Here is a 57,671-nt window from a genome sequence, read left to right as displayed (position 1 = left end):
CCCCTGCGCACCTCCATCGCCGAGGCGGCGCAGCTGATCAGTTGCCCGGGTGCGCTCAACAGCCTGGTGCAGGCGTTCATGCGCATGACCGTGCCAGGGGTGCCTGATCTGTATCAGGGTAACGAATACTGGGACTTCAGCCTGGTGGACCCAGACAACCGCCGGCCCGTCGACTATCCCGCTCGACGCAGCACCTTGGCAGAGGCCGCGCCGCTCGACGCGTTGTTAAGCCACTGGCATGACGGCCGGGTGAAGCAGGCGCTGGTGGCCCGCGTGCTCGACTGCCGCATGGCCAACCCGGAGCTGTTCCGCCGGGGCAGTTACCTGCCGTTGACCGTCAAGGGGCGCCATGCCGACAAGGTCGTCGCCTTCGCCCGCCTGGGCGACTCACAACGCGCCGTGATCGTCGCGCCGCGCTTGGCCAGCGGTCTGCTGGGCGCGGCACAGAGCCCTCACGTCCCCCCACAGAACTGGGAAGATACCCGGGTCGTATTGCCGTTCGACTTCTCACCTGCCAATTCGACTGGACTTTTCGGTGGGGCCGTTGTCAGCCCTGTAAGAGAGTTGATGGTGTGTGCTGTGCTGTCGGACTTTCCAGTCAATCTGTTGATCGAAGATAACTAGCATTCAGGAGCGTCATATGAGTGTCGATGATAAACGCATACGCGAGTTTGCCTACCAGATCTGGGAGTCGGAAGGTAAGCCACACGGCGAGGAAGAACGTCACTGGGACATGGCCCGCAAATTGGCGGAAGCCGAAGCCAAAGCCCCTGGGGCCAAAGCCAAGGCCCCGGCCAAGCCAAAGGCGCCTGCCAAGCCCAAGGCCGCTGCTGCACCCAAGCCTCCAGCTGACCCTAAAGTCGCTGCATTGCCAGGGGTGAAGCCTGCGGCTTCGAAGAAGCCACGCGCACCGAAAAAGCCGACCGCTAGCTGAACCATCCACGGCCCTGCCGTCTTCAGCACCGCACTGGCACCGAGCACCTCGGTTGCCAGGCCTGATGACGACAAGGCCGTTGCAGTACCCAACCTTATTTTCCAGACAAGGCCATTCGAGGATTGCCATGAGCCCGCGCACCGCAAAGAAAACCCGCTCCGTTGCACCGTCGCGCATTCGCGAAGGCTTACCCTACCCCCTCGGCGCCACCTGGGACGGCCTGGGCGTGAACTTCGCCATCTTCTCGGCGAACGCCACCAAGGTCGAGCTGTGCGTATTCGACGCCACCGGCGAGAAAGAGCTCGAGCGTATCGAGCTGCCTGAATACACCGACGAGATCTATCACGGTTATCTGCCTGACGCGCACCCGGGCCTGATCTACGGCTATCGCGTGCATGGCCCTTACGAGCCTGAAAACGGCCACCGCTTCAACCCCAACAAACTGCTGATCGATCCCTACGCTAAGCAGTTGGTCGGTGAGCTGAAATGGTCGGAGGCGCTGTTTGGCTACACCATTGGCCACCCAGACGGTGACCTGTCGTTCGACGAGCGCGACAGCGCCCCCTTCGTGCCCAAGTGCAAGGTCATCGACCCGGCGTTCACCTGGGGCCGGGACAACCGTGTCCAAACCCCTTGGGATAAGACCGTCGTGTACGAGGCCCACACCAAGGGCATCAGCAAGCGCCACCCGGCCGTGCCTGAGAACCTGCAAGGCACCTTCGCGGGCCTGGCCAACGACGAGCTGCTCAAGCACATCAAGGACCTGGGCGTCTCCAGCATCGAGCTGCTGCCCATCCATGCATTCGTCAATGACCAGCACCTGCTCGACAAGGGCCTGAACAACTATTGGGGCTACAACACCATCGCGTTCTTTGCACCGCACCCAAGCTACCTGGCCAGCGGCAAGATCGCCGAATTCAAGGAGATGGTGGCGCACCTGCACGACGCGGGCCTGGAGCTGATCCTCGATGTGGTCTACAACCACACCGCCGAAGGCAACGAGATGGGCCCCACGCTCTCCATGCGCGGCATCGACAACGCGTCGTACTACCGCCTGATGCCCGACCAGAAGCGTTACTACATCAACGACTCGGGCACCGGCAACACCTTGGACCTGAGCCATCCGTGCGTCCTGCAACTGGTGACCGATTCGCTGCGCTACTGGGCAGGCGAGATGCATGTCGACGGCTTCCGCTTCGACCTGGCGACCATTCTGGGTCGCTACCACGACGGCTACAGTGAGCGTCACAGCTTCCTCGTAGCCTGCCGCCAGGACCCGCTGCTGCGGCAAGTCAAACTGATTGCCGAGCCATGGGACTGTGGCCCAGGTGGCTACCAGGTGGGCAATTTCGCACCGGGCTGGGCTGAGTGGAACGACCGTTTCCGTGACACCGTGCGCGCTTTCTGGAAGGGCGACGAGGGCCAACTGGCCGATTTTGCCGCCCGCATGACCGGCTCTGGCGACATGTTCAACAACCGCGGCCGCAGGCCGTATTCGTCGGTCAACTTCATCACGGCCCACGACGGCTTCACCTTGCGCGACCTGGTGTCGTACAACGAGAAGCACAACGAGGACAACGACGAGAACAACCAGGATGGCACCAGCAATAACCTGTCCTGGAACTGCGGCGCCGAAGGCCCGACCGAAGATGCGGAAATCAACGCCTTGCGCATGCGCCAGATGCGTAACTTCTTCGCGACCCTGCTGTTTGCCCAGGGCACGCCGATGATCGTTGCCGGCGATGAATTCAGCCGCACCCAGCACGGCAACAACAATGCCTATTGCCAGGACAGCGAAATCGGTTGGGTGAACTGGGATCTGGATGAAGAAGGCCAGGCACTGCTGGCGTTCGTCAAGCGCCTGACCCGTCTGCGCCAGAAGTATCCGGTGCTGCGGCGTTCAAGCTTCCTGGTGGGCGATTACAACGAGGCAATCGGCGTCAAGGACGTGACATGGCTGGCGCCCGATGGCAACGAGATGAGCGTTGAACAGTGGGAAGACCCTAACGGTCGCTGCCTGGGCATGCTGATCGATGGTCGTGCGCAGGTCAGTGGCATTGCCCGTCCAGGTTCGGAGTCCACCGTGTTGCTGATCGTCAACGCCCACCACGATACCGTGCCGTTCAAACTGCCCAGCGTTCCAGAGGGCGAACACTGGAGCTGCGTGATGGATACAGACCGGCCACAACTGCGCAAACCCGAAGACCTGCCATTCGACAGCTCATTTGACCTGACAGGGCGCTCGGTGGCGCTGATGGTGCTCCAGCACAGCGAAGAGTGATGGCAAACGCATACGTCACGCGCAATGCGTGACGTAGTCGTTACAGACCCGCCGGGCCATCTCAGACAGGGATTGCCCGGCGGGTTTTTTCTGGTGGTTCGACTGTTACCGCTTGAGCCTGCGGCAGGCACGCTCTACACCTTCAACCGGACTATGACGGCCGGCCAGTGCGGTAAAGCCACCGCGGGCAGAACGCCCGCGGGTAGCTGACGATCAGACCGGCTTGAGCACCAGTATCGCCAGCGGAGGCAGGTTCAGCGCCAGCGACAACGGCTGACCATGGCAGGGGGTCTGCTGCGAGGCGACCGTGCCCATGTTGCCGACATTGGAGCCCGCATAGGCTTCGGCATCGCTGTTGAGCAGCTCCTGCCATTGCGTCCCGAACGGCACACCGATGCGGTAGCCCTCACGCACCACGGGCGTGAAGTTGGCAACCACCAGCACTGGCTCGCCCGCGCTGCTCCAACGCAGCCAGGCGAATACGCTGTTCTGCGCATCATCCCCGATCAACCACTGGAAGCCCTCGGGCTTGCAGTCCTGTTCATGCAGGGCAGGCACATCGCGGTACAGGCGGTTCAGGTCGCCCACCAGGCGCTGTACACCCTGGTGCTCCGGATACTGCAGCAGGTACCAGTCCAGCTGGTGGTCGTGGTTCCATTCGCGCCACTGGCCGAACTCGCAGCCCATGAACAGCAATTTCTTGCCCGGGTGCATCCACATGAAGGCCAGGTAGGCACGCAGGTTGGCGAACTTCTGCCAGCGATCGCCCGGCATCTTGTCGATCAGCGAGCGCTTGCCGTGTACCACCTCGTCGTGGGAGATCGGCAGGATGAAGTGCTCGGAGTAGGCGTATACCAGGCTGAAGCTCATCTCGTTATGGTGATGTGCACGGTGCACAGGGTCGTTCTGGATGTAGCTGAGCGAGTCATGCATCCAGCCCATGTTCCACTTGTAGTGGAAACCCAGGCCACCTTCTTCGGTTGGCTTGCTCACGCCAGGCCAGGCCGTCGATTCCTCGGCAATGATCAAGGCACCCGGCGCTTCATGCGCCGCCACGCCGTTGAGGTGGCGGATGAAGTCGATGGCCTCGAGGTTCTCACGCCCGCCATGGCGGTTGGGTACCCATTCACCGGCCTTGCGCGAGTAGTCGCGGTACAGCATCGACGCCACGGCATCTACCCGCAGCCCGTCAATGTGGAAGTGTTTGAGCCAGTGAAGCGCCGAGGCCATCATGAAGCCCCGCACCTCGTTACGGCCGAGGTTGTAGATCAGCGTGTTCCAGTCCTGGTGATAGCCTTCGAACGGGTTGTCGTATTCGTAGAGGGCCGTGCCGTCGAAGCGCGCCAGACCATGTTCGTCCGTGGGAAAATGCGCCGGCACCCAGTCCAGGATCACGCCGATGCGTGCCTGGTGGCAGGCGTCGATGAAGGCGGCGAAGTCCTCTGCCGTGCCATAGCGCGACGTCGGGGCGAACATCGACAGGGGCTGGTAGCCCCACGAGCCGCCAAAGGGGTGCTCCATGATCGGCAGCAGCTCGATATGGGTGAAACCCAGCTCCTGCACGTAGGGCACCAGGCGCTCGGCCAACTCACGCCAATTGTAGAAACGCCCCACCTCCCCAGCTTCGTCCAGCTCGCAGCGCCAGGACCCGGGGTGCAGTTCGTAGATCGACAAGGGGGCGCCGTAGGCGTGGCGCTGGGCGCGCTCGTCCATCCACTGCTGGTCGCGCCATTCATGGGCTAGCGCACCGGCCACCTTGGAAGCGGTGCTGGGCGGCAATTCGGTGGCACGGGCCAAGGGGTCGGCTTTGAGCGGCAGGATCCCATCCTTGCCCAGCACCTCGAACTTGTAGGTCTCACCCACGCCCAGGCGTGGAATGAACAGCTCCCAGACCCCGGCACCGTGGCGCAGGCGCATCGGGTGCCGACGACCGTCCCAGTTGTTGAACTCGCCCACGACCGATACCCGGCGCGCATTGGGTGCCCATACCGAGAAGCACACCCCGTCCACCCCGTCGACTTGTGCCGGCTGGGCACCAAAACGCCCTGCCAGGTCCCGGTGATTGCCCTCGGCGAACAGGTGCAGGTCGATGTCGCCAAGCTGCGGGCCGAAGCTGTAGGGGTCTTCCGTGACTTGCTCGCCGCCAGCCCAGTTGATGTGCAACTGATAGGGAAGCGCCTCGTTCAGGCGCGCGGTGAACAGGCCAGGTATCGCGCCGGGCTGCATGTCAGCCAGTACGCGCTGGTCGTCGCGCGCCAGCACGCGGGCGCCCAGTGCATTGGGCAAGTAGGCACGGATGGTCACGCCCCCTGCAGGATCGGTGTGAGGCCCCAGCACCGCAAAAGGATCGGCGTGCTCGGCGCGCGCCAGGGCATCCAGGTCCCGTTGGCCAAGACCGCCGTTTTCACGCGTTGAAACGTTCATTCTGACTCTCCCCAGGTACTGATCAGTCCATGCAGGCCATGCAAAGGCACGGCCAGCCAGCTTGGACGGTTTTCGGCTTCATAAGTTATTTCGTATGCCGCTTTTTCCAGGCAGAACAGCTCAAGTGCCGCACGCTCGCCTTCGGCGTGTTCCCAGGCGTGGGGCATGGCCGCGGTGGCCAGGCCATAAGCCTCTATGAATGCATGCCGGGACTGGTGAAGGTACTGTCGGGCCACCCGCTGCCGAGCTTGTCGCGCCGGCTCGGAAAGGTCCACGGTAGAGGCGCTGCGCAGGATCATCGCAGCAGCATAGTCGAAAGAGCGCAACACACCGCTGACATCTTTGTACGGGCTGTGCTTGGCCCGGCGCTCTTCCAGTGGCCTGGACGGTTCCCCCTCGAAGTCGATCAGGTAGGCATCGCCTTGCACCACCAGCACCTGGCCCAGGTGAAGGTCGCCATGCACACGCATCAACAGGCCGCCCTGCGCCTGCTGTGCCAGTTCGGCCACGCGCTGGGCGAGCCCGTCGCGCTGCTGCTGCAAGTCATCGACCAATGCCTGACTTTCCGCGTCGAGCTTGTCACGGTGCTGCGTCAACAGATCCAGCGCATGGGTCAGCTCTGTGCTGATCTGTGCACTCCACCGCTCGCTGTCTTCGGCAGTGCTCGGATAAGGCGCGAAAGCCTCGTCATCGGTAGGTGCCGCGAGCATCAGGTGCATCTCGCCCAGGCGCTGGCCGAGCAGGGAAGCGAAGTCGCGCAGCTCGTTGACCGCGTCGGTGTGCGGTTCACCTTCGCTGCTGGAGGGCTGCATCTGGTCGCGAATGGCGCGCTCCAGGGTGTTCTGGGACCAGGCCCAGGCATCGCCCTGATTACTCAGATAGCCTTGGGCGATCATCAACAGGTGCGGTGCGCCTTGGGCATCCTCGCGACTGACCCAGGCCAGCAACGGCGAGATGTTGGCAAAGCCGGCTGCGGTGAGATAAGCACTCATTTCAAGCTCTGGATGAATGCCTGCGTTGACCCGCCGGATCAACTTGAGCACCACCGAATCGCCCACCACTACCGAACTGTTTGACTGCTCGGCGCTCAAGTAGCGTACCGGGCTGTCATCACCCAGTGCCAGGCCAGCCAACTGTTCGGTGTGGTTGAAATGCAGCTCGCCCTGATCATTCCCACAGGACAAGCGCAGGCCCTCCTGACAGGCCTGGAGCACCGCGCGAATGAACGGCTCGAGCACAAAGGCATCGGTGATCAGGCCCACTTCATTGGCCCGTCGCACGCGCGACAAGGCCAACTGCTGCGGCAATGCCGTACTGATCTGCTCCTCGGGCAGCAGGCCGAACGGCAGCTGGTAGCGGCTTGTCACCCCGTCGCTGATCACCTCGATTTCACTGAGCAGCACGGGCGTGCCGGCCGTGGTCATGCGCACGCCATAGCTCAGGTCGACCTGATCAATAGGCCCTTCCTTGCCCGCGAACCAACGCCGCTTGGGCAGGTACTGGGGCAGGATGGTGGACTGCAGGGCGTCGCGTGAAGGCGACTCGAGCAGCTCTTCCAGACGTTTGCGTAGCACTAATGTAGTCAATTCCGGTAACCCCTCGGTAGGCTGGTTATGCCAGCTGGGCATGCGATCGTGGGCAGCCAGCACGAACCAGTAAAAGCCATAAGGCGGCAAGGTCAGCAGGAACGGCAGCTGCCCGATGGGCGGGAAGGCGCTGCCCCCGATCATTTCCACGGGGACCTTGTCGGCGTATTGGGACAAGTCCAGTTCCGCAGCCTGGGCTGCGCGGGACACGTTGGCGACACAGAGAATGACCTCGGTGTGGCCATCGGCATCGGTGAACTCCCGGATGTAGGCAAGGATGCGTCGGTTGCTGGGTGTCAGGGTGCGCAGCGTGCCGCGGCCGAAGGCTTTCTGCTGCTTGCGCACGGCGAGCAGGCGACGGGTCCAGTTGAGCAGTGAATGGGGATCGTGGCTCTGCGCTTCGACGTTGACCGTCTGATAGCCGTAGAGCGGGTCCATGATCGGTGGCAGCACCAGCCGCTGTGGGTCGGCGCGGGAGAAGCCGCCGTTGCGGTCAGGCGACCACTGCATGGGCGTACGCACACCGTCGCGATCACCCAGGTAGATGTTGTCACCCATGCCCAGCTCATCGCCGTAGTACAGCGTCGGTGTACCTGGCATGGACAGCAGCAGGCTGGTGAGCAGCTCGATCCTGCGCCGGTCGCGCTGCAGCAGCGGCGCCAGGCGGCGGCGGATGCCGAGGTTGATCCGGGCGCGGCGGTCTTCGGCGTAGTAGTTCCAGAGGTAGTCGCGCTCACGGTCGGTGACCATCTCCAGGGTCAGCTCATCGTGGTTACGCAGGAAGATGGCCCACTGGCAGTTGGCCGGAATCTCCGGGGTCTGGCGCAGGATGTCGGTGATGGGGAAGCGATCTTCCATCGCAAGCGCCATGTACATGCGCGGCATCAGAGGAAAATGGAACGCCATGTGGCATTCGTCCCCGTCGCCTTCGCCGAAGTAAGGGCGGGTGTCCTCCGGCCATTGGTTGGCCTCGGCGAGCAGCATGCGGTCAGGGTAATTGGCATCGATCTCGGCCCGGATCGCCTTGAGCACACCATGGGTTTCGGGCAGGTTTTCGTTGTTGGTGCCGTCGCGCTCGATCAAGTACGGGATGGCGTCGAGCCGCAAGCCATCGACGCCCAGGTCCAGCCAGAAACGCATCACGCCGATCACAGCCTTGAGCACCTGCGGATTGTCGAAGTTCAAGTCCGGCTGATGGGAATAGAACCGGTGCCAGAAGTACTGGCCTGCCACCGGGTCCCAGGTCCAGTTGGATTTCTCGGTATCGAGGAAGATGATGCGGGTGCCGTCGTATTTGTGGTCGTCATCGGACCACACATAGAAGTCACGGGCCTTGCTGCCACGTTTGGCATGGCGGGCACGTTGAAACCACGGGTGCTGGTCGCTGGTGTGGTTGATGACCAACTCGGTGATCACCCGCAGCCCGCGCTTGTGCGCCTCGGCAATGAAGCGGCGGGCGTCGGCCAAGGTGCCATAGTCCGGATGCACCGCTTTGTATTCTGCGATGTCGTAGCCGTCGTCGCGCCGGGGCGAGGGGTAGAACGGAAGCAGCCATAACGTGTTTACGCCCAGCTCAGCGATGTAGTCGAGCTTGCTGATCAACCCGGCAAAGTCACCGATACCGTCGTTGTTGGCATCGAAGAAGGACTTGATGTGCAACTGGTAGATCACCGCATCCTTGTACCACAGCGGGTCGTCAATGAAGGCTGCCGGGCGGGTACGCTTGGCCATGTACCATTCCTCTGAATGCTTGATCGGTAAAAACCCGTCAGAGAGCGGGCGCGCCCGCTCCCTGACACGCTCAGCTGACTTTGCTGATTCGCCAGATACCGAATGGCTGATGCCAAGGCTCAATGCGCATGAACTGGGTCTTGCCGTACCACGACCAGCGATGACCATTCATCAGGTCCTCCCCGTGGGTTTCGGCACCGTCATCAAGGCCAAGCTCCCACAACGGCAGTTCGAAATGGGCTTCCTGGGCGTTGTGCGGGTCCAGGCTCACGGCGATGAGAATGTAATTGTCACGGGCGGGGGTGCGCTTTGCGAAATACAGGATGTTGTCATTCCAGCAGTTGAGCAGCGTCAGGCCCAGGTGGCTCTGCAGGGCCGGGTTCTGCCGGCGGATACGGTTGAGCTGGGCGATCTCGGCGATGATGTTGCCCGGCTGGGTGAAGTCACGCGGACGGATCTCATACTTCTCCGAGTCCAGGTATTCTTCCTTGCCCGGCAGCCCTGCCGCTTCGCACAGCTCGAAGCCCGAGTACATGCCCCACAAGCCCGACCCCATGGTCGCCAGTGCGGCCCGGATGAGGAAGCCGGCCCGGCCATTTTGCTGGAGGAAGAACGGGTTGATGTCTGGCGTGTTGACGAAGAAGTTCGGCCGGTAGCATTGGCTCCACGGCGGCTGGTTGAGCGTTTCGAAATACTCGCTCAGCTCCCGCTTGGTGTTGCGCCAAGTGAAATAGGTGTAGCTCTGCGCATAGCCGACCTTGCCCAGGCGGGCCATCATGGCGGGCTTGGTGAACGCCTCGGCCAGGAACAACACGTCCGGGTATTGACTGCGCACATTGGCGATCAGCCACTGCCAGAACGGCAGGGGTTTGGTATGCGGGTTGTCCACCCGGAACGTTTTCACGCCCTCCTCCACCCAACCGATGATCACATCACGCAGGGCGATCCACAGTCCAGGCACGGCATCGGGCGCATAGAAGTCGACGTTGACGATGTCCTGGTACTTCTTCGGCGGGTTCTCGGCATAGCGGATGGTGCCGTCCGGGCGCCAGCTGAACCAGCCTGGATGTTCCTGGAGCCACGGATGGTCCTGGGAGCACTGGATGGCGAAGTCCAGGGCGATTTCCAGACCGTGCTGGGCTGCCGCCGATACCAGGCGACGGAAATCTTCACGCGTGCCGAGTTCGGGGTGGATCGCATCGTGCCCACCGTCGGCACTGCCAATGGCGTAGGGGCTGCCAGGGTCCCCCGGCTGGGCCTGCAACGAATTGTTCCGGCCCTTTCTGTGCTGCATGCCAATGGGGTGAATGGGCGGGAAATACAACACATCGAAGCCCATGTCGCGAATCATCGGCAGGCGCTGGTGCACATCGTTGAAGGTGCCATGACGCTGCGGATCATCGGTGATCGAACGGGGGAACAGCTCATACCAGCTGGCGAATTGCGCGGCCGGGCGGTCCACATCCAGCGGGTAGTTGCAACTGCGGGTCAGGTAGCTGCGGTGTTCGGCGGCGGCCATCATCTGCGATGCCTCGGCACCCAGCAGCAGGGCTACTTGCTCGTCCTCGGGCAGCGTCTGCAACGTGGCTTGCAGCGCCTGTAATTGCTCGCGCAAGGCGCCGCTGCTCAATTCAATGCCCTTGCCCAGCAGCAACCGCCCTTCCTCGAGTTCAAGCTTTACGCCGACGCCGGCATTGAACTTTTTCTCCAGGTCGTAGCAGTAGGTGGCGTAGGGGTCGATCCAGGCTTCGATGCTGAACACATGCGGCCCGATTTCAGTGGGGGTGAATTCTGCCAGCCACAGGTCATTGCCGGGCGAAGTCATGGGCACGCAATGAATGCGACGGCTACCGGCCTGGCACCAGTTCAACACCACAGCCATCCGGTCGTGGCCGTCGGTGAATACCTTGGTGCTGACCGAAACCGGCTGGTTGCTGATGGCCTTGGCGGCAAAGGCGCCGCCGTCGAGCACCGGCTGGGTGTCCTCTATGGCGATACGCGGTGCCATCAAGGCCTGGGACAGGCTGATGACCTGGTCCGGATGATCATTTGCCGTGGGCACGCTTTCGAAGGGCTCGTTCAAAGACATCAGGCCTTGCTCCCTGGGACTGGTGGCGGTAAGGATTGAGAGCGCGGCGACCAAGCCTGGGTTCAAAAATGAATTGATTCGAAGCACCAGCGGTCGAACGCTGCAGGACAGGTTCACTCAACCGCAAGAGGCATGGCCATGACGCTCCCAACGCCCCCGGAAACGCCCGATCCGAACATTGACGATCCCAACCTCCCGCCCCCAGAGCCTGAGCGTGACCCGGATGACCTGCCGATTCAGCCGACCGTGCCGCCAACCGTGGGTGACCCACCCAGTCAAGAACCCCCGATAAAGGCGTAAGACTGTTCATTCAAGATCGCTGGGGCCGCTGAGCGGCTCCAGGTGAACGGCACTACGCTAACGGCGGGCGATTGAAGTCGACGACTGTCAATTTTGCCCGTGGCGCGTCGGCTGCGTTGTTTCGATCAAAAGTCACCCTGTGTCGCTGACCTTTCTACTCGACCCTGCCCAGTTCAGCCACGCTGATCTCCCGCATCCTGAACTTCTGCACCTTGCCCGTCACCGTCATGGGAAATTCATCGACGAAGCGGATATGGCGGGGCACCTTGTAGTGGGCGATACGGGATTTGCACCAGGCCTGCAGCTCCTCGGCAGTGGCCTGGTGACCTGGATGCAGCTTGACCCAGGCGACGATGTCCTCGCCGTAGCGGCTGCACGGGATACCAATGACCTGGGCATCGGCGACCGCCGGGTGGGTATAGAAGAACTCTTCTATTTCACGCGGGTAGATGTTTTCGCCACCGCGGATGATCATGTCCTTGTTGCGCCCGACGATGCGCACATAGCCCGCCTCGTCCATCACCGCCAGGTCACCGCTGTGCATCCATCCGGCCGCGTCGATGGCACTGGCCGTGGCCTCGGGGTTATCCCAGTAACCCAGCATCACGCTGTAGCCGCGCGTGCAAAGCTCCCCGGTTTCACCGCGCGCAACCGTTGCGCCTTGCGGGTCGATGATCTTGCTTTCCAGTTGCGGCTGGGTACGGCCCACAGTGGTGACGCGCAGCTCCAGGTCATCATCCGGGCCGGTTTGCAACGACACCGGGCTCGTTTCAGTCATGCCGTAAGCGATCTGCACCTGGGCCATGTGCATCTGGTCGATGACCCTGCGCATGACCTCGATCGGGCAGGTGGCGCCGGCCATGATGCCGCTGCGCAAGGACGACAGGTCCATACGCTGGCGGGCCGGATGATCGAGCATGGCGATGAACATGGTGGGCACGCCGTACAGGATGGTGCCGCGTTCCTCGGCCACGGCGCGCAAGGCCAACTCGGCGTCGAAGCCGTCGCCTGGGTAGATCATGGTGGTGCCATGGGTGATGCAGCCCAGGTTGCCCATGACCATGCCGAAACAGTGATACAAGGGCACCGGGATCACCATGCGGTCATGCGCAGTCAAGCCCAGGCTTGCGCCAACCATGAAGCCGTTGTTCAGAATGTTGTAGTGGCTGAGGGTAGCGCCCTTGGGCGCGCCGGTGGTGCCAGAGGTGTACTGGATGTTCACCGGCTGGTCGAAATGCAGGCTGTTTTGCCGAGCCGTGCACGCTTCGCGGCTTACGGACATGCCCCAAGTGGCCAGTGCCTCCCACGGCAGGAAGCCAGCAGGCGGGTCGTTGGCCAGGCTTACGACCCCGCGCAAGGCAGGCAGCGCGGCACTGCTGATCTGACCGGGTGTTGCGGTCGCCAACTCCGGCACCAAGGCATGGACCATGGCGTGGTAATCGGAATGCTTGAACGCGTCGGCACAGACCAGCCAGCTGCACCCTGACTGGCGCAGCACGTACTCAAGCTCACCCACCCGGTAAGCCGGATTGACGTTGACCAGGATGGCGCCCACCTTGGCAGTTGCCACCTGCAGGATGCACCACTGCGCGCAGTTGGGTGCCCAGATGCCCACGCGGTCACCGGTTTCGATCCCAAGGGCCATCAGCGCCCGGGCACACGACTCGACCTGCTCCGCCAGTTGCCGCCAGCTGTAGCGCAGGCGCTGGTGCCGAGCCACCAAGGCTTCCTGCTCGCCCAGGCGCGCCACGGTCGCGTCGAAGGCCTGGCCAATGGTTTGAGTAAGCAAGGGGCGGTCCTGGCGACCGCGGGTATAGCTGGGTTGGGTCATGTGCGTCCCTTCTTTTGATTGTTCTGGGTAGGGGGCCAAACGCGCGCCAATCACTTTGGCTCAGATTTACGTTTACGTAAAGGTGACGGATAAATTGACAAAAAAGCAGGTGCAGGTTTACGTTTACGTAAAGGTGATAGGCAGTTGAGCACGCTTTCGGCGTCAGCTGCCTGCCCAGGCAAGCTTGCCGCTCGCAGCGTGATCCCATTTCAAGAACAACAAGGTGCCCTCGCATGCATTACCCCAGCCTGAACTTCGCCCTGGGCGAGACCATCGACATGCTTCGCGACCAGGTGCGCACCTTCGCCGCCGCCGAGCTCGCCCCTCGCGCCGCGCAGATCGACCACGACAACCTGTTCCCTGCCGACATGTGGCGCAAGTTCGGCGACATGGGCCTGCTCGGCATCACCGTGCCGGAAGAATACGGTGGCGCAGGCTTGGGTTATCTGGCGCACGTGGTGGCGATGGAAGAAATCAGCCGCGCCTCGGCCTCGGTCGCGCTGTCCTACGGCGCCCACTCCAATTTGTGCGTCAACCAGATCAACCGTAACGGCACGCCCGCGCAAAAGGCCAAATACCTGCCCAAGCTGGTCAGCGGCGAGCACGTCGGCGCCCTGGCGATGAGCGAACCCAATGCAGGGTCGGACGTGGTGTCGATGAAACTGCGCGCCGACAAACGCGGCGACCACTACGTGCTCAACGGCAGCAAGACGTGGATCACCAACGGGCCCGACGCCAACACCTACGTCATCTACGCCAAGACCGATCTGGAAAAAGGCCCCCATGGCATCACTGCGTTCATCGTCGAGCGCGATTGGGCAGGCTTTAGCCGCAGCAACAAGTTCGACAAGCTGGGCATGCGTGGCTCGAACACCTGCGAGCTGTTCTTCGATGACGTGCACGTGCCAGAGGACAACATCCTCGGCCAACTCAATGGCGGCGTACGGGTGTTGATGAGCGGCCTGGACTACGAGCGCGTGGTGCTCGCCGGCGGCCCTACCGGCATCATGCAGAGCTGCATGGACCTGGTGGTGCCGTACATCCATGACCGCAAGCAATTCGGGCAGAGCATCGGCGAGTTCCAGTTGATCCAGGGCAAGGTCGCCGATATGTACACCCAGCTCAACGCCAGCCGCGCTTACCTGTATGCCGTGGCCCAGGCGTGCGATCGCGGCGAAACCACCCGCAAGGACGCAGCCGGGGTGATCCTCTACACCGCCGAGCGCGCCACGCAGATGGCCCTGGAGGCGATCCAGATTCTTGGCGGCAACGGGTATATCAACGAATTTCCCGCAGGTCGCTTGCTGCGCGATGCCAAGCTGTACGAAATCGGCGCCGGCACCAGCGAAATCCGCCGGATGCTGATCGGCCGCGAGTTGTTCAACGAGACCCGCTGAACACGCTGGCGCTGCGGCCGGCTCATACGCCCGCCGTGGCCACACCGGACAACCTTGCACGGCCAAGCCAAGGGCGCGCCGCTGCACCAGGAGTCATGATGATTCTGAAAACCCAAGTGAACCCCCGGTCACCCGAATTCGCCCAGTCCCAGGCGGCCATGCTGGCGCAGGTCGACAACCTGCGTGTGCTGCTTGCCCAGGTAGCCCAGGGTGGCGGCGCCAAGGCTCAGGAGCGGCACACCTCGCGAGGCAAACTGCTGCCCCGCGAGCGAATCGAACGTCTGCTCGATGCCGGTTCCGCCTTTCTTGAAATCGGCCAGTTGGCTGCACACCAGGTCTACGGCGAAGACGTTCCGGCAGCCGGCCTGATCGCCGGGATCGGGCGCGTGGAAGGCGTGGAATGCATGATCGTGGCCAACGACGCGACGGTCAAAGGTGGCTCTTACTACCCGCTGACGGTGAAAAAGCACCTGCGGGCGCAGACCATTGCCTTGCAGAACCGTCTGCCGTGCATCTACCTGGTCGATTCTGGCGGCGCCAACTTGCCGCGCCAGGACGAGGTGTTTCCCGACCGTGAGCACTTCGGGCGGATTTTCTTCAACCAGGCCAACATGAGCGCACTGGGCATCGCCCAGATCGCCGTGGTGATGGGGTCATGCACCGCAGGCGGCGCCTACGTGCCGGCAATGGCGGACGAGGCGATCATGGTGCGTCAACAGGCCACCATCTTCCTGGCCGGCCCACCGCTGGTGAAGGCGGCCACAGGCGAGGTGGTGAGCGCCGAGGCGCTAGGCGGCGCCGATGTGCATTGCCGCACCAGCGGTGTAGCCGACCATTACGCCGAGAACGACGAGCATGCCCTGGCGCTGGCCAGGCGCTGCGTAGCCAATCTCAACTGGCGCAAGCTCGGTGCCCTGCAATGCAAGCCGCCGGTTGCGCCCTTGTATGCGGCGCAGGAGCTATATGGCGTGATTCCGGCTGACGCCAAACAGCCTTTCGATGTGCGTGAAGTCATCGCACGGCTGGTCGATGGCTCGGTGTTCGATGAGTTCAAAGCCTTGTTCGGGACCACGCTGGTGTGCGGCTTCGCCCACCTGCACGGCTACCCGATCGCCATCCTGGCCAACAACGGCATCCTGTTTGCCGAGGCTGCGCAAAAAGGCGCGCACTTCATCGAGCTGGCTTGCCAGCGCGGTATCCCGCTGCTGTTCCTGCAGAACATCACGGGGTTCATGGTGGGCAAGAAGTACGAAGAAGGCGGCATCGCCAAGCATGGCGCCAAGTTGGTCACGGCCGTGGCCTGCGCGCAGGTACCCAAGTTCACGGTCATCATTGGCGGCAGTTTCGGTGCCGGCAACTACGGCATGTGCGGACGCGCCTACGACCCGCGCTTTCTCTGGATGTGGCCCAATGCGCGCATCGGGGTGATGGGCGCCGAACAGGCTGCCGGCGTGCTGGTGCAGGTCAAGCGCGAGCAGAGCGAGCGCAGCGGCGAGCCGTTTGGCGCCGAGGATGAGGCCAGGCTCAGGCAGCCGATCCTCGATCAGTACGAGCATCAGGGCCACCCCTACTACTCCAGCGCCCGCCTATGGGACGACGGCGTCATCGACCCAGCGCAGACCCGCGATGTGCTGGCCCTGGCCTTGTCTGCGGCGCTGAACGCACCGATCGAACCGAGCCGCTTCGGCATATTCAGGATGTGACCCCATGAGCGATTTCACTACGGTAGAGGTGAGCCACGATCCACGTGGCTTCGCCACCTTGTGGCTCAGCCGCGAGGACAAGCACAACGCCTTCAATGCCTTGATGATCCGCGAGCTGAACATTGCCCTGGGGCAGCTTGCCGACGACGCGGGCGTACGCTTCGTGTTGCTGCGCGGGCGGGGACGGCATTTCAGTGCCGGCGCCGACCTTGCGTGGATGCAGCAGTCGGCGCAGCTGGACTTCAACACCAACCTGGATGACGCACGCGAGCTGGGCGAGTTGATGTATGCACTGCACCGCATCAAGGTGCCGACCCTGGCAGTGGTCCAGGGCGCCGCATTCGGCGGCGCCCTGGGCCTGATCAGTTGCTGTGACATGGCCATCGGTGCCGAAGACGCCCAGCTGTGCCTGTCGGAAGTGCGCATCGGCCTGGCACCGGCGGTGATCAGTCCCTTCGTGGTCAAGGCCATCGGCGAGCGCGCCGCCCGCCGTTATGCACTCACGGCAGAGCGCTTCAGCGGGTTGCAGGCCCAGGCCCTTGGGTTGTTGGCCGAGGTGTACCCGGCCAGCCAGTTGGAGGCCAGCGTGAACCAGTGGATTGAAACCCTTCTGGCCAATAGCCCCCAGGCAATGCGTGCGACCAAGGAGCTGTTGCGCGAGGTCGACGGCGGCACCCTCAGCCCTGGCCTGCGTCGTTATTGCGAGAACGCCATCGCGCGAATCCGCGTAAGCGCCGAGGGCCAGGAAGGCCTTCGTGCGTTTCTGGAAAAACGCCAACCTGCCTGGCAGGCCGATGCAAACAAGGAGCCACGCCCATGAACCGCCCGCCATTGACAACGTTGCTGGTGGCCAACCGTGGTGAAATCGCCTGCCGGGTGATGCGCACCGCCAAGGCCATGGGCCTGACCACGGTGGCGGTGCACAGCGCCATCGACCGTAATGCCCGCCACAGCCGGGAAGCCGATGTGTGCGTGGACCTGGGCGGCAACAAGGCGGCAGACAGTTACCTGCAGATCGACAAGCTGGTGGCAGCGGCCAAGGCAAGCGGTGCCCAGGCCATTCACCCGGGCTATGGCTTTCTTTCGGAAAACGCAGATTTTGCCCGCGCAGTCGAAGCCGCTGGCTTGATGTTCCTGGGCCCACCTGCGTCGGCCATCGACGCCATGGGCAGCAAGTCGGCCGCCAAGGCCTTGATGGAGTCCGCAGGCGTGCCGCTGGTGCCGGGCTATCATGGCCAGGCCCAGGACCTGGACACCTTCAAGCAAGCCGCCCGGCACGTCGGCTACCCGGTCCTGCTCAAGGCCAGCGCCGGTGGTGGCGGCAAGGGCATGAAGGTGGTCGAGGACGAAAGCCAGTTGGCCGATGCCCTGGCGTCGGCGCAACGTGAAGCCCTGTCATCCTTTGGCGATGCGCGGATGCTGGTGGAAAAGTACGTATTGAAGCCGCGCCATGTGGAGATCCAGATTTTTGCCGATCGCCATGGCCACTGCCTGTACCTCAACGAACGGGATTGCTCGATCCAGCGGCGTCACCAGAAGGTGATCGAGGAAGCCCCTGCCCCGGGCCTTTCGGCGGACCTGCGCCGCGCCATGGGCGAGGCGGCAGTACGCGCGGCGCAGGCCATCGGCTATGTCGGCGCTGGCACCGTGGAATTTCTGCTGGACGCCCGTGGCCAGTTCTTCTTCATGGAAATGAACACGCGCCTGCAGGTGGAGCACCCCGTCACCGAGGCCATCACCGGCCTGGACCTGGTGGCCTGGCAGATTCGCGTGGCCTGCGGTGAACCCCTGCCCATCACCCAGGACCAGGTACCGCTCAACGGCCATGCCATCGAAGTGCGGCTGTACGCCGAAGATCCGGCCAATGACTTCTTGCCGGCCACCGGCACCCTGACGCTTTACCGGGAACCGGCTTGCGGCCCAGGCCGGCGCGTGGACAGCGGTGTGAGCGAAGGCGATGCGGTGTCGCCCTTCTACGACCCGATGCTGGGCAAACTGATCGCCTGGGGCGAAGACCGGGAGCAGGCCCGCCTGCGCTTGCTGGCCATGCTGGATGAGTTCGCGGTAGGCGGCGTCAAGACCAACATCGCCTTCCTGCGACGTATCCTGGCCCACCCTGGGTTTGCAGCAGCCGAGCTGGATACCGGCTTCATCCCGCGTCATCAGGAAACGCTTTTGCCCGCCGCGCAGGCATTGTCGGCCGAGGGCTGGGAGGCTGCAGCCCAGGCGTGGTTGCTGAGCGAACCTGCCCGCGCACGCGTGGACGACCCACACTCCCCATGGGCCCGACAAGACGGGCTGCGCTTGGGGACTGGAACTTCGCTGAATGTGCATCTGACCCACAATGGGCATGACCAGGCCGTTACGCTCAACCAGAAGACCCAAGGCATCTGGAGCCTGCAAGGGGATTGGCTGATGCGAGAGCAGGCAGGCCTGCGCACCCGCCACCTGGCCATTCGCAAAGGTGCCAGCCTGTATCTGCACTGGGATGGAGAACTCCACACCCTCGAAGCATTCGACCCGCTCGCCCAGGCAGCCATCGACCTTGCCCATCAAGGCGGCCTGACCGCCCCCATGAACGGCAGCATCGTGCGGGTACTGGTCGAGGTGGGTCAGGCGGTAGAGGCAGGTGCCCCGCTGGTGGTGCTGGAGGCCATGAAGATGGAGCACAGCATTCGGGCCCCCAAGGCCACCACGGTCAAAGCCTTGCTGTGCCAGGAAGGCGACATGGTCAGCGAGGGGGCAGCGCTGGTCGAACTGGAACCGTGAAGGCCGCGGGGTCGCGGTGCCTGACGGCCTGCGGCCCTTGCCTCACCGCACGGGCCACGTGGCCTCAGAACGCCCCGTGTACCCGCACTACCACGCCCAGGAACTCACAGCCGGTTTCGCAGAGCACCGTGGGGTAACGGGTGTTCAACGGCTTGAGCATCTTGTCGCCGCCTTCTTCGACCAATTGGCGGAGCACGGGGGCTTTGCCAGGCTGGCGTGCGATCACCAACCTGCCGGGCTCCACGGGCAACCCGGTATCGACCAGCACGCGCATGCCTTCGGGCACGCTCTTGCCGCTGGCAGCGTTCATCGAGTCGTTTTCCACGGCAAGCCAGAACGCATTGCCGGCAGGCATGTAGTCGGTCTGCTCGTGCACTTCACTGGTTTCAGGCAAAGGGCCCTGCAAGTCCGCCCACTTGAGCACCGGAAAGCGAAAGCTCGCATAGAGCAGGGCCTGTGCGGAAACAGGCGGCTGAGCACCGTAGCGGCCAGGTGTTTCGCGCATCAGGTCGCGCTCGACCACCATGACCTGCGCCTCCAGAAAGACCAGGCCGAGCTTTTCCAGTTTTTCGTTGATGGTCTCCAACGTGGGACGACGGGTGCCGCGAAGCCAGTGCCCTACCCCACCTTGCGTCATGCCCAGGCGCTCGGCCAGTTTCAACTGGCTGAGGTTGTGTTCGCGCTTGTAGCGCTTGAGAAATGCATTCCAATTTTCCATGAGCGGCAACAATACGGACTGTATTGGAAGCAGCAATACACAATCTGAATTATTTATTTGGCGCTAGAAAATACAAATTGACCTATGCTCTGAGTTCATTGTGTTTGACGAGAACCTGGAAGGTATCGCAATGAAACATCCGAAAAACGACGAAACAGATCTCGACAGCGAAGCCGCCCGCCGCGCGCTGGATTATTACCTAAACCCCAACCCGCCCCGCCCTACGCCTGAGAACAGGATTTGGACGCTTCACGAAGGCGTCACACGTGATCAAGCACAGGAGCATGCCATTGCCCTGCTGCGCTGTGCGGCAGCAACCGCCCAGGAAACCGCCACCCACCAGCACGGTGGCCAGCGAGAGCTGCTGTTTGCCTTGATGCACATGATGGACATGGCTCGCGCGCTGCTGGAACACCAGCGCACGGCAGACCCCGCCGCTTGAGGCAGGTTGCCGTGAATGAGAGGGAACGCAGTAGGCGCTTGGCGTGTAAAGCCAAGGCCCCGCTTTGGGGGACAAGGAAGCGCAGCGGTAGATTTTCTACCGTCGTGAATAAAAAATCATTTGACTGGCAAATGATAACGATTATTATTGCACTCAGCTGATCGCGAGATCAGCTGGATAAACCGGAGCTTAGGTCGCTCTCGGATTATCTCCTCATCAGGCTAATCACGGTTTTTGACCCAGCTTTTTGCTGGGTCTTTTTTTTGGCTCTTCAGGCTAATGAAGATCGTGATGGCGGCGATGGTAGCAAAAGTGTTTCCGGGGGTGAACGGCCATTACAAAAGTTTGCCGATTCAGCACTTGAGAATCAATCTCGTTAAGCCTAAGCTCGGCTTCTACGGATGTCCCCATCTGCTCTCTAGCAAGGAACTGCTCATGACCCGCATGCTCTTGCGCCTCCATACGCCTCTGCCCGAGCACGCTGCCGATAGCGATGCTGCCCTGTTGCTCGCACTCAAGCGCCTGCCACGCGCTGCGCAACAAGTGTTTCTGCTAAGCCGTCTCGATCAGCTGGCCCAGGCCAGGGTCGCCACACGTCTAGGCTTGCCCCTACGCAGTGTCGAGCGTCTCATGGTCCAGGCGTTGCTCGCCGGTCAGCCCCGCCCCGATGGCCCGACGAGCCAGGCAGCTCGGTGGTATGTGCGTTTGCAGAGCCCGGACGTCACCGCCTGCGAGCGTATCGACTTTCGTCGCTGGCTGGACGCCTCGCCCAACCACCTGCAGGCGTTCCACGCTACTGAACTGCGCTGGCGCAGCCTTTACGCGCCTGCCCTGGCCTTGGGCCGCGATGGCTGGTATCGCAAGGGTCGCGCTGCCCTGTCGTTGGGTGGATGCTCGATTGCCGCCGCGCTGGGCATGGCCGTACTGGTCTTGCTGGGGCTGTGGACGTGAAAAGGAGCCATTGCCCGTAGCTGACGCCTGCGCTTTGAGCGCCTTACCACAGCGCGATGTCGTACGTCAGGTACAACCGATTGCTGTCGCGGCCCCGGGCAAAGTCCGAGCGGTACACATAGTTGCGCAGCTTGACGCCAAGCCCTTTGGCGGGGCCTGATTGCACGACATACGCAAGCTCTGCATCGCGCTCCCATTCGCTCAGGCCCGCCGCGCCAGAACGGCCGTTATCGCCGCTCAGGTAACGGGTCATGAAGGTCAACCCCGGCACCCCGGCAGCGGCGAAATTGTAGACATAGCTCGCCATCCAGGTCTTTTCATCTTCTTCGATGAACTTGCCGATGCCCACGTTACTGAATGAATACACCGTCGCGCCGCTGATGTATGGCAGTCCCGCTTTGCCATTGAGCTGCTGATAGCCTGCGCCGAACGTGTGGCCGGAATGCGTGTAGGCGATTTGCCCGCTGAGCATGTCATTGTCGATCGGGCCACCGTAGGCCGCGCCGGTGCTTTTGCTCTTGAAGTAACGCAGGTCCGTGGTCAGTACACCGCCAGCCAGCGCATGGTCGTGAACCAAGCCGGCGAAGTCCTGACGGTAGAAGTGCTCGAGCTGGCCGTGGTAGTAGCTCAGGCGCAGCTGTTTGCTGAAGGTGTAGTCGGCGCCGGCAAAGCTGAAGTCTCCGGCTTCGCCGCCACTGTAGCCGTCCAGGTACAGGCCGGTGCTGTTGGATGAATCGCGCTGCTTGAAACGGGTCAAATGCCCGGCCGTGAGGGTCAGGTTATCGAGTGCGGTACTGGTGAGCTGCGTGCCTTGGTAGGTTTGCGGCATCAAGCGAGCATCGTTATGCACCAGCACTGGTAACTTCGGCAACAGGGTGCCATGCCTGACGAGGCTCTGCCCAACACGCGCCTTGACCGTAACGCCGGCACTGGCGAACGTGTCGGCGGCCCGGCCATCGTCATGCACAGGCAAAAGGCCCGTGCCACTGCGGCCACGCCCCGAATCCAGGCGCACGCCCAACAGGCCCAGTGCATCGAGCCCCAGACCCAGGGTACCGGGGGTGTAACCCGACTGGTAATCGAGCAAGAAGCCCTGCGCCCACTCGGTACGCTCGCTCTTGGCAGTGGCTGCGGCGCGGGGGCTCATACCCTGTTCGTCGCGAAAGTTCTCGTTGAAATAGACGTTGCGCAGTTGCAGCTTGAGCTTGCTGTCTTCAATGAAATCGGTAGCGCCGGCCACAGGCAGGCAGCCGCAGAGCAGGCCACAGGCGGCCCCTCGCGCGAGGGTCAAGGACATGATCGGTACTCTATTGTTGTTTTTAGGGTGTAAGCGATGGCGGGCGCCTGGGGGCGCCCGCACCGTTCAGACGAAGAACGACAGCGCGCCGGTCAACACCGCCAATGCAGTGATGACCAGCGAAGTGAGCACTGCCCACTTCACCGTGGCTTTCTGGAAGTCGCCGATGTCCTTGTCGACCATGCCCACCAGCAGCAGGGTCGAGGCGACCAACGGGCTCATCAAGTGCACCGGCTGGCCCAGCACCGAAGCGCGGGCGATCTCCACCGGGTCGATGCCATAGGCGGCGGCTGCATTGGCCAGGATCGGCACCACGCCGAAATAATAGGCATCGTTGGACAGCACGAAGGTAAGCGGCATGCTGGTCAGCGCCACCACCAGCGGGAACCAGTGGCTCCAGGCTTCCGGGATCCAGTCCACGAGGGTTTGCGCCAGGGCATCGACCATCTTGGTGCCCGAGAAGATACCGGCGAAGATACCGGCGGCGAACACCAGCAGCACCACGGTCATGGCGTTGCCCGAATGGGCCAGAATACGTTCTTTCTGCAGTTCCAGCTGCGGGTAGTTGATCATCAGCGCAGCAACGAAACCGATCATGAACAGGATCGCCGCGTGCATCAGGCCCAGCACCAGCGCGGTCATGACCACGATGACCAGCACCAGGTTCACATAGGCCAGACGCGGGCGCTTGTGGGGCGTATCACCCAGGATTTCCTTGATGTAGCAGTTGCCGCCGCCGGACTCCAGGGCCACGTTGCCAATACGGCGTCGTTCGGCACGGCCCAGCAGGTAGGCGGTGAACACCACCCAGGCGGCGCCACCGATCACCGTGGGCAGCATGGGAATGAAATAGTCGGTGGCATCGAGCCCAAGTGCTGCGATGGCGCGGGTGGCAGGCCCGCCCCAGGGGCTCATGCCACTCATGATGCTCAGCGACAGCATTGACACCGTTGCCAGGATCATCGGGTTCATGCCGATGCGCTTGTACAAGGGCAGCATGGCCGCGCAGGTGATCATGTAGGTGGTGGTGCCGTCGCCGTCCAGCGCCACCAGCAGCGACAGCAATGCAGTGCCAATGGCGATCTTGATGGGGTCGCCGTTGACGCGCTTGAGAATCTTGCGGATCAGAGGGTCGAACAGGCCGGCATCGATCATCAAGCCGAAAAACAGGATGGCGAACAGCAGCAAGGCGGCCGACGGGGCTACCATTTTCAGCCCATCGAGCATCATCTTGCCAAGGTCAGGTGCAAAGCCTCCCACCAGTGCGAAGACGATGGGCACGACCGTTAAGGCGACGATCGGGGACAAGCGTTTGCTCATGATCAGGTAGGTGAACGTCACCACCATGATCAGGCCCAGGAGTGCGAGCATGGCTTTTTCTCTCTTGTTTTTATCCGGTTTGGGCCGTCGATGACGCAGACGAGCCCCCTACCCGCGCGCGTTCCTGCGCGCGGGTTGCAGCGTTTTGAGGTCAGGGTGTTGCGGACGTCTTATCCGTGATGGCTTGGTTTGGCGACCCAGGTGGCGTCAGGGCCGACCGCGGCGGGTGCCGGCTCGACCACAGGCTCGCCGTTGAGGCGGCTGAGCAGTATCTGCTTGTCACACGCGTTTTCGGAAATCGACACCACCACGGTGGCCACGGCGTTGCTGGCAAGGCTCGTGAGGGCGCGAGCCTCTGACATGAAGCGGTCGATGCCGATCAGCAGGGCCAGGCCTGCCAACGGGATGTCGTGGATGACTGTCAGGGTCGAGGCCAAGGCCACGAAGCCGCTACCGGTCACGCCCGCTGCGCCTTTTGACGACAGCAGCATGATCGCCAGCATGGTCACCACCTGGCCCAGGCTCAGGTCGATGTTGCAGGCCTGGGCAATGAACACGGCGGCCAAGGACAGGTAGATCGCCGTACCGTCGAGGTTGAACGAGTAGCCGGTAGGCAGTACCAGGCCGACGACCCCTTTCTTGCAGCCAAGCTTTTCCAGCTTCTCCAGCATGCGCGGCAACACAGGTTCCGTGGAAGAAGTGCCCAGCACCACCAGGAACTCTTCGCGGAAATAGCGCAGCAGCTTCCACAGGCTGAAACCATGGGCGCGGCAGATGCCGCCCAGCACGACCAGGACGAAGAACGCACAGGCAATGTAGAGCGTACCGATCAGCTTGGCGAGCGACCCCAGCGAGGTGACGCCGTACTGCCCGACCGTGAACGCCAGGGCACCGAACGCACCGACCGGTGCGAAACGCATGAGGTAGCCGAAGATGCGGAACACCATGGCCGAGGCCGCTTCCAGTACGTCCAGCACCGGTTTGCCCTTCTCGCCCATGGACGACAGCGCGAAACCGCTGAGCACGGCAATGAACAGCACGGGGAGCACTTCACCCTTGTTGAACGCCCCCATGAAGGTGTCCGGGATGATGTGCATGAAAAAGTCCACCACGCCCAGTTTGGCGGCCGAGGCGGTGAACTGGGTCAAGCCTTCGGTGCTCAGAGTGGCCGGGTCGATGTTCATGCCGACCCCTGGCTTGAACAGGTACACCGCAGCCAAGCCGATGATCAGGCTGACAATGGTCAGCCCCAGGAAAAGCAATAGTGTCTTGCTCATCAAGCGCCCGAGCGAGCGCTTGTCGGTCATGCCGGCTATACCGGTGACGATGGTGCAGAACACCACGGGCGCGATCATCATCTTGACCAGCTTGATGAAGGCATCGCCCAAGGGCTTGAGCGCAACGGCCTGTTGCGCCCAGAAGTGACCGACCACTACGCCCAGCACGACGGCGCAGAGGATCTGGAAGTACAGCGATTTGGCAAGTTTCATGAGGCATCACCCATTGTTCATATTGTGCGGATGCGCTTGTTGCAAGGTACAGCGGTCGACCCTTGAGGTGGCTAGCCAGCCAACCTGCGCAAGGTAGGCGCGTAGACGAACCCTGAAAAGAGCCGCCGGGCAGTACGTACTACAGAGGCTTGCAGGGTCTTGCCATCAGCGCCGCTGCGTGACAACGCGACGTCGATGCCACCACTTGGATGCTCAAGACGAACCTGGCTCAGGTCCAAGGCTTGTTCGCCCAGCAGATCCACAATGACGCTGCCGGGGCTGACACAGGCAGTGGCCAGCCCCACAGCACCGGTGATCGCCAGGGCACGGTGGCAATTGTGCGGCATGAAGTAGCGCACCTGGAGCGTGCCGTCGTAGCGCGGCTTGGACACCAGCACCGGCTTGGGGATCACCATGCCGCTGACATCGCCAAGGCCCATGGCCTTGCCGGCTTTGAGGCGCAGGGCTTCCAGACGCTTGAGCAGAGGGCCGTTGGCGTCGAGCTCGTCCGGCGTTTCGGCGCCGGTCATGCCCAGGTCACTGGCCTGGATGACCATCATGGGCATGGCCATGTCGATACAGGTCATGGGCACGCCATCGATCACATCCTTGGCTTGCCCAGTGGGGAACAGCTTGCCGGTCTTGCTGCCAACCGCATCGAGGAAGGTCAGGTGCACCGGCGCGGCAGTGCCGGGCACGCCATCGATGGCGGTACGCCCTTCATAGCGCACGATGCCACCCGGGGTTTCCACCAGCGAGTTGACGAAGGTGCCCGTGTTCAGATTACGAATGCGCACCAGGGTCTTGCCTTCCTGGCCCTTGACCAGCCCTTGCTCGATGGCGAAAGGACCGACCGCGCACAGCATGTTGCCGCAGTTGGGCGCAGTGTCCACGCGGCGCTGGGCGACCATCACCTGCACGAACAGGTAATCGACGTCGGCGTCGGCATGCAGCGACGGGCTGATGATCGCGACCTTGCTGGTCTGCGGGCTGCCGCCACCGATACCGTCGATCTCCAGCTCATGGCCGGACCCCATCAGGTCGATGAGCAATTCATCGCGTTCGACCACATTGGCAGGCAAGTCCCAGGCATGAAAGAACGGCCCTTTTGAGGTGCCGCCGCGCATGAGTACGCAAGGAATTCGTTGCATGATTTCGCACTCTTGTTGATCAATGGACATCATTGATGCCGTGAGCAAAAGAGTGACAGGGATAGATAAATCATTCCAATGCAAATATCGTAGCGATTATTCCGTTTTACAACATAATAAAAATCGACTTCGACCTGAGGTGAATCGTGGAATATGAGCTTCAAGACATACGATCTTTCGTGAAAATCGCCGAACTCGGCAGCTTCCACGAGGCCGCCGAAGTGCTGCATCTCTCGCAGCCGGCATTGAGCCGGCGAATCAAGAAGCTGGAGGAAGGGTTGGGCACCTCGCTGTTGGAGCGCACCACCCGCCGCGTCAGCCTGACCAGTGTGGGCCGCGATTTTCTGCCCAAGGCCAGGCGCCTGCTGGACGACTTCGAGGATTCGATTCTCAGCATCCGGGAGCTGGCCGAACGCCAGACCGGGCAGGTAACGCTGGCCTGTATCCCGACTGCAGCGTTCTATTTCTTGCCGTCGGTGATCCGCGACTACAACGACCAGTACCCCAAGATCCGCATTCGCCTGTTGGACCTGAGCGCCAATGACGGCCTGGAGGCCGTGCTGCGCGGGGAAGCCGATTTTGGCATCAACATGATGAGCGGCCAGCATCCGGACATCGAGTTCGTGTCCTTGGTGCAAGAGCACTTCGTGCTGGCCTGCCGGCGCGATCACCCATTGGCCAACCGCAATGCAGTGACCTGGACCGAGCTTGCCGACTATCGCTTGATCGGTGTCGGCCGATTGAGCGGCAACCGCATGTTGCTCGACCACGCTCTGGCCGGGCTGAATCTGCGGCCCAAATGGTTCTACGAAGTGCAGCACCTGTCCACGTCCCTGGGCATGGTCGAGGCCGGGCTTGGCGTATCGGCCATGCCTAGCCTGGCCATGCCCAGTGCAGACCACCCTACCCTGGTAAGCGTGCCGTTGATTGAGCCGGAGGTCACCCGCACCTTGGGGCTGGTCTACCGCCGCGGCGCCTCGCTGTCGCCAGCAGCGGAGAAGTTCGTGTCGATCCTGCTGGAGAAATGGCCGAACCGCTGAGCATGAAACATTATTAACGCCGGTTAATTCAGCGCTGGGCCCGCCTGCCAATAAGCTATGCGTTTTATTCGGAGTTTTTCCATGCTCAAGACGTTGTCCTGCACGGCACTGCTGGTCGCCACCTTTGCCTGCTCTGCCGCAGAGCCCACCCCTGACCAGGCCCCCACGCTGACCGTGCTCAGCTCCGGCGGCATCATGGGCGCCATCCGCAACGTTGCACCGGCTTATGAACACACCTACGGGGTCAAGCTCAACGTGCTCGCCGCGCCATCGATGGGCCAGACCCCGCAAGCCATCCCGAATCGGCTGCAACGGGGCGAGCCGGCCGATGTGGTGCTGATGGTGGGCTCGGCGTTGGACAAGTTGGTCACCGACGGCAAGGCCGACAAGGCCAGCCGCATCGACCTGGGCAAGTCGTTCATTGCCATGGCCGTACGCAAAGGTGAGCCCAAGCCGGCTATCGGCACAATGGGTGAGTTGCGTCAGGTGCTGCTCGATAGCCCCTCGGTTGCCTACTCCGACAGCGCCAGCGGGGTGTACCTGTCCAAAACCTTGTTCCCGAGCATGAACCTGGGCGAAGGGTTCACCCACAAAGCCCACATGATCCCCGCCGAGCCCGTTGGCAAGGTGGTCGCACGCGGCCAGGCAGCCATCGGGTTCCAGCAACTGAGCGAGCTCAAGCCGGTGGCCGGCATCGACATCGTGGGGCTGATCCCGGCCGAGGGGCAAAAGATGACGATGTATTCGGGTGCGGTGGTTGCCAACAGCCAGCACCGGGCGGCGGCCCAGGCGCTGCTTGACTACATGGCCTCTGCCCAGGCGGACGCCGCCATCGAGAAAAGCGGCCTGACCCCGCTGCCGCACACGGCCCACTAAACTTCAACGCTCGGCTTAGGCACGTTGATCGAAGGCGTGCCCTGCCGGCGTACCGCAGCGTCTGAGACCCATCCTTCCTCGTTCCCAAGGCCGTCGCGATGCAAGACATGCTGCAAGAGATCCTCGACCAGGTGCGCCCACTGCTCAGCCAGGGTCAGGTCGCGCAATACATCCCCGCCCTGGCCCAGGTCGACCCCAACCAGCTGGGTATCGCAGTGCACAGCCTTGATGGCCAACTGCACTGCGCTGGCGATGCCTACACACCCTTTTCCATCCAGAGCATTTCCAAGGTGTTCAGCCTGGTCCAGGCGATCAACCATAGCGGCGAAGACATCTGGTCACGCCTGGGTTACGAGCCTTCGGGGCAGGCCTTCAACTCGCTGGTGCAGCTGGAGGTGGAAAAGGGTCGCCCGCGCAACCCGTTCATCAATGCTGGCGCACTGGTGATCTGCGACATCAACCAGTCACGCTTCGCCACCCCTGCCCTGTCGATGCGCGACTTCGTTCGCCGCCTGGCTGGCAACCCGCGCATCGTCAGCGACACGGTGGTGGCCGAGTCCGAATACCAGCACCGCGCACGCAATGCCGCCATGGCCTGGCTGATGACCGCGTTTGGCAACTTTCATAACGACGTGGACGCGGTGCTGAGCAGCTACTTCCATCACTGCGCGCTGTCGATGAACTGCGTCGACGTAGCGCGGGGCTTTGCGTTTCTGGCCAACAGCGGCTATTGCCCGCACAGCGGTGAACACGTGCTCAGCGCACGTCAGGCCCAGCAGGTGAACGCCATCATGGCTACCAGCGGCTTGTACGACGAAGCCGGCAATTTCGCCTATCGTGTGGGCCTGCCGGGCAAGAGTGGCGTTGGCGGCGGCATCGTGGCAGTGGTCCCCGGGCGGTACAGCATTTGCGTCTGGTCCCCAGCGCTTAACGCTTCTGGCAATTCGCTGGCAGGTATTCGTGCGTTGGAGTTGCTGAGTGAGCGCATCACGGGGTCGGTCTTTTCGGCGGTGCCTTGAGGGCCAGTGCCTACACGTCTGAACCCTTGTCAGACGTGCAAACCCCTTGTTTACAGTCAAGCACGATCGTCCCAAGTAAGATCCAGATGCACATACAGGCCCTCAGGGAGATCAGCCATGAGCATCAACAGCAAAAGACGACGTGACCTGAAAAAAGCCAAGAGAAAGCCTGCTATCGGCGGCGGCAGTGGCCTGCAGCCGTCAGCCCTCTATCAACTGAAGAGCTTTCGCAAAGCGTACATCAAGAGCTGGGGCATCAACTCCGAAGGTCACTTGGCCCAGGGCCACTATTCCTGGATGGCCGAACGCGTAAAGGGCTTCCCGCGTACCCTGGAGATTGGCTGTGGCGTCGGCCATTCCACGCTGGCGCTGCTGCAACAGGGGCATACCGTCGTGTGCGTGGAAGAGAACCCCCAGTGCATTGCGGCGACGCGCAAGCGGCTCGCCGACGAGGGCTTCTGCGTCGAGGTCATTGCCAGGGAAACGCCGGTTAGCCTCGATGAAAACGCCTATCGGCTGATCTACAGCGAAATCCCAGAAGCGCCCGAAGCGGACTGTTTGCTCATCGAGGGCGATGCCCTGAACGACCCCGCCTTGGAAGCATGGCTCGAACGTCAGCCAAAGTTCGACGCCGTCGCGTGCTGGTTGCTGGGTACCCATGATGCACGTGGGCACAACGCCGCGGTCGATCTGGCGCTGATGCCCACAGCCTATGAACATCGGATCTTCGTGCAGAACAGGGTCTACGAGATCGCTGATCGCATTCTTCGTTCTGGCGGTGTGCTGTCAGTGATCGACCGGGCTCAGACGCCGACCACACAGGATATGGTCGAGAAATTGCTGCAGCACCATCGCGAGCAGGCCAGCGTGACGTCCCTGGTGGTGCAACCTGTGGAATACACGCCGCACGTCGAGTCTGAGCAGCAAGGCGCCATGCGTATGATGACCACTAACCCCCTCGATGCTGCAATGGCATTCACGCCTGACGACCCGCCTACGATGTCGCTATGCTCGACGACGTCAGTCAAGCCATGAGGTAGGCGGCTTGTACCCAGGCCAGGTGTTCGGGGATGGATTGATCTGCAAAAAAAGATAGGGGTGTGAAAGAACTGGACCAGAGGCAGGCGCGGCCTTAGTTGTCGTTCGGTTCAGTTCCTTCACACACGGGTGCAGTGTCAGGGGGTAGAGAGCCCTGCACAACTGGCAAAATTAACAGCTGTGCGGGGCTTGAACTTGCCTCTATTGTTGTATTCGTCTGACCGGTATCACTTCGGCTTTATCAAAGCTTGCCACGTGGGATCCAAGTACTGTGCTCCGCACACTGAACGCCAATCTGCAAATTGTGTTCCTTGGGTGATCCGTACACGCGTGCCCCATTCCTTGTCGCACCGCAATCCGATCCGACCTATATGAAAAGGCTTTGGATAAGGGGCAAAGGGCAGGTAAGGGTCAATGGAACGGGGCAAGAGGAAAGGCCCTACCCGAAAAGGCCAAAAAGCTCTCCCGCCCAGCCCATCACCAGGATGCCGCCATGCTGTCGTTGTTCCGGCACAAACGGGCGCCGCTTGCGACCAACGCTCCCGAAGCACCTTCCACCGAACCAGCCAACAGAGACGCGGCCGGGACCGGCCGCGTCTCTGTTGGCAACACCACGTCGGCAGAAGCTTCTTGAGCACATCTGGCAGCGTACGTCGCTCTCCCGCCGACAGCTCGCGTCGCTGTACCTTGCGCCACTGGAACGCTATGCGAGCCTGGCCCAGCAGTTCCCAGCTTCTGAGAGCCACCACCATGCCTATCCCGGAGGCATGCTGGATCACGGCTTGGAGATCGTTGCCCACGCCCTCAAGCTGCGCCAGTCCTATCTTTTGCCTGCCGGCACGACGCCGGAAGATCAGGCCGCGCAGTCCGAGGACTGGACCGCCGCCGTGGCCTACGCTGCCTTGCTCCATGACCTCGGCAAACTCGCCGTCGACCTGTACGTGGAATATGGTGACGGCACGATCTGGCACCCCTGGCACGGTCCCGTCCAGCGGCCGTATCGCTTTCGCTACCGAGAGGATCGCGAGTATCGGCTGCATGGCGCAGCCACCGGCTTGCTCTATCACCAGGTACCCGACGGGCCCATCCTCGACTGGCTCAGTGCCTATCCCGCCCTGTGGGGATCGCTACTCTACGTGCTGGCAGGCCAGTACGAGCACGCCGGCGTGCTGGGCGAACTGGTCGTACAAGCTGATCGCGCATCGGTGGCCCAGGAGCTGGGCGGCGATCCTAGCCGCGCAATGGCTGCACCCCGGCATGCTCTGCAGCGCAAGCTCATCGATGGCCTTCGCTATCTTCTGAAGGAAGAGTTGAAGCTGAACCAGCACCAGGCATCGGACGGCTGGCTGACACAAGATGCCTTGTGGCTCGTCAGCAAGACTGTTTCCGACAAGTTGCGCGCCCATCTTCTATCCCAAGGTGTCGAGGGAATACCCGCAAGCAATACGGCAGTGTTCAATGTGCTGCAAGGCCTTAGAATGTTGCAGACAAAACCGGAAGACAAAGCCATCTGGCGCGCCACCGTGACCAGTGGCGAGTGGTCCCACAGCTTTACGTTGCTCAAGCTGTCACCCGCGCTGATCTGGGAGTACGGCGATCGGCCCGCGCCCTTCGCCGGCACTGTGACCGTCGATGCGGCACCTGCGACCGAGGAAGCGAATGCGCCTCCACCAGCCACGAGAGCTGGAGAATCCCCTATGCCCCCAACTGCGCCGCTGTCGGATCTGACCCAGGGCATGCCCACAGCAGGCCCCGACAGGGGTGCCGGATGTGATGGAGGAGCTGATATCGATGATCGAAGCACCGGAGGCCGCAGCTCTGGAGCCGCACGCGGAGCCCATGGCAGTGACGCAGCCAGCGCGTCCCTTGCAGCCTGAAGGGAGCACACAAGCGGCCATGCCTTCGCCCTCCGGCATGGGATCAAGACCGGTGCCCGGCAGCCCATCGCTCGCGACAGCACCGCCTTCTGGCGAACATTTCATTGCATGGCTGAAGCAGGGCATCGTTACCCGCCGTCTCATCATCAACGACGCAAAAGCACTGGTGCATACGGTTGGCGATACGGCCTATCTGGTCAGCCCCGGCGTGTTCCAGCGTTATGCGCAAGAGCATCCGCAGATCACCGCGCTGGCCAAGCAGGAAAAATTGCAGGAATGGCAGTGGGTGCAACGACGGTTCGAAAAGTTGCAACTACACCGTAAGCAGGACAGCGGCTTGAATAACTGGACGTGCGAAGTCAAAGGCCCGCGCAAGACGCGGCGGCTGCACGGCTACCTGCTCATCGCCCCCGAGACACTTTTCGACGACTTGCCGCCCAACAACCCCTATTTGTCGCTAGTCTGATACCAACGAGCTTGCCCGATTTCTTGGCTCGGTACAGCGCAAGATCTGCACGCTGCGGCAAAAGCAGAGATTGGATGCACCGACAGGAAAAGCACTATCCTGTTGCAGAAGGGTAGTTCCTGAATTTGGTTTGCCAGCCGTCATTGCATCGGTTCAGTCTTCCCCGCAGCTCTTGTCAGTACGCTTGAGAATACGCTCTGTCTCGGCGATGAGTTCGGAGGCCGCGCAGTTCAGCGCCGACGCGAACCTCAAGATCATCACCAGTGTCGGCATATGCTCGCCGCGTTCGATTTTGCCTATATGGGAACGGTCAACGCCGGCCAGGTGGGCAAGATTCTCTTGAGCTAGACAATTCTTGGCACGGAATGCGCGCACAGCTTTCCCGAACGCTTGGGCGGGTTCGGGTTCGTAAGTAGTGGTGCCTGTAGGTCGGCCTGATCGTGTGGGACGCTTCTGCATCTACAGAAGCGTCAAGGACGGGAGCGTTTTAAACCACGGTAAGTTTAACTCATTCTGCTATTGCTTTATCCCCAGCATGCAGCCATCGGAACATCGCCATGTCTCTCGACCATGCCACTGCTCCACTGCAAATTGCTGTTTCCACCGGCATCATGCCGACTGCACTGGCACACTACTCGCCAAGCAGCACATGGAAGAACCGGAGACACCGGTACGCCTGATAGAAACTACCGAGAAGGATCAGCACCAAGGGTTGAAGGATGGCCGCTACTGCCTGGGACTGTTCTTGTCCATGAATGAGCCGCCTCTTGCAAGAAAGGCATTCTCTCTCTGGCAAGACGAACTGGCACTGGCTCTGCCTTCGCGTTCGCCGCTACTGGCTTTTGCCGAAGTTCCGCTTGGAGAAGCAGTACCGTACCCCCCTGATCATGTGGCAAAGAGGATACTGTAGCCCGCTAGGGCAGCAGATCGAATCCCTGCTGTCATCGGCTGCCAGCAAGCTCAATGTAGTTGATCGGGTGAGCTCCTTTGAGTTGATGGCGGTACTGGTAGCGTCTGGTTATGGCATCGGTCTCGCCACCAAGTCACGTATCTCCTGTTCCCGCAATCTGGACCTTGTGATGCGCCCGCTGGCAAACGGCTCTCACCAAGTGACCACCTACCTGGCTCTACCGCATTCGCCTATGCCGGCCACTGTAAAACGTCTGATTCAACGCGCCCAAGCCGTCGCGAACAACGACAGCCTTTAACCCGGCCTTCAGCACGCAGCGCCGGAAGGCGCGGGTTGTCCGCATCCTCAACCGCTGCGATCCTGTCCGACACTGGCCACCCGTACACCCGCAGAATCCTGCAGCAGGGTGCGCGGCAGCACGAAGCCATTGAACGGACGCTGGGTGAACGGGTTGTTGGCCTTCTCAGCGGTGATGCGATAGCGCATGCCGCCATCGTTGGCGGTGAAACTCAGATCCACGCTGTTGTCGGTAGCACCATTGACGCGCGCCTGCCCCAGCAGGCGGAACAGCGACCACGGCCCGCGATAGGTCAGGCTGCTGCTGTTGCCGGTGCTGTTGATCAGCGTGATGCGGCTTTCCGTGCCATCGCCCAGGCTGTTCGGCCAGATCAGGCCGACAGTGCTGCTGGGGCCATGACTGTAGGGCACCAGTTGCCCTTCGATGCCCAGTACGCTGCTACGCCGGTTCGGGGTCAGGCCAAGCGGTTCGACAGCGAACTGCACGCCGAGCGCACCCCGGTTGTTGAAGAAAGCGTCGCGGATGCGGTTAGCCGCCTCCAATTGCGCCAGCACGTCGGTGCGCACCAGGTAGCCACCCCGGCGCTCGGAGTACAGTGCATCCAGATTGTCTTCGAGGAACAGCTTGAGGTACTGCTCCCTGAACTTCTGCAACCGTCCCTGCGGGCCGAAGAACGCCTCGAAGTCCTCCAGGGACGCATCGACGCGACTGGCCGGATTAAACGGATAGCGCCCGGCCAGCCGCTGGCTGTAGAAGCCGTAGACGTCCGCATCCCAGCGCCGCTCCAACTCCCGCAAAGCCTCGATCAGCAGGATATGCGAAGACTCATCAGCCAGCTTCTTCACATGGCGGTTGAGCGGTTCCGGCAGTCCGGCGGCCACGCGCTGCAGGTTGCCGATGCTATCCGGCCCCTTGAGGGTGAAGCGGGAGAGCACGCTCTCCAGCGCCGCCTTGCCACGATCCGGGCTGTCCTGCACGGCGCGGACGGTATCATAGACATCACCAATCGCCAGCATGGTGCCGTCGAGGAAAGGCGGCGTTTCTCCCTTGGGCGTCAGCAGCCCGCTCATCGTGGCAAAGGCGCGCGAGATCACCGCAGCCTGTTCGCGGGAAACGGCCTCGCTAGACGGGATCTGCGCCTGCGCCCCCTCGCTGGTCGCAGTCGCCATCGGATAGATAGTGCTGTTGTCACGCACGGTTTCCACCAGGCGGCGCAAGGGCGCAGCCGGGCTGGTGACGCTGCCCAGCACCTCGACAGCCTGCGAGATGTTGTCGAAGTCCACCACGTCGAGCTGGCCCAGCGAGCGATGCCAGGTATCGATGTAGTCGGCGTTGTAGAGTGCCCGGATACGCTGTGCCAGCGCCTGCTTGTCCGCCTCGGAGTAATCGATACGGGCACGCTCGCCGAGCGTCCACTGGTCGATCATCGCTAGTTCGGTCAGGTCGTGGCTGTGCGGCTCGAAGTAACCACGGAACCCCTTGCCCGTGAGCAAAGCGTCGATACGGGTTCCGACGTGCCCGTCCTGCTGCGCTACCGGTTTGAACAGAGTGTCAAATGCCGGCCCGACCTCGTGGCGCAGATCCAGCGGGGCATACAGTGCATCCTGCGCCTGCTGTTTCATCGCCATGTAGACCCGCTGCTGGAGCGGGATCTGCCGCAGTTGCTGCTGCACTTCCCGCACCCGCTGCCGGTACTGCGGCAGGCTGGCATCGGCGTATTTCATCGCGTATTCCAGGTGGCGCATCAGCGCACCCTGCACACGGCCTTCAGCGGGGAATGCCGTCTGCCACTGCCGGGCCATCCACTCCTCGACGATCTCCGGGCGCCGGTTCTCCCGGTCTTCGATCATGCGGTAGACACGCAGTGCCGCGAGCTGATCGGTGCTGTTGTCACCGGCCGCCTCAATGGCATTCATCGCCCCCGTGGCCAGCGCCGGCAGGTAGCGCCTGGACAGCAGTTGCAGGTATGCCTCGTCCACCTTCGGGCCGATCGTGCGCCCATGATACAAGCCCATGTCGGATACCAGTGGCCAGGCCTCCCGGTAATCGCCATAGACGGCCACCGCGCTGCGGATCTGGTCGAGCGGCTCCAGCAGGTTGCGTCCGGTCGGATCGATGCGACCATCAATGCGCGCCGCGCTGAACTCGCGACTTTTCTCCAACACGCTGGCGGCCTTGTCGCGGTTAACCACGTAGTAGTGGTGCCAGCCAGCGGCGACCAGCACACCGCCCAGCGTGGCGGCACAACAACCGGCTATCAGTACCCGCTTCTTGTCTGCCAGCACCTTGACGTTGTCGCCAGCCAGGCCCGCTTCGGGATAGATGATCTGCTGAAACAGGCGCTGGGCGAAGTAGACCACTGAACGCCCGTCCGGCTGCGCCCCCGGTACCGGCTCCGGCATGCCGTACGAGCGCGCAGCCGCATTGACGAAGGCATTGCACACCAGCCCCTGCTGGTACACCGAGGAGAAATAGACGCCGCGCACCAGGGCCGGCGTGGTGAAGCGGTCGCTGCCGAGGATCTCCCGCAGGAAGCCCAGCAGTACCGGACGCATACCAGCCAACTGACGCACCAGCGAGAACAGTCCCTCGCGCTGCTCCTGGCTGGTCGGTTCGCCGAGCGCGTCGAAGACCTGCTCGTTGAGCCGGGAGACGAATGCGTCGTAACTGGTCGACAGCTCGCTCAGCCAGGCGTCGAAGTCGTCCATCGACTCCAACGTGAAGGTGAAACCGAAGATGTCCTCGCGCACCGAGCGCGGCAGGCGGGCGAAGAACGGGCCGAAGCCTTCGAGCTGGTCGAACTTGGTCAGCGTCACGTACAGCGGCGGCCGGGTGCCGAGCTGGCTACTGAGTTCGGCCAGACGCGAGCGCAGCAGGATCGCCAGCGCCTTGCGATCGCTGGCACCACGGCCGAGCAACGCGACGATATCCACCACCAGCACCACACCGTTCAACGGCCGCCGGCTGCGGTTTCGGCCCAGCCACGACACCAGACCGTCCCACAAGCGGGCATGGGTGCCGAGCGGCAGACGGCTCTCGCCACCGTCAACACTGGACGAGGCATCCCCATCTTCGCCCTCGGCTGCTTGCGGCGGCGCACCTTCCAGGGGCGGCACATCCGACTGGCTGATGATTTCCCCAGGCGGGTCGATCAGCACAGCCTGGTCGCCAATCCACCAGTCGACCGGGTAGGCAAGATCGGGATCACCGTGTTGCCGCCGACTGCCAGCCTTGGTGATCGCGGTCAGCGAAAAACTCTGGTTGGAGCGGTTGATCAGGCTGGTCTTTCCTGCGTTCTCCTCCCCGAGTACCAGATACCAGGGCAACCGGTACAGTGCGTCGCGTCCCCCCAGGTTCTGGCGCAAGGCGGCAAGGCTGAGATCCAGCGCCCGATCCTGGGCCTCTACAAAGCGCAGCGACGGGTCTTCCTCCCGGCGTTGTGCTTGCCGCTGCGCTTCCTCGAAGCGCTGGTTGCGGCTGCGCAGCACCAGGGCCCAGATCAACGTGGGCACCAGCACCAACAGCACGGTAGCCAGCACCCGCATCGACAGCTCAGCCAGCGGCTGCTGATCGCGCCAGGTCAATTGCGGGCCAAGCCACCAGATCCCAATCATCAGAAAACAGCAGGCCAGCAACAGCAGAACGGGCATCGCGCTGTTGAACTGGCGCACCAGCGGCAGCCCGAAGCGTTTGAGATAAGTCCAGATTCTCGACATGTGACGGTACTCCTTAACCTTTCAACCCAGACTCAGTGACGGACTGCGGAGAAACCCGCTGCGCCAGTTGCGCATGCAGCTCCGGTTCCCATCGCTGTGCGCTGGTCGTTTCCATCAAACCGATGGCGTGCGTATAGAGATCCTCGGCCAGCCAGGACAGGCCGCGCGCCGCAAGCAGATCGGCGGCGATCACCGTGACGTGGCAGCGCTGGCGGGGAGAACTGTCCGCCTTCTGCAGATCCTGCAGCCGGTGCAGCAGTACTTCCACGCCGGCGCTGTCGAGTTGCTCGATCAGCTCTTCGCGCAAAGCACCGTACTCCTGCCAGGCACCACCCTGGGTGTCGTCCTCCGCGCTCGTACTGATCCAACGGGCGGTCTCGTCGTCGACGAATGGCCGGCCGTCATGGAATTTCAGTTCCAGCAGCGTGGGCAGGCGGCGTACGAAACGCACCACGGCATGGCGGATAGCCTCCGCCACCTCTTTCATCTCCAACCGGTCAGCCACGCTCGCAGCCAGGAAGCTGCCGCGTACCCAGTAGGGCGACGACACCACACTCTTTTCGATCCGATGCAACAGCATGGGATCGACGACATTGGCACCAAACGCATCCTCATAGAGCGCGACGGTATCGGCAGGGACGCCATGCAGTTCCGTCCTATTCTCGTGCCGGGCCGAAGGCGCCGCATGCAGGTGTGCCCACAGGGCGAAACGGCGCAACTGGTAGCCAGCCGGATCGTAGGCATCCTGCTGGTTGACGAACTCGGCGACCGTCAGCAGCGTTTTCCTGCTCTCGCGCTCGTTACCCAACTGCAGGCCGCCCGCAGAGGAAAAGAACTGTTCGGTTATCGCCTTGCCGCCTTTTTGCCCGGGTGCCGGTGAACTCTGCGCAAGTGGCGGGAGTGGTGACGTATCCTCTTCCACCCGGCGGATGAGTTGAGCCGTCAGCCTGGTGAGCAAGTCGTCATCGAGTTGCGTCGCAGCGGCACCGCTGCGCAGGCTTCCCAGCGCCTTGCGCGCCATCTCGGTGTACTTGGCGGAAAAGCTCGTCGGGTCGAGTTGCGGCAGTGCCTCGCTCAGGCGCTCGAACAGCAAGGCCAGCGTGCGTCGCTTGGCCAGGTAGCCGGTGGCACCCGGCTTGGGATAGGCCGACTCCCAGTAGCGCTCGACCATCCCGGCCAGCAGCACCAGCGACTCGGCCCAGTCCTGCCATTCCCCCGTGCGCAACCGCGCGGTGATGAGATACCCGGCCACCCGCAAATGCTTGCACTGCCGCGCTAGGTATTCACGCGCCGCCTCGTCGATATAGGACCAGTCCATGCCGGGCTCGTGCAAACTTCCCAGCTTCGCCATCTCCTCCTCAAGGCCCTGGAAGGTTTCGTCCTCTTCATCGAAGTAGCCCGCCGGCTGTTTCTCATCCAGCGGTGCCAACAGAGCTTCCATGTCCAACGCTATGTCATCGCTCACCAGTGACAGGCCTCCCGCTGACGATCCACCAGGCCCTTCAGCCCGGAGGCATCGAATACCAGCCCATCGAACGGGATGTAGTCGCTCTCCAGACGCAAACGGGCACCCTCGCTCACCCGTCTCAACTGATCGATGGCAACCAGACCACGCCCGGCATCCACAACGTTGCCCACCTCCAGTACCTGCCAGGGCACCTTCGATGCGGTGATCGGGCGCTCGTCCAGAACCAGGCGCATCAGTACCTGGTTACGCTCGATCGGCTGCTCCACCAGCAGTTGCAGGCGAGTAATATTGGAGAGGCAACTGACCGCTAGGTAGGGCCGCTGCTCGGCCACGCCCAGCGCCGGCGCGGAGATCACCACCTGCGGCTGATCCAGAGCCAGATCGCTGCTTTCCATGATCAGGAAACGCGCCTCGTCCTGGGCAGATCTGGCCGTTTCGTTGTCGCGCACCAAGTCGGCAATCGACGGCACCACAATACGCGGTGCCGCGTCGTGGTCATCAGACTGCCCACGCGGTACAACGGGAAGCGGTGGCGTGCCGTCCCGTTCATCGAAGCAGGCCAGCCGCTCTACCGCCGAGACAATCGCAACACAGTCACGTGCAGTCTGAGTACCTGGTTCGGCCAGCGTTGCAACCTCCCCGCGTTGCTCCACCTGGCCTTTATCCCAAGCATCGCACCCGCCCCCCAGCAGCAACCACACGGGCAGCAGTGGGAAAAACACTTTCATGAGGAACGGACCTCCCTTTCATCCAGATTCCATTGCTGGCATTTTCGTGCCAGGGTCCGCTTGGGAATACCCAGGCTCAGTGCTGCGCGACTACGCGAACCGTCGAGCTGACGCAGACGGATGTCGATCATCATTCGCTCGAAAGCATCGACGGCCTCCGGCAGGTTGTCGGTTGCCAGCAGTTGCTGAACCAACGCATCCGCGTCGTCTTCGTTGTCTGTTGGTACTGCCAGGGGCGGCTCGAAGTACATCATCAGCGCGCTCACACTCTCTGCACAGATGGCTTCTCCGTTCCCAGTACGTTCGGCGGCAGCCAGCACCAGGCTGCGCAGCTCGCGTACGTTGCCGGGGAAGATATGGGCTTCCAGCAGACGCAAAGCATCAGGCGCAATGCCAGCTACATGCACCTGCCGCTCCCGGTTATGCTGGAGCAGCGCATGGGCCACAAGCGGTGCCACGTCCTCGATCCGCTCGCGCAGTGCCGGCAGGTGCAGGTTCAACTGGCGGATACGGAAATACAGATCCTCGCGAAAACGGCCATCGCGGATCATCTGCGGCAGCGGCTGATGCGTCGCGCAGATCAGGCGGAAGTTCGACGCACGCTCGTCCGTCGCGCCCACTGGCCGGTACTTCTTCTCGTTGAGGACGCGCAGCAGCCTACTCTGCAGTTCCAACGGCATATCGCCGATCTCGTCCAGGAACAGAGTGCCGCCATCGGCCTCGGCCACCAGCCCGATGCGCGCCTGGGTCGCCCCGGTAAAGGCCCCCCGGGTGCTGCCGAACAATTCAGCCTCGATCAGGTCTTTCGGGATCGCCGCGCAATTGACCGGCACGAATTTTCCGGCGCGCGACGACGCCTGGTGGATCAGCCAGGCGGCATGATCCTTACCCGCCCCGGTTTCCCCGGTGATCAGGGCCGACAGGTGCGAATCGGCAAGATTGACCATCTCCTCGCGCACCCGCCGGGCCGCTGCACTGCCTCCGACGAACTCGGCGGCCAGCAGGCGCACCGCTCGCGTACGCCCCTGCTCGGCTTCGCGTGCCTTGCGCACCGAATGCTCGTAGCGGGCGTTCCTGTCCGCCGCCATTCGATCGCGCAGCCGAGCAAACAACCCGGCGTACATGCCTGTCAGCGCCTGCCACACGGGATCGGCACGCCAGGCATGCAAACCATCCGGGCCACCGACCCAGACCAATACCCCATGAGCCTGCTGGCAGGCATCCAGCAGGGGCATTGCCAACAGGCCCGCACGGCTCGGCAGGCGTGCGCGCAGTGCATCGAAACTCTCTCCGACCGCGACCAGTTGCAGCACATCGTCGATCTGGCAGGGCTGGCCCGCCAGCAGGTTATAAACCAGCGGGTTGTCCTGCTCTCCCAGATCAATCGCCGGTAACCCATCGACCGGTAGAGATGTTGACGTGCTGGCAAGCGGTTGCAACCAGCCACCCTCGGCATCGCGCTGGAAGCACAGACCCTGTTCCAGGCCATGCGCCTGCACGGCAGCCGTCAGAAAAATCTGCGCCAAACGCTCCAACTGCGTCGTTGCGGCCATCTCGCCCGCCAGCCTTGCTATCTGCAACGCTTCCATGCGTCCTCCCTCAATCCAGAATCGCCCGGAACTCGTGCTCATCCCAATCCAGACGGACAGTGGAGAAAGGCTCGCCGGAGGCCTGGCGCTGCAAGGTTGCCAGTGCCAGTGGCGGCAGCAGCTCACCATCGAGGCTGGCATCAAGCATGCGCGCGCCGTTTTCGTGGCGGATGCAGCGACGACGCAGTTCCGCGCGGGCGCTCTCATCCACCTCCAACTGCGCGCCGTAGCGCTCTTCGTACTGCCGCCGGATGCGCTGCAGACGCGCATCGACGATCTCGCCCAGCACCGCCTCATCGAGGTAGCGGTACGGCACCACCTGCATGCGCGCAAGCAGGGCGGGCTTGAAGAAGCGCATCAACCGTCCGCGCAGCGCCTCGTCGTCGAGATCTCCCAGGCTGTCGTCCTGCTGGTCGAACCCAAGGTTCGAAGTCAGGAAGAACAGAATGTTCTTGCAGTCGATCAGGCGCCCCTCACCATCGGCCAGCTCGCCCTTGTCGAACGCCTGATAGAAGATGTTGAGCACTTCCGGGTGGGCTTTCTCGACCTCATCCAGCAACACCACCGAATACGGCCGCTGGCGGATCGCCTGGGTCAGTACCCCACCTTCGCCGTAGCCAACATAACCCGGTGGCGCCCCGAGCAGGCGCGCAACAGTGTGCTTCTCCTGGTACTCGGACATGTTGATGCTGGTCAGGAACTGCTTGCCGCCGAACAAGTTGTCGGCGACCGCCAGCGCGGTCTCGGTCTTGCCGACACCACTCGGCCCCACCAGAAGGAAGGCACCTAGCGGCGTACCGGGCCGGCGCAAATCGGCCAGCGCAGTCAACAGGTAACGGTGTACCCGCTCAATAGCCGCATCCTGACCTCGCACCCGCTCGCGCAGCACCGACGGCAGGCTGCCCAGGCGCTCCACCCGATCGCTGGTGATGGTGTTGGCCGGAATCCCCGTCCAATCCGCAATCACCTGCGCCACCTGCTCCCGGCCCACGTCCGCATGCAGCAGCGCGCCCTCGCGCTGTAACACAGTCAGTTCTTCCACCTTGGCGACAAGCTGTTCACGTACCAGAACGTCGTCCTTCGCCTCGGCCCGTAACGCCAGGATCTCATCCACCAACGCACGCTGCTGTTCCCAGGCCACTTGCAGCTGGGCCATCCGCGTTTGCACGTCCTGACGCGTCGTATCCAATCCATCCAGACGCGACGCATCGACGTTCCGGCCAGCCTGGCGATCCTGCCACAGATGCTCAAGTTCAGCATCGATCTGTACCAGCTCACTGTTCAGCGCAGACAGCGGCCGGGGCGATTCGGCCAGTGCTGTCGCCACCCGCGCGCAGGCGGTATCGAGCACATCGATGGCCTTGTCCGGCAACTGCCGGCCGGACAGATAGCGCGCGGATAGCGCCGCCGCAGCCTGAAGTGCGTCATCGCTGATATAGACACGGTGGGCCTGCTCGTAGACCGGACGCAACCCCCGCAGGATATGCACCGCCTGCTCCGGGCTCGGCTCGTCCAGCTTCACCAACTGGAAGCGCCGCGACAACGCGGGGTCTTTCTCGAAATACTTCTTGTACTCGCTCCAGGTCGTAGCCGCGATGGTACGCAGCTCACCGCGCGCCAGCGCCGGCTTGAGCAAGTTCGCCGCGTCGCTGCCACCGGCAGCATTGCCTGCGCCGATCAGGGTATGTGCCTCGTCGATGAACAGGATGATCGGTTTCGCGGAGGCCTTGACCTCCTCGATCACCATCTTCAGCCGCTTCTCGAACTCGCCTTTCACCGAGGCTCCGGCCTGCAATGCCCCCAGATCGAGGCTCCATAAGGCCACCTGGCGCAGCGGCTCAGGCACGCGTCCCTGCACGATGCGCAGCGCCAACCCTTCCACTACGGCGCTCTTACCGACACCGGCATCGCCGACCACAATGGGATTGTTCTTGCGCCGCCGAGACAGGATGTCGGTGGCCAGATCGATCTCCGCATCACGGCACAGCACCGGATCGATGCGCCCCTCGCGGGCCTGGGCGGTGATGTCCTGACCGTACTTGGCCAGGCCAGATTCGGCTGCCGCAGTTGGGGATACCGCAGCGCCCGCCTCCGAGTCCTGCGGGGTCTCGGAGGAGTTGGCCAGCAAAGCGTTGAACTGCTTGCGCAGCGTCTCGCGGTTGATGTCTTCAAGCAGCCGAATGGCCTGCAGGGGCAGATAGCGGCCGGGATTCATCAGCACGGCCAGCAGCAGGCTGCCACCACGGATGACGTCCTGCTTCGCTTCCAGCGAGCCGAGCAGCCAAGCCTCCTGCAACAACTCGATCAGCAGCGGAGAGAACGACGGGTACTGGTCATTACCGTCGTCCCGCCCGGCGAACGCAGACGAGAGCGCCTGCCTTGCGGCATCCACATCGATACCGCCGTGCTTGAGCAGTATCCGCACGTCACCCAAGGGGTTATCCAGGAGCTTGAATAACAGATGCGGCACCGTCACTTCTGCGCCGCGATGTGTGATGCACAGGCTGGAAGCTTCTTCCAGGCCATGCCGGCAAGCCGGATTCAGGCGTTCGAAAAGCGCCGGCAGATCAATCCTGATCATCTCAGGGAACTACTCCTTAGATACTTGCGGCCATCCAACCGGGGCCGCCACCTGATCCCTGCGCCTGATGCGCACCGTGCAGTTTCCTGACGACACATCCTGCGCTTGCAAATAAAAACACCCAAGAGTCTGACCAGATAATCACATGCCTAACAATCAGACTTTTCTGATTTTAGGGACATACTTCAGCTTTTTAGGCTGAGCTGGTTTTTTGATTGACACAATAGAAAAGCACTCGTCATCCTCGCCGCGGTTTGAGTGGTTTTTGAAAAAGGAGTTTTAGCATGTCGAGCAAACCAGGATCTGTCGCCCCGCAGGAACGCATCAATATCAAATACGTTCCCGCCACCGGCGACCAGCAAGCGGAAATAGAACTGCCCCTGAAACTGCTGGTAACCGGCGACTTCAAGGGACACGGGGAAGAACAGGCGCTGGAAGAGCGCCAGGCCGTCAGGATCGACAAGGACACCTTCGATGCCGTGTTGTCCAAGGCCGAACTGAAGCTCGACCTGGAAGTGCCGTCCATCCTCGGTGATGGCGACAAAGGCGACACCCTGGCCTTCAACCTGCAATTCAAATCGATGAGCGACTTCTCGCCCGACGCCATCGCCAAGCAGGTTCCCGCCCTCAACAATCTTCTGGAACTGCGCGAAGCACTGGTTGCCCTCAAAGGGCCGCTGGGCAATGCGCCGGCCTTCCGCAAGCAGTTGCAAACACTGCTAGCCAATGAAGAGGCCCGCAACAAACTGACCCAGGAACTCGGCCTGCAGCCGGATCAACCCCTGAACTCTTGATCGGCAGTCCTGGCACTGCCGCTCGGGACAGCCGTCCCGGGTCTTCCTTCGCGTACTGACAAGGAGTCACATCATGACCCAAGAAAACGCAGCGCTCGTCGACGCTGAGCGCGCCACCGATTCTTCCAGCCTTCTCGACCAGATCATGGCCCAGACGCGTATCGCGCCCGACCAGGAAGGCTATGCCATCGCCGAACGCGGCGTGGCCGCTTTCATCACCGAAATGCTCAAGTCCGACGACCGCGAGCAACCGGTCAACAAAGTGCTGGTCGACCAGATGATCGCCGAGCTCGACCACCAGCTCAGCCAGCAGATGGACATCATCCTGCACCAGCCGCCGTTGCAGGAGCTTGAATCCGCCTGGCGCGGCCTGAAGCTGCTGGTGGATCGCACCGACTTCCGCGAGAACATCAAGATCGAAGTGCTCCACGTCACCAAGGACGAGTTGCTGGAAGACTTCGAGAGCGCCGGCGATATCACCCGCAGCGGCCTGTACAAGCACGTCTACACCGCAGGCTACGGCCAGTTCGGCGGCGAACCGACCGCGACCATCGTCGGCAACTACACCTTCGGCCCCGCCGCGCCGGACATCAAGCTGCTGCGCTACGTCGCCTCAGTCGGTGCCATGGCCCACTCGCCCTTCCTCGCAGCGGCCGGCCCGGAGTTCTTCAACCTCGACGACTTCCAGGGCCTGCCCGACCTCAAGGAAGTCAAAGACATTTTCGAAGGCCCGCGCTTCGCCAAGTGGCGTGGCCTGCGCGAAACCGAAGATGCGCGCTACCTCGGCCTGACCTTGCCGCGCTTCCTGCTGCGTCAGCCCTATGACCCGCTGGAGAACCCGGTGCGCAGCTTCACCTACCGGGAAGGCATAGACGGCGATCACGCCAACTACCTGTGGGGCAACACCGCCTACCTGCTGGCCAGCCGCATCACCGAGAGCTTCGCCCGCTACCGCTGGTGCCCGAACATCATCGGCCCGCAGTCCGGCGGCGCGGTCGACGACCTGCCCGTGCACCTGTACGAGTCCCTGGGGCAACTGCAGGCCAAGATCCCGACCGAAGTGCTGGTCTCCGACCGCAAGGAATTCGAACTGTCGGAAGAAGGCTTCATCCCGTTGACCATGCGCAAGGACAGCGATAACGCCTCCTTCTTCTCGGCCAACTCCGTGCAGAAACCGAAGATCTTCCCCAAGACACCGGAAGGCCTGCAAGCGCAGACCAACTACAAACTCGGCACGCAACTGCCCTACATGTTCATCATCAACCGCCTGGCCCACTACATCAAAGTGCTGCAGCGAGAACAGATCGGCAGTTGGAAAGAACGCCAGGATCTGGAGCGTGAGCTCAACATGTGGCTCAAGCAGTACATCGCCGACCAGGAAAGCCCGTCCGCCGACGTGCGCAGCCGCCGTCCGCTGCGTGCAGCCCACATCGAGGTGCAGGACGTCGCCGGCAATCCGGGCTGGTACCAGGTCTCGATGGCCGTGCGGCCGCACTTCAAGTACATGGGCGCCAACTTCGAACTGTCCCTCGTGGGCCGTCTCGACAAGGATCAGTGAAGTAAGGAGGAGTACCCATGCCAAGATCGGCGGGTCTAGGGAGTCTGTTCGAGCGGCTTGACCCCGACGTTCCTCTCCTGCGCATCCTGTCTCGGCAGGAACAGGTACAGGAGCGCATCCGGGGGATCAAGCAGAACCTTGAACGCATTCTCAACACCCGCCAGGGCTGCTCCGCGAGCAGCCCTGAGCTGGGCCTGCGGGACTTCAACAACGCCTCACTAGGCAGCACTGACCTGCAACAGCGGGTCGGCGCAGACATACGCCGCTCGATCGCGGCCCATGAGCCGCGCATCAAGGTTGTCAGCGTGCGCGTGCAGCCTGACGCCACCCAGCCCCTGAACCTGCATATCAGGCTCGATTGCCTGGTGCCCCTGCAGGGGATGGAAGAACAGATGGAGATCGACCTGGTCGTCAACGGACTGGATCGGCTCATAAGGATATCGGGATGAGGCAGGTATGCCGTTACGCACCAAATTCCGCGACGAACTGAACCTGCTGCGCCGGCTCGGCAGCCAGTTCGCTCTCGAAAACCCTCAGCTTGCACGCTTTCTGGGCGACCAGACGGCCGATCCGGACGTAGAACGCCTGATCGAAGGCTTCGCCTTCCTCACCGCCAAGCTGCGGCTGAAGATCGAGGACGACCTTCCCGAGCTCACCCACTCGCTGCTGCAATTGTTGTGGCCGAACTACCTGCGCCCGCTGCCCAGCGCCACCATCATGCGCTTCGATCCGATCGAGCGGGCCGTCAGCGAACGCCAGGTGATCCCCAAGGGCACCCGCATGCTGTCCCGGCCCGTCTCCGGCGTATCCTGCGAGTTCCGCACCTGCACCGACGTCGTGCTCTATCCACTGCGCCTGCGCGAGGTCAGCGACGCACACACCCGGGAAAAGTCCATCGTCCGCATCGACCTGCAGTCCATCACTGACAACCCGCTCGATGCCATCGATTGCGACCGGCTGGACTTCCACCTCAGCGGCGACGGCACCACCGCGCAGACGCTCTACCTGTGGCTGTCCAGATACCTCAGCGGCATCACCGTGGAATGCGACGGCCAGGTACGCCATCTGTCCCCCAGGCAGGTGGCGTTTCCCGGTTTCGATCCGGACGAAGCGCTGCTGCCCTACTCGAAGAACGCCTTCGATGGCTACCGTATCCTGCAGGAATACTTCGTCTTCCCGCAGCGCTTCCACTTCTTCAGCCTGACCGGTCTGCGCGCGCTCTGGCCCGCCCAGGCTACCGAACACATCCGCTTCGAGTTGCATTTCTCGCGGCCAATGCCCGCCGACATTCGCCTGCGCACCGCTGACATCGCGCTGTATTGCACCCCGTCAGTCAACCTCTTCCCCCACGATGCCGAACCGGTTCGCCTCGACGGGCGCAGGGTCGATCAACGGCTGATGCCCACCGGCCAGCGCCCCGAATACTTTGAGATTTTCAGCATCGACAACGTCAGCGGCTGGCAGGTCAAGTCCGACGGCCAGCGCGGCGAACGCTTGCGTACCTTTCATCCGTTCGAGTCGTTCCAGCACGAAATCGAACATGCCCACGGGCGCACCGCGCTCTACTACCGCAGCCGCATCGAGCCCGCGCTAATCCAGGATGGCGTCGTCCATCGGATCGCCTTCGTGCGCGGCGACGAAACCGACTACATCGGCCATAGCGAAACCGTCTCGATCTCACTCACCTGCACCAACCGCAACCTGCCGCTGGCCCTCGGCGCTGGCGATATCTGCCTGCCCACCCAGAGCACGCCGAGGTTCGCCACCTACGCCAACATCACGCGCCCCACCCCCTCGTACCGCCCGGTATTGGACGGCGCACTGCAATGGACACTGATCTCCAACCTGTCGCTGAACTACCTGTCGCTGCTCTCGGCCGAGCCGCTGAAGGCCGTCATTCGCGCCTACGACTTCGCCGCACTGCATGACATCCAGCAAGCCCGTAGCACCCGCAAGCGCCTCGACGGCATCGGCGAAGCGATCACCACCCCGGCCGACGTACTGATGAAAGGCCTGCCCATCCGCGGCCTGCAGACCCTGCTCAAGCTCGACCAGAGCGCCTTCCTGTGTGAAGGCGACCTCTACCTGTTCGGCACCGTACTCAGCCACTTCTTCGGCCTGTACGCCAGCATCAACTCATTCCATCAACTGGAAGTCCTCAACACCACCAACAACGAGCGCTACGAATGGCCATTGCAGACCGGCAAGCAACCGCTGATCTAGCCGATACCCTGCTGGCCGAGGCAAGGAACTACGATTTCTTCCGGCTATTGGAGCATCTGCACCACCTGCACGAGGACGACCTCGAAGCAGCGGACACCTTCGACCCGGACAACCTGCGCGTGCGTCTGGCCAGCTATCCGGGCCTGGGTTTTCCTGCCTCCGACGTCGCCCTGGCCGAGCGCATGCCGCCCCATGTCCAGGGCGATTACCGCGTCCAGGCCACCTTCCTCGGCATGCACGGGCCGGACTCCCCGCTGCCCGGCTACTACCTGGACAGGCTCGCCTACGAACACGCGCAGGGCATCGGCATCCGCCCGGCCTTCCTCGACTTCTTCAACCACCGCCTGCTCACCCTGCTGCACCAGACCTGGCGCAAGTACCGCTACTACGTGCGCTTCCGGCGCGAAGCCAAGGATCGCTTCTCGCGCTACGTCTTCTCCCTCATGGGACTTAACGACGAAGAACTGCGCGGCACTACGCCCATCGCCTGGAGCCGCCTGCTCAGCTATGCCGGCCTGATCGCCAGCCGCAGCCGCTCGCCCACCGTCGTCTCGGGCATCATCGCCCACTGCTTCGACCTCACCGACGTCAGCATCCGCGAATTCGAGCAACGCTACATGGACATCCCGCAGCCCCAGCGCCTGGCGCTGGGCAAACGCAACGGCACCCTGGGCGACAATTTCGTCCTCGGCGGTCGCGTGCGCACGCGCGCCAGTAAGTTCACCCTGGTCATCCGCGATCTGAATCAAGAACGCTTCCGCCAGTTCCTGCCCAGCGGCGAGAACTTCGCCCGGCTGCGCAAACTGATCGACTTCCTGCTGCCCGACCCGACCGCCTACGACCTGGAGCTGGGGCTGCGTCAGGAAGAAGTACCGCCTTTCAACCTCAAGCGCAGCAACGGCACCCATCTGGGCTGGACGAGCTTCATGGATCGCCAGAGCCTGCGCAGCCAATCCACCGTCCGCATCAGGGTGCGCTCATGAACCGGCCCGCCAACACACCGCGCATTGCCCTGGTGGTCGTCAACCCGCAGATACTGCGTCAGGGCTGCGCGCCCAGCTACAGTTTCGAGGCGGCGGGCGGCACTATCGGCAGCCACGGCACCGACTGGCTGCTCAGCGACAACCGCGAGCGCATTCTCCCCGTGCACTGCGAAATCGTGCTCGACGAAGGCCTGTTCTGCGTCGTCGACCGCTCGGGCCACACGCGCCTGAACGGCAGCGATGCCGCCCTGGGCCTGCACGTCAGCGCCCGCCTGGCCGAAGGCGACATCCTGCACATCGGCCCCTACCGGGTATCCGTCCACCTGCACGACCAGCAACATGCGCTGCCCGACCCGTCGCGCCACCTGATCCAGTACGACGTGGGCGAACTGCTCAACCTCCAGGACGAGCGCCTCGACCTGTTCGAGCAACTGGCGCCGGACGTCCTGCCCGACAGCGCCCCCACGGCAGAGAAAGACCTCCTGCAAAGCTGGCTGGAAGGCGCAGAGCCCGGCAACGGCGATCTCGACCCCCTGCTGGCCCTCAATGCCGGCCGCATCGTCGAGGAAGCGCATCAGTACAGCCTTATCGAAGACATCCACCACGGCATGACGCCAGCCAGCACCCAGCCGGATCTGGCCGCCACCCGCTTCGAAGCCATCAGCGGGTTGCCCGTCGCACGGCCCGAAGCCGCCGTCAGCTCCTACCTGGTGGCAGAGCTGCCGCCCGCACCGGCCTGCACCGCCGGGCCATTGCTCGACATCCTCCAGCCTTCGGCGCCGACGACATACAGCGCCACAGCCACCCAAACCGCCATGAACCCGGCACAGGCACAACAGCCCGACGCCCTCCTCACCCATGCCATCACGATAGGGCTCGACGCTATGTTGCCGTCCGCACCGTCCAGAGCCGAACTGGAAAGATTCTGGCAGGCATTCAACCAGGCCTACGACCAGGCACAGCGCACACAAGAGATGGAAGCGCAATGAAACTCAAACCACACCTCGCACTCCTGCTCGCCGCCGCGAGCCTGCCCGGCTGCAGCTTGCTCGGCTTCGGCGAAGACGAAGAGCCCCTGGGGCCGACCACGCAAGTGGCGTTCAGCCTTTACGCCAGCCCCAGCGTCAACCCCAACCCGAACACCCCACAGGCCGAAGCGGACGCCACCGTCCACACTCCGTCCGTGGCCACGCCCATCGGCGTGGACGGAGCCGGACAGGCGCTCTACCAGATCAACCTGACGGGCAGTGACCAGCTCGACCTGATCGACAAACTCAGCATTCTGCTCAACCAGTTGCAGTCCGGTGGTTCGGGCGACGCGCCTGCACGTCTGGCAGAAGGCATTCCCTTCGACCCTTCGCTGCAGATACCCAAGGCCGATGGCACGCCCGCCACGCCGACCCTGTCCCGTATCCCCGACCTGGAAGCGCTGGCGCGGCGCACCTATGACGTACCCCTGGTGCCAAACACCCTCGACGACCGCGCTCCTGCCTGGCTCGACGCGGCCACCGACGCCTGGCAGCACGCTGGCACCGCCCCGGCCGAAAGCGCCGCCAGCCCCGCGCCCGAGGCCGTGGCCACGCCCATCACCTTCAAGATCCTGCAGCTCAAGGACGACTCGCTGTTCCTCAACGCCGACCTCGACCTGCTCACCCAGAACCTCAAGAAAGCCCTCGGCAAAACCTACCTGGAAGACGACGACTACATCCTGCTGCCCGGCCAGTTCAAGTTTATCGACTACGCGGATATCCACGAGGACACCCGCTACCTCGCCGTCTTCGCCAACTTCCACGACCAGAACGGCGCCACCTGGAAACAGGTACTGCGCCTGGAGCCCAACGGGCACAAGTACGCCCTGCTGGTCACCCTCCACGACAACGCGGTCGCCATCACCGAAGAGCGCTACCGCCAGCCGAAACCGAGACCGATGAAATGACATCGAGACAGGAAGTCGCCCTCAACTCACAGGCATACGAGCGGGAGGCTACGGTATGAACACTAAGACCATTATCAGGCAGGCCGAAACCGACACCCTCGCCGAAATTCTCACCTGGGTACGGGAAGTCGTCGAAGGCCGTGGCCAGTCCGTCAGCCAGATGGTCGTCACCGTCGTGCTCGGCTGCATTCCCGGCGTCGGTCAGGCGCTCGACGCCTACAACATCCTGCGCGCCCTCCATTCGCTGACCCGCGACAGCGACAACGCCGACAATTGGATCGAACTGGTGCTCTGCCTGATCGCCCTGGTGCCGCTGTTTGGCGACGCGCTCAAGAACGTCTTCCGCATGCTGCGTAGCGGCGTGCCCATGAGCCGCATCCTCGACAGCCTGCCCAGGGACGTGCGCGGCAATATCGAGAAGTGGTTCCGCGAGCTGGACTGGGCCAGCTACACCCGCCAGCTCGTCGCCAAGACCAACCAGATCCTCGATGGCATGATCGACGTGCTCGGCACCCGCAGCGCCCGCTGGATCATGGACAAACAGGGCCTCAACCGCCTGGTCACCCAGCTCCGGGTACTCAAGGCCAAGGCCCAGCAGAAGATCGAACAGGCCATGGGCTCGCTGCAGCAATCCCACCAGATGCCCAGCCCCTGCCCAACACCACCGCGGGCTCCCGCGCCAGCCGCCATGCCGACACCCCGCGCCAGTCGCCGCCCGGCTCATCAGCACCGGCATCCAGTGGCGGCAACGCAGGCAAGCCGGCCCAGCAAAGTACCAACACCACCAGCCAGACCCCGGCCGCCTCATCCACACCCGCAGCCTCGGCCCCGGCCAACCGCGATATCCCCACCAACTCCAGCGGCACGGCCATACCACGCCAGGGCCAGGTCAGCGCGCAACAACGGCAGAGCCAGCGCAGCCGCCGCAATCGCCGTGAAATCGGCGTATCGGGTGAACATATCGCCGACTACTTCTTCGTCAAGCGCCAGAAGAATCGCTCGAAGATCAACAAGAACGCTCGCCTGTACGAGATGAAGCAGCCCGACGGCAATCTGCCGGGAGGACATCAGGGTATCGACCATGTCTGGCATGGCAGCCGATTGCCCCTGGGCTACCGGGTCAGCGATACCAAGGGCACGGGAAAAGGCATGCACCGGCTGGAAACCCCGAAGCGTGTCTTCGAGGCGCTGCGCTATGGTCTGGATGCCTATATGGGGGAGGAGGATGAAAGCCGTCTAGGAAATAACCTTGGCGACACAAAGGATGGCCGCCAACTCAGTCATCGCTGGGTAGCTGCCAGGATAGATAAGGCAGAGATCGTTGCCGAGCATAGTGACTTGCTCCGGAAAATAAGGGCTTGGAGACGTGTTCACTTCAAATTGGGTTCGACCATTTCCCTGGATGAAGGCACTCCACAGAAACAGTTGGTCAAGTGCCCCTACGACCGCAGTGTAATTACTGTGGTCGGTGCCAATCACAACCTACACGACAGGCGCAAGGGCAAGACCAGTCCCCGCTGTGCCAAGGGTCAGGCCAGCCACCAGATTGGCACCGAATTCGTCATCCCCACCGATATCCTCATAGGCTGATCGATATGCAAGCGCTCCATCCCATCGACTGGAAATATTGGGCCACCTGGCAGGTTCCATCCACACGTTTTGAGCAGCGTCGCGAACCGCACTTACGCTACTTCCGGTACAGCGAATTGTTTGAAGAAGCATTAAGTGGCGTTGCCATGATCACTACCGACTTGCCGAAGTACCGAGACAAGGCAAAACCCGGTGGTTTGATGACCTCCACACGACAGCGACTATGGGACGTGCTGAACTGGCTCAGCCTGCAATACTCCGCTGGCGCGCCGGTGGAAGCCTTCGCCGAAGTCTGGCCCCATGCCCTGGTCTGGGCCGAGGAATACGCCGGCTTTCAGGAAGCCTACCTGCAGACGCCCGATGCCAACGGCCGAGTCATGCCGCATGTCTATCTCAAGGGCAACGAATACTGGATCGTCGCCCTGCGTCTGGTCTGCTTCGGCCTGCTCAGCGGCCATGCCGCACAGATGCCAAGGGTCATGGCGATCCTCGATTTCGCCAACGTGGAGCTGGGCATCCGCGACGGCCTGCTCGAACGCCTGGTCGCGCCCTTCGCCCCCGGCCGTGGCACCCCGCCGGATACCGCCACCCGCCATTTGCCCTACCGTAAGCTGTTCAAGGTCTTCGACGCCACGCCCGAGAAGCGCCCGACGCTTATGACCAAGTACCTGGACGAGTGGTATCACGCCAGCCGCCGCGAACCCTATACCGACCTGCATGGCGAGTCGGATGTTTCTTTCTATGGCTATTGGGCCTGGGAGGCCGCCGCCGTCACCTGGCTGTTGGAGATTGATGACAGCAGCTACCGCGATATGCCGTTTTACCCCCGCGACCTGGCGGACTTTGCCCGTAACCTGCCGGCCACACCCGCTACGCCATCGGTGCCGCCGCCCACCTACGCCGGCCAGCCCTGCCCGCGCGCCGGCTACTGGTTCACCCTGGCCCAACACGGCTCGCGCCGTCAGTTCGCCCAGGATGAGGTATTCCCCGAGATCCCCAGTGAAACCAGCAAGGGCCTGACTCTCTGGCAGTGGGCCGATAACCAGATCGGGGATCACGTGCCATGACTACATCCCCGCGCAACGCACACCTCACCCTCCACGACAACGCGGTCGCCATCACCGAAGAGCGCTACCGCCAGCCGAAACCGAGACCGACGAAATGACATCAAGGAACTCTGTCATCTGGAGCGAAGGCTTGTTCGTCAAGCCACAGCACTTCCAACAACAGGCGCGCGCGCTGGAGCACCACGCCAACCAGCGCATCAACGCCGTCAGCGAACACCTGTACGGCTTCAGCGTGCTGGAGCTGAACCACGAGTACCTGAGCTTCGGCAAGATCGCCATCGTCAGGGCCCAGGGCGTCATGCCCGACGGCACGGTCTTCAACATCCCCAACGACCAGCCGCCGCCCGCGCCCCTGACCATCGCCGACGCCACCAGCGCCGGCCAGGTGGTCTACCTGACCCTGCCGCTCAAGTCCGACGGCGTGCTGGAAGTGCAATGGCCCGACACCTACGCCAACGCCCGCTACATCGCGCACGCCGAGGAAGCCAGGGACACCCACAGCGAAGAAGGCGACCACATCCGCCTGGATCTGGCCATCCCCAACCTGCAACTGACCCTGGAGCGGGACGACCGCAGCGCCTTCACCGGCATCGCTCTGTGCCACATCCTCGACAAGCGCCCGGACGGCAGCCTGGTGCTCGACGAACACTTCTACCCCACCAGCGTCTCGCTGTCCGCCGTGCCGCCACTAGGGCGCTTCCTCGGCGAAACCGCCAGCCTGATGCGCGAACGTGCCCGCAGCATCGCCGAGCGTATCGGCTCGCCCAGCCAATCCGGCGTGGCCGACGTCACCGACTTCAACCTGCTACAGGCCCTCAACCGCCTGCACCCGCTGTTCCTGCACCTGTCGCGCCGCCAGCACGTGCACCCCGAGCAGCTCTATGTCGCCTTCAGCCAGGCTTGCGGCGAACTGGTGACCTTCACCGACGACGGCCGCCTGCCGGAAGAGTACCCGGCCTACCAGCACGACAACCTGCGTGAATCCTTCCGCCGCCTGGAAGAAACCCTGCGCCGCGTCCTCAGCACCGTCCTGCAACCGCGCGCCGTCTCGCTGCCGATCATCAAGCAGCAGTACGGCACCCTCACCGCCGCCGTGCACGACCGCCGCCTGCTCGACGACGCCGACTTCATCCTCGCCGTGCGCGCCCGCATGCCGCTGGAAAAACTGCGCCAGCAATTCCTCCAGCAGGCCAAGGTCGCCTCGCAGGAAAAACTCAGCGAACTCATCAACCTGCAACTGCCCGGCATCCCGCTCACCCCGCTGCCCGTCGCGCCGCGCCACCTGCCGTTCCACTCCGGCTTCAGCTACTTCCAGCTCGACCGCAGCCACGCCAACTGGCAAATGATGCGCGAGGCCGCAGGCTTCGGCTTCCACATCGCCGGGGACTACCCCGAACTGGAAATGCAGTTCTGGGCCATCAGGAGCCAATGACATGACCAACACACTTACCCGCCAGCCCTACCTGCGTACCCCGCCCGCGCCTGCCGTCCCGCACAAGCGCGTCATCGGCTTCGACACCATCGAACACATCGACGCCGACGAAGACCTCGGCTTCCAGTTGCGCGGCCACGGCTACAACCCGCTGGCCGACGGCGCCATCCCCCTGTTCGGCCTGATCGTGCGCCTGCGCAAGACCCAGGCCTACGACAACGTCGGCGAACTCTACGACAGCGTACGCAAGCAGATCGCCGCGCTGGACGAAGAAGCCCGCCAGCACGGCTACGACAACGCCACCCACCTGGCCTACCGCTACATCCTCTGCGCCTTCATCGACGAAGCCGTCATGGGCACCCCCTGGGGCTCGCAATCGATCTGGGCCGAACGCTCCATGCTCAGCATCTACCACGACGAAACCTGGGGCGGCGAAAAGTTCTTCACCATCCTCTCGCGCATGCTGATGGAGCCGGAGAAATACCGCGACGTGCTCGAATTCCAGTACCTGTGCCTGTGCCTCGGCTTCAAGGGCAAGTACGGCGTGCAGCACAACGGCAACGAAGTGCTGCAGGGACACATCAGCAAACTGCACCGCGTCCTGCGCGAACTGCGCGGCGACACCCCCGAACAGCTCACCGACGCCAGCGCCAACGTCACCACCCGCCGCTACCTCATCGGCCGCCAACTGCCGTGGTGGACACCCTGGCTCGCCGTCGTCGTCGTGCTGGCAGGCATCTTCGCCTTCTATGCCGTGAACCTCGACGACGCCACGCAGCAGGTCATGCAATCGCTCGACGAGATCCTCAAGCACTGAACGAACGGAACAGGGGAGCCCAACCATGCCGCGCCAATCCGACCTGCGTTTCACCGTCACCGCACCCGCCGGTGACTTCGAGGTGGCCGCCCTCTCCCTCGACGAGGCTCTCTCCACCCCCTTTCGCCTGCACCTCGAACTGGCCAGCTTCGACCCGGCCATCGACTTCGCCCAACTGCTCGACCAGCCCCTGACTCTCCATATCGCCCAGGGCCGTGTGGTGCGCCACGTCCACGGCCTGGTCAGCACCTTCGAGCAGGCCGACACCGGCCACCGCCGCACCCGCTACCGTGCCGTTGTCGAGCCCGCACTCGCCCGCCTCGGCCTGTGCGCCGACTGGCGCATTTTTCAGGCGTTGAGTGTTCCCCAGATCATCGAACAGGTCATCGCCCAGCACAGCATCACCGATGTCGAACTCGTTTCCACCCGCGAGCACCTGCCGCGCGAGTACTGCGTCCAGGCCGGCGAGACCGACCTCGATTTCGTTGAACGCCTCGCCGCCGAGGAAGGGTTCTACTACGCCTTCGAGCACCGCGCCGACGGCCACCGTCTGGTCTTCAGCGACCGCCTCTACAGCCACGGTGCCATCGACGGCGAACCCGTCACCTACAACCCCAAGGCCGGTGGCGATGCGCCCAGGCCCGCGCTGCACCGCTTCGTCTATGCCGAGCAGGTGCGCACCGCCCGCCAGACCCAGCGTGACTACACCTTCAAGCACCCGCGCTACAACCAGCAGCACAGCGTCGACGGCGTTGAGCTCGACCACCAGCGCAGCGACTACGAGCGTTACGCGTACCCTGGCCGCTACAAACAGGACGAGGCTGGCAAGCCCTTTACCGAAACCCGCCTGCTCGCCCTGCGCGGCGATGCCCGCCTGGCCCGTGTCGAAGGCGACGATGCCCGTCTGCTGCCCGGCCCCGCGTTTACCCTCAGCGGCCACCCGCGCGAGGACATGAACCGCGGCTGGCGCACCCTGCGCTTGCATCACGAGGGCGTGCAGGCCACCAGCCAGCAGGAAGACGCCGCCGACGCCGAACAGGGCACCCGCTACCACTTCAGCGCCGAGTTGCTGCCCGACCACGCCGACTGGCGCGCGCCGCTGCCGCCCAAGCCGCGCATCGACGGCCCGCACATCGCCACCGTCGTCGGCCCCGAGGGCGAAGAGATTTACTGCGACGAGTTCGGCCGCGTAAAAATCCAGTTCCCCTGGGATCGCCTGGCGGTCGAGGATGAGCACAGCTCCTGCTGGGT

Annotated in this window: 42 protein-coding genes and 1 pseudogene (1 of these 43 running past the window's edge); 28 read left to right on the top strand and 15 right to left on the bottom strand. The window is 62.8% G+C overall.

Annotation, left to right across the window (positions count from 1 at the left end):
• From ACF8R3_RS00415 to glgX, 3 genes are all read left to right on the top strand, one after another.
• Positions 1-624 carry the final stretch of a malto-oligosyltrehalose synthase gene (locus tag ACF8R3_RS00415; RefSeq protein ID WP_392514575.1) on the top strand. It extends 2,151 nt beyond the left edge of the window, so 624 of the gene's 2,775 nt are visible here — the last part of the coding sequence; its start codon lies beyond the left edge, outside the window; the stop codon is at positions 622-624.
• A gap of 16 nt (positions 625-640) precedes the next feature.
• The gene (locus ACF8R3_RS00410) at positions 641-934 is read left to right on the top strand and encodes a DUF2934 domain-containing protein (protein ID WP_058605048.1); all 294 of its coding nucleotides are present in this window, start codon (positions 641-643) and stop codon (positions 932-934) included.
• A 127-nt stretch (positions 935-1,061) separates the two neighbouring features.
• The gene (gene glgX, locus ACF8R3_RS00405) at positions 1,062-3,215 is read left to right on the top strand and encodes a glycogen debranching protein GlgX (protein WP_196125891.1); all 2,154 of its coding nucleotides are present in this window, start codon (positions 1,062-1,064) and stop codon (positions 3,213-3,215) included.
• A 213-nt stretch (positions 3,216-3,428) separates the two neighbouring features.
• On the opposite strand, the gene glgB is transcribed toward glgX, so the two are convergent.
• From glgB to ACF8R3_RS00385, 4 genes are all read right to left on the bottom strand, one after another.
• Positions 3,429-5,639: a 1,4-alpha-glucan branching protein GlgB gene (gene glgB / locus ACF8R3_RS00400; protein ID WP_326384186.1), complete on the bottom strand. Its 2,211-nt coding sequence runs from the start codon at positions 5,637-5,639 to the stop codon at positions 3,429-3,431.
• Positions 5,636-8,956 (bottom strand): maltose alpha-D-glucosyltransferase, encoded by a 3,321-nt coding sequence (gene treS / locus ACF8R3_RS00395; protein ID WP_392514573.1) that lies wholly within the window; start codon positions 8,954-8,956, stop codon positions 5,636-5,638. Before treS ends, glgB begins: the two co-directional genes overlap by 4 nt.
• 70 nt (positions 8,957-9,026) lie before the next feature.
• The gene (locus ACF8R3_RS00390) at positions 9,027-11,045 is read right to left on the bottom strand and encodes an alpha-1,4-glucan--maltose-1-phosphate maltosyltransferase (RefSeq protein ID WP_392514571.1); all 2,019 of its coding nucleotides are present in this window, start codon (positions 11,043-11,045) and stop codon (positions 9,027-9,029) included.
• Between the two features lie 454 nt (positions 11,046-11,499).
• Entirely contained in the window at positions 11,500-13,176 is a 1,677-nt protein-coding gene (locus ACF8R3_RS00385; protein WP_392474904.1) for an AMP-binding protein, read from the bottom strand.
• A 233-nt stretch (positions 13,177-13,409) separates the two neighbouring features.
• On the opposite strand from ACF8R3_RS00385, the gene ACF8R3_RS00380 reads away from it, so the two are divergent.
• From ACF8R3_RS00380 to ACF8R3_RS00365, 4 genes are all read left to right on the top strand, one after another.
• The gene (locus ACF8R3_RS00380) at positions 13,410-14,573 is read left to right on the top strand and encodes an isovaleryl-CoA dehydrogenase (RefSeq protein WP_196125888.1); all 1,164 of its coding nucleotides are present in this window, start codon (positions 13,410-13,412) and stop codon (positions 14,571-14,573) included.
• A 95-nt stretch (positions 14,574-14,668) separates the two neighbouring features.
• Positions 14,669-16,276, top strand: a complete 1,608-nt coding sequence (locus tag ACF8R3_RS00375) for a carboxyl transferase domain-containing protein (protein WP_058639569.1) — start codon at positions 14,669-14,671, stop codon at positions 16,274-16,276.
• 4 nt (positions 16,277-16,280) lie between these two features.
• Entirely contained in the window at positions 16,281-17,096 is an 816-nt protein-coding gene (locus ACF8R3_RS00370; RefSeq protein WP_182138873.1) for a gamma-carboxygeranoyl-CoA hydratase, read from the top strand.
• Positions 17,093-19,045: an acetyl/propionyl/methylcrotonyl-CoA carboxylase subunit alpha gene (locus tag ACF8R3_RS00365; protein ID WP_392514569.1), complete on the top strand. Its 1,953-nt coding sequence runs from the start codon at positions 17,093-17,095 to the stop codon at positions 19,043-19,045. Before ACF8R3_RS00370 ends, ACF8R3_RS00365 begins: the two co-directional genes overlap by 4 nt.
• A gap of 64 nt (positions 19,046-19,109) precedes the next feature.
• Here ACF8R3_RS00365 and ACF8R3_RS00360 read toward each other — a convergent pair whose 3' ends face one another.
• A complete protein-coding gene (locus ACF8R3_RS00360; RefSeq protein ID WP_058639566.1) occupies positions 19,110-19,763 on the bottom strand; it encodes a LexA family transcriptional regulator in 654 nt (217 codons plus the stop codon).
• Positions 19,764-19,893: 130 nt separating this feature from the next.
• Between ACF8R3_RS00360 and ACF8R3_RS00355 the strand changes: the two genes are divergently transcribed.
• Positions 19,894-20,205 carry a DUF6124 family protein gene (locus ACF8R3_RS00355; RefSeq protein ID WP_078478324.1) on the top strand — a complete coding sequence of 104 codons (312 nt, stop codon included), beginning with the start codon at positions 19,894-19,896 and terminating at the stop codon, positions 20,203-20,205.
• A gap of 435 nt (positions 20,206-20,640) precedes the next feature.
• Positions 20,641-21,156 (top strand): DUF4880 domain-containing protein, encoded by a 516-nt coding sequence (locus tag ACF8R3_RS00350; protein ID WP_078478323.1) that lies wholly within the window; start codon positions 20,641-20,643, stop codon positions 21,154-21,156.
• A 43-nt stretch (positions 21,157-21,199) separates the two neighbouring features.
• Here the strand turns inward: ACF8R3_RS00350 and ACF8R3_RS00345 are convergent, their stop codons facing one another.
• The 4 genes from ACF8R3_RS00345 to ACF8R3_RS00330 all read right to left on the bottom strand — a co-directional run bounded on the left by ACF8R3_RS00345 (position 21,200) and on the right by ACF8R3_RS00330 (position 26,414).
• Entirely contained in the window at positions 21,200-22,453 is a 1,254-nt protein-coding gene (locus ACF8R3_RS00345) for an OprD family porin (protein ID WP_078478322.1), read from the bottom strand.
• A gap of 66 nt (positions 22,454-22,519) precedes the next feature.
• A complete protein-coding gene (locus ACF8R3_RS00340; protein WP_027916232.1) occupies positions 22,520-23,824 on the bottom strand; it encodes a CitMHS family transporter in 1,305 nt (434 codons plus the stop codon).
• 119 nt (positions 23,825-23,943) lie between these two features.
• A complete protein-coding gene (gene dctA, locus ACF8R3_RS00335; protein WP_058639776.1) occupies positions 23,944-25,263 on the bottom strand; it encodes a C4-dicarboxylate transporter DctA in 1,320 nt (439 codons plus the stop codon).
• A gap of 71 nt (positions 25,264-25,334) precedes the next feature.
• Complete coding sequence (locus ACF8R3_RS00330; RefSeq protein ID WP_078479404.1) at positions 25,335-26,414, bottom strand: 4-oxalomesaconate tautomerase; 1,080 nt, start codon at positions 26,412-26,414, stop codon at positions 25,335-25,337.
• A gap of 146 nt (positions 26,415-26,560) precedes the next feature.
• Here ACF8R3_RS00330 and ACF8R3_RS00325 point away from each other — a divergent pair, with 146 nt between their 5' ends.
• From ACF8R3_RS00325 to mobH, 5 genes and pseudogenes are all read left to right on the top strand, one after another.
• Positions 26,561-27,454 carry a LysR family transcriptional regulator gene (locus tag ACF8R3_RS00325; protein WP_058605064.1) on the top strand — a complete coding sequence of 298 codons (894 nt, stop codon included), beginning with the start codon at positions 26,561-26,563 and terminating at the stop codon, positions 27,452-27,454.
• Positions 27,455-27,535: 81 nt separating this feature from the next.
• A complete protein-coding gene (locus ACF8R3_RS00320; RefSeq protein ID WP_078478320.1) occupies positions 27,536-28,330 on the top strand; it encodes a substrate-binding domain-containing protein in 795 nt (264 codons plus the stop codon).
• A 98-nt stretch (positions 28,331-28,428) separates the two neighbouring features.
• Positions 28,429-29,349: a glutaminase B gene (gene glsB / locus ACF8R3_RS00315; protein WP_058639778.1), complete on the top strand. Its 921-nt coding sequence runs from the start codon at positions 28,429-28,431 to the stop codon at positions 29,347-29,349.
• 117 nt (positions 29,350-29,466) lie between these two features.
• Complete coding sequence (locus ACF8R3_RS00310; protein ID WP_392514567.1) at positions 29,467-30,384, top strand: methyltransferase domain-containing protein; 918 nt, start codon at positions 29,467-29,469, stop codon at positions 30,382-30,384.
• Positions 30,385-30,880: 496 nt separating this feature from the next.
• Positions 30,881-32,730: pseudogene (gene mobH, locus ACF8R3_RS00305) on the top strand (MobH family relaxase).
• Positions 32,731-32,883: 153 nt separating this feature from the next.
• Here mobH and ACF8R3_RS00300 read toward each other — a convergent pair.
• Complete coding sequence (locus ACF8R3_RS00300; protein ID WP_392514565.1) at positions 32,884-33,189, bottom strand: helix-turn-helix domain-containing protein; 306 nt, start codon at positions 33,187-33,189, stop codon at positions 32,884-32,886.
• Between the two features lie 296 nt (positions 33,190-33,485).
• On the opposite strand from ACF8R3_RS00300, the gene ACF8R3_RS00295 reads away from it, so the two are divergent.
• The gene (locus ACF8R3_RS00295; protein WP_196127950.1) at positions 33,486-33,938 is read left to right on the top strand and encodes a LysR substrate-binding domain-containing protein; all 453 of its coding nucleotides are present in this window, start codon (positions 33,486-33,488) and stop codon (positions 33,936-33,938) included.
• 47 nt (positions 33,939-33,985) lie between these two features.
• Here ACF8R3_RS00295 and tssM read toward each other — a convergent pair whose 3' ends face one another.
• The 5 genes from tssM to tssH are packed head-to-tail and all read right to left on the bottom strand — an operon-like array spanning position 33,986 to position 44,020.
• Positions 33,986-37,654, bottom strand: coding sequence for a type VI secretion system membrane subunit TssM (gene tssM / locus ACF8R3_RS00290; protein WP_196186662.1), 3,669 nt, complete (start codon positions 37,652-37,654; stop codon positions 33,986-33,988).
• Between the two features lie 13 nt (positions 37,655-37,667).
• A complete protein-coding gene (gene tssA, locus ACF8R3_RS00285) occupies positions 37,668-39,128 on the bottom strand; it encodes a type VI secretion system protein TssA (RefSeq protein WP_196186663.1) in 1,461 nt (486 codons plus the stop codon).
• Positions 39,116-39,850: a type VI secretion system-associated protein VasI gene (vasI, locus tag ACF8R3_RS00280; protein WP_144965165.1), complete on the bottom strand. Its 735-nt coding sequence runs from the start codon at positions 39,848-39,850 to the stop codon at positions 39,116-39,118. Before vasI ends, tssA begins: the two co-directional genes overlap by 13 nt.
• Positions 39,847-41,439 carry a sigma 54-interacting transcriptional regulator gene (locus tag ACF8R3_RS00275; RefSeq protein WP_196186661.1) on the bottom strand — a complete coding sequence of 531 codons (1,593 nt, stop codon included), beginning with the start codon at positions 41,437-41,439 and terminating at the stop codon, positions 39,847-39,849. The genes vasI and ACF8R3_RS00275 overlap by 4 nt, the downstream gene beginning before the upstream one ends.
• Positions 41,440-41,449: 10 nt before the next feature.
• Positions 41,450-44,020 (bottom strand): type VI secretion system ATPase TssH, encoded by a 2,571-nt coding sequence (gene tssH, locus ACF8R3_RS00270; RefSeq protein ID WP_196186660.1) that lies wholly within the window; start codon positions 44,018-44,020, stop codon positions 41,450-41,452.
• A gap of 284 nt (positions 44,021-44,304) precedes the next feature.
• On the opposite strand from tssH, the gene tssB reads away from it, so the two are divergent.
• The 13 genes from tssB to tssI form a co-directional block, all read left to right on the top strand.
• Positions 44,305-44,814, top strand: a complete 510-nt coding sequence (gene tssB / locus ACF8R3_RS00265) for a type VI secretion system contractile sheath small subunit (protein WP_144965159.1) — start codon at positions 44,305-44,307, stop codon at positions 44,812-44,814.
• Between the two features lie 73 nt (positions 44,815-44,887).
• Complete coding sequence (gene tssC / locus ACF8R3_RS00260) at positions 44,888-46,372, top strand: type VI secretion system contractile sheath large subunit (protein ID WP_196127945.1); 1,485 nt, start codon at positions 44,888-44,890, stop codon at positions 46,370-46,372.
• Positions 46,373-46,389: 17 nt separating this feature from the next.
• Positions 46,390-46,821 (top strand): type VI secretion system baseplate subunit TssE, encoded by a 432-nt coding sequence (tssE, locus tag ACF8R3_RS00255; protein ID WP_144965157.1) that lies wholly within the window; start codon positions 46,390-46,392, stop codon positions 46,819-46,821.
• 7 nt (positions 46,822-46,828) lie between these two features.
• On the top strand, positions 46,829-48,595 hold the full coding sequence (gene tssF / locus ACF8R3_RS00250; RefSeq protein ID WP_392514561.1) for a type VI secretion system baseplate subunit TssF: 1,767 nt from the start codon (positions 46,829-46,831) through the stop codon (positions 48,593-48,595).
• The gene (gene tssG / locus ACF8R3_RS00245; RefSeq protein ID WP_196186658.1) at positions 48,559-49,578 is read left to right on the top strand and encodes a type VI secretion system baseplate subunit TssG; all 1,020 of its coding nucleotides are present in this window, start codon (positions 48,559-48,561) and stop codon (positions 49,576-49,578) included. Before tssF ends, tssG begins: the two co-directional genes overlap by 37 nt.
• Positions 49,575-50,567 (top strand): FHA domain-containing protein, encoded by a 993-nt coding sequence (locus ACF8R3_RS00240; RefSeq protein WP_196186657.1) that lies wholly within the window; start codon positions 49,575-49,577, stop codon positions 50,565-50,567. Before tssG ends, ACF8R3_RS00240 begins: the two co-directional genes overlap by 4 nt.
• Positions 50,564-51,514, top strand: a complete 951-nt coding sequence (gene tssJ / locus ACF8R3_RS00235) for a type VI secretion system lipoprotein TssJ (protein ID WP_197844982.1) — start codon at positions 50,564-50,566, stop codon at positions 51,512-51,514. The genes ACF8R3_RS00240 and tssJ overlap by 4 nt, the downstream gene beginning before the upstream one ends.
• A gap of 55 nt (positions 51,515-51,569) precedes the next feature.
• On the top strand, positions 51,570-52,550 hold the full coding sequence (locus tag ACF8R3_RS00230; protein WP_196186656.1) for a hypothetical protein: 981 nt from the start codon (positions 51,570-51,572) through the stop codon (positions 52,548-52,550).
• Entirely contained in the window at positions 52,547-53,104 is a 558-nt protein-coding gene (locus tag ACF8R3_RS00225; protein WP_196186655.1) for a hypothetical protein, read from the top strand. Before ACF8R3_RS00230 ends, ACF8R3_RS00225 begins: the two co-directional genes overlap by 4 nt.
• 146 nt (positions 53,105-53,250) lie before the next feature.
• A complete protein-coding gene (locus ACF8R3_RS00220; protein WP_230376704.1) occupies positions 53,251-54,171 on the top strand; it encodes a PoNe immunity protein domain-containing protein in 921 nt (306 codons plus the stop codon).
• A 94-nt stretch (positions 54,172-54,265) separates the two neighbouring features.
• Positions 54,266-55,603 carry a type VI secretion system baseplate subunit TssK gene (gene tssK / locus ACF8R3_RS00215; protein ID WP_326384453.1) on the top strand — a complete coding sequence of 446 codons (1,338 nt, stop codon included), beginning with the start codon at positions 54,266-54,268 and terminating at the stop codon, positions 55,601-55,603.
• Position 55,604: 1 nt separating this feature from the next.
• Complete coding sequence (gene icmH / locus ACF8R3_RS00210; RefSeq protein WP_196127937.1) at positions 55,605-56,420, top strand: type IVB secretion system protein IcmH/DotU; 816 nt, start codon at positions 55,605-55,607, stop codon at positions 56,418-56,420.
• 25 nt (positions 56,421-56,445) lie between these two features.
• On the top strand, positions 56,446-57,671 hold a 1,226-nt coding region (gene tssI, locus ACF8R3_RS00205), incomplete at its 3' end, for a type VI secretion system tip protein TssI/VgrG (protein ID WP_392514557.1).

Origin of the sequence: Pseudomonas sp. FYR_7, from assembly GCF_043106155.1 — a bacterium.
GTDB classification, from domain to species: Bacteria; Pseudomonadota; Gammaproteobacteria; order Pseudomonadales; family Pseudomonadaceae; genus Aquipseudomonas; species Aquipseudomonas parafulva_B.
This window is presented reverse-complemented; position numbering and strand designations above follow the sequence as displayed.

Excerpts from the sequence above, each read along its gene's own strand:
- tssF (WP_392514561.1), top strand. The coding sequence starts at position 46,829 with ATGCCGTTACGCACCAAATTCCGCGACGAACTGAACCTGCTGCGCCGG.
- tssK (WP_326384453.1), top strand. The coding sequence starts at position 54,266 with ATGACATCAAGGAACTCTGTCATCTGGAGCGAAGGCTTGTTCGTCAAG.
- vasI (WP_144965165.1), bottom strand. The coding sequence starts at position 39,850 with ATGAAAGTGTTTTTCCCACTGCTGCCCGTGTGGTTGCTGCTGGGGGGC.
- icmH (WP_196127937.1), top strand. The coding sequence starts at position 55,605 with ATGACCAACACACTTACCCGCCAGCCCTACCTGCGTACCCCGCCCGCG.
- ACF8R3_RS00320 (WP_078478320.1), top strand. The coding sequence starts at position 27,536 with ATGCTCAAGACGTTGTCCTGCACGGCACTGCTGGTCGCCACCTTTGCC.
- ACF8R3_RS00220 (WP_230376704.1), top strand. The coding sequence starts at position 53,251 with ATGATCACTACCGACTTGCCGAAGTACCGAGACAAGGCAAAACCCGGT.
- ACF8R3_RS00225 (WP_196186655.1), top strand. The coding sequence starts at position 52,547 with ATGAAGCAGCCCGACGGCAATCTGCCGGGAGGACATCAGGGTATCGAC.
- tssC (WP_196127945.1), top strand. The coding sequence starts at position 44,888 with ATGACCCAAGAAAACGCAGCGCTCGTCGACGCTGAGCGCGCCACCGAT.
- ACF8R3_RS00390 (WP_392514571.1), bottom strand. The coding sequence starts at position 11,045 with ATGTCTTTGAACGAGCCCTTCGAAAGCGTGCCCACGGCAAATGATCAT.
- ACF8R3_RS00310 (WP_392514567.1), top strand. The coding sequence starts at position 29,467 with ATGAGCATCAACAGCAAAAGACGACGTGACCTGAAAAAAGCCAAGAGA.
- ACF8R3_RS00365 (WP_392514569.1), top strand. The coding sequence starts at position 17,093 with ATGAACCGCCCGCCATTGACAACGTTGCTGGTGGCCAACCGTGGTGAA.
- dctA (WP_058639776.1), bottom strand. The coding sequence starts at position 25,263 with ATGAAACTTGCCAAATCGCTGTACTTCCAGATCCTCTGCGCCGTCGTG.
- ACF8R3_RS00275 (WP_196186661.1), bottom strand. The coding sequence starts at position 41,439 with ATGGAAGCGTTGCAGATAGCAAGGCTGGCGGGCGAGATGGCCGCAACG.
- ACF8R3_RS00370 (WP_182138873.1), top strand. The coding sequence starts at position 16,281 with ATGAGCGATTTCACTACGGTAGAGGTGAGCCACGATCCACGTGGCTTC.
- tssM (WP_196186662.1), bottom strand. The coding sequence starts at position 37,654 with ATGTCGAGAATCTGGACTTATCTCAAACGCTTCGGGCTGCCGCTGGTG.
- ACF8R3_RS00345 (WP_078478322.1), bottom strand. The coding sequence starts at position 22,453 with ATGTCCTTGACCCTCGCGCGAGGGGCCGCCTGTGGCCTGCTCTGCGGC.
- tssB (WP_144965159.1), top strand. The coding sequence starts at position 44,305 with ATGTCGAGCAAACCAGGATCTGTCGCCCCGCAGGAACGCATCAATATC.
- glgX (WP_196125891.1), top strand. The coding sequence starts at position 1,062 with ATGAGCCCGCGCACCGCAAAGAAAACCCGCTCCGTTGCACCGTCGCGC.
- tssG (WP_196186658.1), top strand. The coding sequence starts at position 48,559 with ATGGCCATTGCAGACCGGCAAGCAACCGCTGATCTAGCCGATACCCTG.
- ACF8R3_RS00350 (WP_078478323.1), top strand. The coding sequence starts at position 20,641 with ATGACCCGCATGCTCTTGCGCCTCCATACGCCTCTGCCCGAGCACGCT.
- ACF8R3_RS00330 (WP_078479404.1), bottom strand. The coding sequence starts at position 26,414 with ATGCAACGAATTCCTTGCGTACTCATGCGCGGCGGCACCTCAAAAGGG.
- glsB (WP_058639778.1), top strand. The coding sequence starts at position 28,429 with ATGCAAGACATGCTGCAAGAGATCCTCGACCAGGTGCGCCCACTGCTC.
- glgB (WP_326384186.1), bottom strand. The coding sequence starts at position 5,639 with ATGAACGTTTCAACGCGTGAAAACGGCGGTCTTGGCCAACGGGACCTG.
- tssJ (WP_197844982.1), top strand. The coding sequence starts at position 50,564 with ATGAAACTCAAACCACACCTCGCACTCCTGCTCGCCGCCGCGAGCCTG.
- ACF8R3_RS00375 (WP_058639569.1), top strand. The coding sequence starts at position 14,669 with ATGATGATTCTGAAAACCCAAGTGAACCCCCGGTCACCCGAATTCGCC.
- ACF8R3_RS00240 (WP_196186657.1), top strand. The coding sequence starts at position 49,575 with ATGAACCGGCCCGCCAACACACCGCGCATTGCCCTGGTGGTCGTCAAC.
- tssE (WP_144965157.1), top strand. The coding sequence starts at position 46,390 with ATGCCAAGATCGGCGGGTCTAGGGAGTCTGTTCGAGCGGCTTGACCCC.
- ACF8R3_RS00360 (WP_058639566.1), bottom strand. The coding sequence starts at position 19,763 with ATGGAAAATTGGAATGCATTTCTCAAGCGCTACAAGCGCGAACACAAC.
- ACF8R3_RS00295 (WP_196127950.1), top strand. The coding sequence starts at position 33,486 with ATGAGCCGCCTCTTGCAAGAAAGGCATTCTCTCTCTGGCAAGACGAAC.
- treS (WP_392514573.1), bottom strand. The coding sequence starts at position 8,956 with ATGGCCAAGCGTACCCGCCCGGCAGCCTTCATTGACGACCCGCTGTGG.
- ACF8R3_RS00300 (WP_392514565.1), bottom strand. The coding sequence starts at position 33,189 with ATGCAGAAGCGTCCCACACGATCAGGCCGACCTACAGGCACCACTACT.
- ACF8R3_RS00355 (WP_078478324.1), top strand. The coding sequence starts at position 19,894 with ATGAAACATCCGAAAAACGACGAAACAGATCTCGACAGCGAAGCCGCC.
- ACF8R3_RS00385 (WP_392474904.1), bottom strand. The coding sequence starts at position 13,176 with ATGACCCAACCCAGCTATACCCGCGGTCGCCAGGACCGCCCCTTGCTT.
- tssH (WP_196186660.1), bottom strand. The coding sequence starts at position 44,020 with ATGATCAGGATTGATCTGCCGGCGCTTTTCGAACGCCTGAATCCGGCT.
- ACF8R3_RS00380 (WP_196125888.1), top strand. The coding sequence starts at position 13,410 with ATGCATTACCCCAGCCTGAACTTCGCCCTGGGCGAGACCATCGACATG.
- ACF8R3_RS00230 (WP_196186656.1), top strand. The coding sequence starts at position 51,570 with ATGAACACTAAGACCATTATCAGGCAGGCCGAAACCGACACCCTCGCC.
- ACF8R3_RS00410 (WP_058605048.1), top strand. The coding sequence starts at position 641 with ATGAGTGTCGATGATAAACGCATACGCGAGTTTGCCTACCAGATCTGG.
- ACF8R3_RS00340 (WP_027916232.1), bottom strand. The coding sequence starts at position 23,824 with ATGCTCGCACTCCTGGGCCTGATCATGGTGGTGACGTTCACCTACCTG.